Annotated in this window: 50 protein-coding genes and 2 pseudogenes (2 of these 52 cut by a window edge); 23 read left to right on the top strand and 29 right to left on the bottom strand. The window is 63.3% G+C overall.

What is annotated here, in order from left to right:
- Positions 1-209, top strand: partial view of a potassium/proton antiporter gene (locus tag V1280_RS27520; RefSeq protein ID WP_334531470.1) — the end only. The gene continues 1,585 nt to the left of window position 1, outside the view; only the last 209 of its 1,794 coding nucleotides appear in the window; its start codon lies off the left edge, out of view; the stop codon is at positions 207-209.
- A 162-nt stretch (positions 210-371) separates the two neighbouring features.
- Here V1280_RS27520 and modC read toward each other — a convergent pair whose 3' ends face one another.
- From modC to mepA, 5 genes are all read right to left on the bottom strand, one after another.
- Entirely contained in the window at positions 372-1,034 is a 663-nt protein-coding gene (modC, locus tag V1280_RS27515; RefSeq protein WP_334531467.1) for a molybdenum ABC transporter ATP-binding protein, read from the bottom strand.
- A gap of 2 nt (positions 1,035-1,036) precedes the next feature.
- A complete protein-coding gene (gene modB / locus V1280_RS27510; protein WP_234684872.1) occupies positions 1,037-1,732 on the bottom strand; it encodes a molybdate ABC transporter permease subunit in 696 nt (231 codons plus the stop codon).
- 26 nt (positions 1,733-1,758) lie between these two features.
- Positions 1,759-2,544, bottom strand: coding sequence for a molybdate ABC transporter substrate-binding protein (gene modA / locus V1280_RS27505; protein WP_334531460.1), 786 nt, complete (start codon positions 2,542-2,544; stop codon positions 1,759-1,761).
- 193 nt (positions 2,545-2,737) lie between these two features.
- The gene (locus tag V1280_RS27500; RefSeq protein WP_334531458.1) at positions 2,738-3,241 is read right to left on the bottom strand and encodes a hypothetical protein; all 504 of its coding nucleotides are present in this window, start codon (positions 3,239-3,241) and stop codon (positions 2,738-2,740) included.
- A gap of 283 nt (positions 3,242-3,524) precedes the next feature.
- Positions 3,525-4,469 carry a penicillin-insensitive murein endopeptidase gene (gene mepA, locus V1280_RS27495; RefSeq protein ID WP_334531455.1) on the bottom strand — a complete coding sequence of 315 codons (945 nt, stop codon included), beginning with the start codon at positions 4,467-4,469 and terminating at the stop codon, positions 3,525-3,527.
- A gap of 525 nt (positions 4,470-4,994) precedes the next feature.
- On the opposite strand from mepA, the gene V1280_RS27490 reads away from it, so the two are divergent.
- Together V1280_RS27490 and V1280_RS27485 are read left to right on the top strand one after the other, a co-directional pair.
- The gene (locus tag V1280_RS27490; RefSeq protein WP_442895253.1) at positions 4,995-7,175 is read left to right on the top strand and encodes a putative bifunctional diguanylate cyclase/phosphodiesterase; all 2,181 of its coding nucleotides are present in this window, start codon (positions 4,995-4,997) and stop codon (positions 7,173-7,175) included.
- 570 nt (positions 7,176-7,745) lie between these two features.
- Positions 7,746-8,561: an RDD family protein gene (locus V1280_RS27485; protein ID WP_334531452.1), complete on the top strand. Its 816-nt coding sequence runs from the start codon at positions 7,746-7,748 to the stop codon at positions 8,559-8,561.
- Here V1280_RS27485 and V1280_RS27480 read toward each other — a convergent pair.
- Positions 8,476-9,642, bottom strand: coding sequence for an acyl-CoA dehydrogenase family protein (locus V1280_RS27480; RefSeq protein ID WP_334531449.1), 1,167 nt, complete (start codon positions 9,640-9,642; stop codon positions 8,476-8,478). The two genes, V1280_RS27485 and V1280_RS27480, sit on opposite strands and share 86 nt — an antisense overlap.
- Positions 9,643-9,858: 216 nt before the next feature.
- Positions 9,859-10,323, bottom strand: a complete 465-nt coding sequence (locus V1280_RS27475) for a GNAT family N-acetyltransferase (RefSeq protein WP_334531446.1) — start codon at positions 10,321-10,323, stop codon at positions 9,859-9,861.
- A gap of 78 nt (positions 10,324-10,401) precedes the next feature.
- Here V1280_RS27475 and V1280_RS27470 point away from each other — a divergent pair, with 78 nt between their 5' ends.
- From V1280_RS27470 to V1280_RS27460, 3 genes are all read left to right on the top strand, one after another.
- Entirely contained in the window at positions 10,402-11,061 is a 660-nt protein-coding gene (locus V1280_RS27470) for an amidase family protein (protein WP_334531443.1), read from the top strand.
- Complete coding sequence (locus V1280_RS27465) at positions 11,058-12,032, top strand: amidase family protein (protein WP_442895168.1); 975 nt, start codon at positions 11,058-11,060, stop codon at positions 12,030-12,032. The genes V1280_RS27470 and V1280_RS27465 overlap by 4 nt, the downstream gene beginning before the upstream one ends.
- Before the next feature lie 66 nt (positions 12,033-12,098).
- On the top strand, positions 12,099-12,845 hold the full coding sequence (locus V1280_RS27460; protein WP_334531436.1) for a hypothetical protein: 747 nt from the start codon (positions 12,099-12,101) through the stop codon (positions 12,843-12,845).
- 7 nt (positions 12,846-12,852) lie between these two features.
- Here the strand turns inward: V1280_RS27460 and plsY are convergent, their stop codons facing one another.
- Positions 12,853-13,539 (bottom strand): glycerol-3-phosphate 1-O-acyltransferase PlsY, encoded by a 687-nt coding sequence (gene plsY, locus V1280_RS27455; RefSeq protein WP_334538437.1) that lies wholly within the window; start codon positions 13,537-13,539, stop codon positions 12,853-12,855.
- A 47-nt stretch (positions 13,540-13,586) separates the two neighbouring features.
- Positions 13,587-14,528, bottom strand: a complete 942-nt coding sequence (locus V1280_RS27450; RefSeq protein ID WP_334531433.1) for an alpha/beta hydrolase family protein — start codon at positions 14,526-14,528, stop codon at positions 13,587-13,589.
- Positions 14,529-14,748: 220 nt separating this feature from the next.
- On the opposite strand from V1280_RS27450, the gene V1280_RS27445 reads away from it, so the two are divergent.
- The 4 genes from V1280_RS27445 to V1280_RS27430 all read left to right on the top strand — a co-directional run bounded on the left by V1280_RS27445 (position 14,749) and on the right by V1280_RS27430 (position 18,312).
- On the top strand, positions 14,749-15,786 hold the full coding sequence (locus V1280_RS27445) for a serine hydrolase domain-containing protein (protein ID WP_334531430.1): 1,038 nt from the start codon (positions 14,749-14,751) through the stop codon (positions 15,784-15,786).
- Between the two features lie 396 nt (positions 15,787-16,182).
- Complete coding sequence (locus tag V1280_RS27440) at positions 16,183-16,599, top strand: SRPBCC family protein (RefSeq protein ID WP_334531427.1); 417 nt, start codon at positions 16,183-16,185, stop codon at positions 16,597-16,599.
- A 124-nt stretch (positions 16,600-16,723) separates the two neighbouring features.
- Positions 16,724-17,152 carry a hypothetical protein gene (locus V1280_RS27435; protein ID WP_334531424.1) on the top strand — a complete coding sequence of 143 codons (429 nt, stop codon included), beginning with the start codon at positions 16,724-16,726 and terminating at the stop codon, positions 17,150-17,152.
- A gap of 32 nt (positions 17,153-17,184) precedes the next feature.
- Complete coding sequence (locus V1280_RS27430) at positions 17,185-18,312, top strand: tetratricopeptide repeat protein (protein ID WP_334531421.1); 1,128 nt, start codon at positions 17,185-17,187, stop codon at positions 18,310-18,312.
- Positions 18,313-18,581: 269 nt separating this feature from the next.
- Here V1280_RS27430 and V1280_RS27425 read toward each other — a convergent pair whose 3' ends face one another.
- On the bottom strand, positions 18,582-19,442 hold the full coding sequence (locus V1280_RS27425; protein WP_334538436.1) for a L,D-transpeptidase: 861 nt from the start codon (positions 19,440-19,442) through the stop codon (positions 18,582-18,584).
- 125 nt (positions 19,443-19,567) lie between these two features.
- A complete protein-coding gene (locus V1280_RS27420) occupies positions 19,568-19,813 on the bottom strand; it encodes a hypothetical protein (protein ID WP_334531419.1) in 246 nt (81 codons plus the stop codon).
- Between the two features lie 427 nt (positions 19,814-20,240).
- On the opposite strand from V1280_RS27420, the gene V1280_RS27415 reads away from it, so the two are divergent.
- Positions 20,241-21,641 (top strand): TAXI family TRAP transporter solute-binding subunit, encoded by a 1,401-nt coding sequence (locus V1280_RS27415; protein WP_334538435.1) that lies wholly within the window; start codon positions 20,241-20,243, stop codon positions 21,639-21,641.
- A gap of 64 nt (positions 21,642-21,705) precedes the next feature.
- Here the strand turns inward: V1280_RS27415 and V1280_RS27410 are convergent, their stop codons facing one another.
- The gene (locus V1280_RS27410) at positions 21,706-22,206 is read right to left on the bottom strand and encodes a peptidoglycan-binding domain-containing protein (RefSeq protein ID WP_334531416.1); all 501 of its coding nucleotides are present in this window, start codon (positions 22,204-22,206) and stop codon (positions 21,706-21,708) included.
- Positions 22,207-22,605: 399 nt separating this feature from the next.
- On the opposite strand from V1280_RS27410, the gene V1280_RS27405 reads away from it, so the two are divergent.
- From V1280_RS27405 to V1280_RS27390, 4 genes and pseudogenes are all read left to right on the top strand, one after another.
- Positions 22,606-23,295 (top strand): aspartate/glutamate racemase family protein, encoded by a 690-nt coding sequence (locus V1280_RS27405; RefSeq protein ID WP_334531413.1) that lies wholly within the window; start codon positions 22,606-22,608, stop codon positions 23,293-23,295.
- Positions 23,296-23,484: 189 nt separating this feature from the next.
- Positions 23,485-23,952, top strand: a complete 468-nt coding sequence (locus V1280_RS27400) for a RidA family protein (RefSeq protein ID WP_334531410.1) — start codon at positions 23,485-23,487, stop codon at positions 23,950-23,952.
- Between the two features lie 40 nt (positions 23,953-23,992).
- Positions 23,993-25,430 (top strand): annotated as a pseudogene (locus tag V1280_RS27395) (IS1182 family transposase).
- 719 nt (positions 25,431-26,149) lie between these two features.
- Entirely contained in the window at positions 26,150-26,596 is a 447-nt protein-coding gene (locus V1280_RS27390; RefSeq protein WP_334531407.1) for a methyltransferase family protein, read from the top strand.
- Between the two features lie 361 nt (positions 26,597-26,957).
- Here the strand turns inward: V1280_RS27390 and V1280_RS27385 are convergent, their stop codons facing one another.
- Positions 26,958-27,464, bottom strand: coding sequence for a phasin family protein (locus V1280_RS27385; protein ID WP_334531403.1), 507 nt, complete (start codon positions 27,462-27,464; stop codon positions 26,958-26,960).
- Positions 27,465-28,879: 1,415 nt separating this feature from the next.
- Between V1280_RS27385 and V1280_RS27380 the strand changes: the two genes are divergently transcribed.
- On the top strand, positions 28,880-29,092 hold the full coding sequence (locus tag V1280_RS27380; protein WP_334531400.1) for a hypothetical protein: 213 nt from the start codon (positions 28,880-28,882) through the stop codon (positions 29,090-29,092).
- Positions 29,093-29,181: 89 nt separating this feature from the next.
- On the opposite strand, the gene V1280_RS27375 is transcribed toward V1280_RS27380, so the two are convergent.
- From V1280_RS27375 to lepA, 3 genes are all read right to left on the bottom strand, one after another.
- Positions 29,182-29,355, bottom strand: coding sequence for a hypothetical protein (locus V1280_RS27375; protein ID WP_334531397.1), 174 nt, complete (start codon positions 29,353-29,355; stop codon positions 29,182-29,184).
- An 86-nt stretch (positions 29,356-29,441) separates the two neighbouring features.
- Positions 29,442-31,973 (bottom strand): metallophosphoesterase family protein, encoded by a 2,532-nt coding sequence (locus tag V1280_RS27370; protein WP_334531394.1) that lies wholly within the window; start codon positions 31,971-31,973, stop codon positions 29,442-29,444.
- A gap of 321 nt (positions 31,974-32,294) precedes the next feature.
- On the bottom strand, positions 32,295-34,106 hold the full coding sequence (gene lepA, locus V1280_RS27365) for a translation elongation factor 4 (protein ID WP_334531391.1): 1,812 nt from the start codon (positions 34,104-34,106) through the stop codon (positions 32,295-32,297).
- 113 nt (positions 34,107-34,219) lie between these two features.
- Between lepA and V1280_RS27360 the strand changes: the two genes are divergently transcribed.
- Entirely contained in the window at positions 34,220-35,845 is a 1,626-nt protein-coding gene (locus V1280_RS27360; RefSeq protein WP_334531388.1) for a glycosyltransferase family 39 protein, read from the top strand.
- A 9-nt stretch (positions 35,846-35,854) separates the two neighbouring features.
- Here the strand turns inward: V1280_RS27360 and V1280_RS27355 are convergent, their stop codons facing one another.
- From V1280_RS27355 to V1280_RS27335, 5 genes are all read right to left on the bottom strand, one after another.
- A complete protein-coding gene (locus V1280_RS27355; protein WP_027535784.1) occupies positions 35,855-36,172 on the bottom strand; it encodes an HPr family phosphocarrier protein in 318 nt (105 codons plus the stop codon).
- Positions 36,169-36,570: a PTS sugar transporter subunit IIA gene (locus V1280_RS27350; RefSeq protein ID WP_007597752.1), complete on the bottom strand. Its 402-nt coding sequence runs from the start codon at positions 36,568-36,570 to the stop codon at positions 36,169-36,171. Before V1280_RS27350 ends, V1280_RS27355 begins: the two co-directional genes overlap by 4 nt.
- 207 nt (positions 36,571-36,777) lie before the next feature.
- The gene (locus tag V1280_RS27345) at positions 36,778-37,227 is read right to left on the bottom strand and encodes an HPr kinase/phosphorylase (RefSeq protein ID WP_334531379.1); all 450 of its coding nucleotides are present in this window, start codon (positions 37,225-37,227) and stop codon (positions 36,778-36,780) included.
- An 11-nt stretch (positions 37,228-37,238) separates the two neighbouring features.
- The gene (locus V1280_RS27340) at positions 37,239-39,029 is read right to left on the bottom strand and encodes a sensor histidine kinase (protein ID WP_148775967.1); all 1,791 of its coding nucleotides are present in this window, start codon (positions 39,027-39,029) and stop codon (positions 37,239-37,241) included.
- Between the two features lie 200 nt (positions 39,030-39,229).
- Positions 39,230-39,931, bottom strand: coding sequence for a response regulator transcription factor (locus V1280_RS27335; protein ID WP_148775966.1), 702 nt, complete (start codon positions 39,929-39,931; stop codon positions 39,230-39,232).
- Positions 39,932-40,170: 239 nt separating this feature from the next.
- Between V1280_RS27335 and V1280_RS27330 the strand changes: the two genes are divergently transcribed.
- The 3 genes from V1280_RS27330 (at position 40,171) to V1280_RS27320 (ending at position 45,530) form a co-directional block, all read left to right on the top strand.
- On the top strand, positions 40,171-40,905 hold the full coding sequence (locus tag V1280_RS27330; protein ID WP_334531373.1) for a HugZ family pyridoxamine 5'-phosphate oxidase: 735 nt from the start codon (positions 40,171-40,173) through the stop codon (positions 40,903-40,905).
- 132 nt (positions 40,906-41,037) lie between these two features.
- Complete coding sequence (locus tag V1280_RS27325) at positions 41,038-43,632, top strand: CHAT domain-containing tetratricopeptide repeat protein (RefSeq protein WP_334531370.1); 2,595 nt, start codon at positions 41,038-41,040, stop codon at positions 43,630-43,632.
- A gap of 281 nt (positions 43,633-43,913) precedes the next feature.
- Positions 43,914-45,530 carry a phosphoenolpyruvate carboxykinase gene (locus V1280_RS27320; RefSeq protein ID WP_334531367.1) on the top strand — a complete coding sequence of 539 codons (1,617 nt, stop codon included), beginning with the start codon at positions 43,914-43,916 and terminating at the stop codon, positions 45,528-45,530.
- Between the two features lie 229 nt (positions 45,531-45,759).
- Here V1280_RS27320 and V1280_RS27315 read toward each other — a convergent pair whose 3' ends face one another.
- Both V1280_RS27315 and V1280_RS27310 read right to left on the bottom strand, forming a co-directional pair.
- Positions 45,760-46,575 (bottom strand): acyl-CoA thioesterase, encoded by an 816-nt coding sequence (locus V1280_RS27315; protein WP_334531364.1) that lies wholly within the window; start codon positions 46,573-46,575, stop codon positions 45,760-45,762.
- A 95-nt stretch (positions 46,576-46,670) separates the two neighbouring features.
- Positions 46,671-49,196 carry a glycogen/starch/alpha-glucan phosphorylase gene (locus tag V1280_RS27310; protein WP_334531362.1) on the bottom strand — a complete coding sequence of 842 codons (2,526 nt, stop codon included), beginning with the start codon at positions 49,194-49,196 and terminating at the stop codon, positions 46,671-46,673.
- A 207-nt stretch (positions 49,197-49,403) separates the two neighbouring features.
- On the opposite strand from V1280_RS27310, the gene V1280_RS27305 reads away from it, so the two are divergent.
- The gene (locus tag V1280_RS27305) at positions 49,404-49,631 is read left to right on the top strand and encodes a hypothetical protein (RefSeq protein ID WP_334531359.1); all 228 of its coding nucleotides are present in this window, start codon (positions 49,404-49,406) and stop codon (positions 49,629-49,631) included.
- 58 nt (positions 49,632-49,689) lie between these two features.
- Here V1280_RS27305 and V1280_RS27300 read toward each other — a convergent pair.
- A pseudogene (locus V1280_RS27300) lies at positions 49,690-49,836 on the bottom strand (RNA polymerase sigma factor region1.1 domain-containing protein); the annotation flags it as partial.
- A 191-nt stretch (positions 49,837-50,027) separates the two neighbouring features.
- Here V1280_RS27300 and V1280_RS27295 point away from each other — a divergent pair.
- A complete protein-coding gene (locus tag V1280_RS27295) occupies positions 50,028-50,459 on the top strand; it encodes a hypothetical protein (protein ID WP_334531353.1) in 432 nt (143 codons plus the stop codon).
- A gap of 131 nt (positions 50,460-50,590) precedes the next feature.
- Here the strand turns inward: V1280_RS27295 and V1280_RS27290 are convergent, their stop codons facing one another.
- Together V1280_RS27290 and pyrE are read right to left on the bottom strand one after the other, a co-directional pair.
- Positions 50,591-51,364 carry a DUF2865 domain-containing protein gene (locus V1280_RS27290; RefSeq protein WP_334531350.1) on the bottom strand — a complete coding sequence of 258 codons (774 nt, stop codon included), beginning with the start codon at positions 51,362-51,364 and terminating at the stop codon, positions 50,591-50,593.
- Positions 51,365-51,517: 153 nt separating this feature from the next.
- Positions 51,518-52,081, bottom strand: a complete 564-nt coding sequence (pyrE, locus tag V1280_RS27285) for an orotate phosphoribosyltransferase (protein WP_334531347.1) — start codon at positions 52,079-52,081, stop codon at positions 51,518-51,520.
- Positions 52,082-52,291: 210 nt separating this feature from the next.
- On the opposite strand from pyrE, the gene V1280_RS27280 reads away from it, so the two are divergent.
- Positions 52,292-52,918 (top strand): glutathione S-transferase family protein, encoded by a 627-nt coding sequence (locus V1280_RS27280; protein ID WP_334531344.1) that lies wholly within the window; start codon positions 52,292-52,294, stop codon positions 52,916-52,918.
- Positions 52,919-53,005: 87 nt separating this feature from the next.
- Here V1280_RS27280 and V1280_RS27275 read toward each other — a convergent pair whose 3' ends face one another.
- From V1280_RS27275 to V1280_RS27265, 3 genes are all read right to left on the bottom strand, one after another.
- Positions 53,006-53,641 (bottom strand): LysE family translocator, encoded by a 636-nt coding sequence (locus tag V1280_RS27275; RefSeq protein WP_334531341.1) that lies wholly within the window; start codon positions 53,639-53,641, stop codon positions 53,006-53,008.
- 284 nt (positions 53,642-53,925) lie between these two features.
- Positions 53,926-56,964 carry a DNA polymerase I gene (gene polA / locus V1280_RS27270; RefSeq protein ID WP_334531338.1) on the bottom strand — a complete coding sequence of 1,013 codons (3,039 nt, stop codon included), beginning with the start codon at positions 56,962-56,964 and terminating at the stop codon, positions 53,926-53,928.
- Between the two features lie 132 nt (positions 56,965-57,096).
- On the bottom strand, positions 57,097-57,671 hold the 3' portion of the coding sequence (locus tag V1280_RS27265) for an acyltransferase family protein (protein WP_334531335.1). It continues 493 nt past the right edge of the window; 575 of the gene's 1,068 nt are visible here — the last part of the coding sequence; its start codon lies off the right edge, out of view; its stop codon occupies positions 57,097-57,099.

The raw sequence follows: 57,671 nt of genomic DNA, 5'->3' as shown, positions 1-57,671 counted from the left end.
TCGACGTCAATCTCGACCGCGCACCGAAGGAGGGCGCCGAGCTCGTGCTCGACACCATCGTGCTCGTCGCACGCAGTATTTCCGGCGGCCGCGTCAACGTCGTCGGCCTTCGTCTGCCGGAAGACGACGAAACCCCGGCGCCGCTGACGCGCAGCCAGGCGCTGCGGAAGAAGCTCGCGGAGATATGGACGTCGGTGGCGGGGGTATGACGCTGCCGTAGGGTGGGCAAAGCGACTTGTCCGCCGTAGCTCGAAGAGCGAAGGCGGAAGCGTGCCCACGCATTTTTTTCGATCGAGAGAGTTGGTGGGCACGGCGCAAGGGCGCCTTTGCCCACCCTACGAAAGCCGTCGCAAGGACGACGACGGACTCGCTCACGTCAGCACCTTCACCCCGCCGAACGACGTCACCCGTCCCTGCCTCAGCATCACGATCTGCGTCGCGAGCTGGCGCAGTTCGGCGACGTCGTGGCTGACATAGACCATGGGGACGTTGGCCTCGTCGCGCAGGCGGACCAGATAGGGCAAGATCTCGAGCTTGCGTGCTTCGTCGAGCGCGCCGAGCGGCTCGTCGAGCAGCAGCAGGCGCGGCTTTGACAAGAGCGCGCGGCCGAGCGCGACGCGCTGGCGTTCGCCGCCGGAGAGCTTTCCGGGACGGCGGTCGAGAAGCGCGCCGATGTCGAGCAGCTCGACGACGCGCGTACGCTGCGCCGGATCGGCCGCGAGGCGGTTCATCCGCCGTCCATAGTCGAGATTTTGCGCGACGTTGAGATGCGGAAACAGCCGCGCGTCCTGAAAGACATAGCCGATGCGGCGGCGCCAGGTCGGCACATGAATGCCGGCGGCGGTGTCGTCGACAACATCGCCGTCGATGACGATGGTGCCGCGGTCGGGACGCAGCAGGCCCGCGATCATGTTGATCAGCGAGCTCTTGCCGGCGCCGGATGCGCCGAACAGGCCGGTGACGCGGCCTTCGCTCGAGAACGATGCTTGAAGCGAGAATTCACCGAGCTGTTTTTCGATATCGACGCGCAGCATGGTCAGTTTCCGTGCAAGCGCTGCGTGGCGCGGCGGGCGAACCATTCGGCGGCGATCAAGGCGCCGAGCGCGAGCACAATCGAGACGATCACGAGCCGCCCCGCGGCGGCGTCGCCGTCCGGCGTCTGGATCAGCGAATAGATCGCGGACGAAATCGTCTGGGTCTCGCCGGGAATGTTGGAGACGAAAGTGATGGTGGCGCCGAATTCGCCGATCGCCTTGGCAAAGCCGAGCACCATGCCGGCGAGCACGCCGGGCAGCGCCAGCGGCAGCGTCACCGTGAAGAACACTTTGAAAGGCGCCGCACCCAGCGTCTCGGCAGCCTGTTCGAGCCGGCGATCGATCGCCTCGATCGACAGCCGCATCGGGCGCACCAGCAGCGGAAACGACATCACGCCGCAGGCGAGCGCCGCACCGGTCCAGCGGAACGCGAAGACGATGCCGAGATGATCGGCGAGGAAGGCGCCGACGAGGCCGCGGCGGCCGAAGGTGAGGAGCAGGAGATAGCCGGTGACGACCGGCGGCAGCACCAGCGGCAGATGCACGACGGCGTCGAGCACCGACTTGCCCCAGAAATCCTTGCGGGCAAGCAGCCACGCCAGCGCAATGCCGAACGGCGTTGCCACCAGCGTCGCGATGACGGCGACCCTGAGCGAGAGCAGGATCGCCGTCCATTCGGCGGGAGAGATGTCGAGCATCAAGTCGTAGTTATCATGTCGCAAAATTAAGTTGTGGGAGAGATCAGGAACTTGAAGCCGTATTTTTCCAGAATGGTCTTGGCGGCGGAGGTACGCAGGAAGGCGAGATAGTCATTGGTCTCGGGCTTCGCAGTCGTCGTTGCCGCGACGGGATAGATGATCGCCGGATGCGAATCCGCCGGGAAGGTGCCGACGATCTTCACGCCGGGCTCGACCTTGGCGTCGGTGGAATAGACGATGCCGAGATTTGCTTCGCCACGCGCCACCAGCGTCAGCGCGGCGCGCACGCTCTCGGCCATGGCGAATTTCGGCTCAGCCGCCTGCCAGGCGCCGAGCTTTTCCAGCGCCGCTTTGGCGTATTTGCCGACCGGCACCGACTTCACGTCGCCGGTCGCGATCTTGCCGTCACCGGCGAGCTTTGCGAGGTCGAAACCTTGCGCGATGGTGACGTTGTCGATTTTGGAGTCCTTCGGCGCGATCAGCACGATGCTGTTGCCGAGCAGGTTGACTCTGGAAGGCTCGTTGATGGTCTTCTTGGAGAGCGCGTAGTCCATCCAGTCGGTGTCGGCCGAGACGAACACATCGGCCGGCGCGCCCTGCTCGATCTGTTTTGCCAGAACCGAGCTTGCCGCGTAGCTCGCGGTGATCTTCACACCGGTCTTGGCGGTGTAGGCGGCGTCGATCTCGTCGAGCGCGTTCTTCATCGATGCGGCAGCAAAGACCGTGATGGTCTTGTCCTCGGCGCTAGCCGGCGAGAGGCTCGCGCCTGCGAGCATGACGAAGGCGGTGAAAAGTCCGGCAATGCGATACATGGATGGCGCTCCGTCCGAGCCCGCGCGCGTAGACGCACGCGCAAATCCGGCGTTGTGTGGGTGGTCGCGACGGGCGGAAGCGCTGTTCCACGGGCCCCCACAACGGCTTACGGCCGGCGGGGATATCGCTAGCTGTGAAGATAGCAGGCTGAGGCCTCAGGTCAAAGGCGACCCTTTGCCTGATCCGAAGGGCTTACTGCGCCGGCAGGATCGAAATCGAGAGCGAATTGTCCTTGGCGCCACTGACCTGGAGCACGAAGGGCTTGTCCGAAAGCTCGTATTTCATGGTCTTGCGGATGCCGTCGCAATCGGTCGCGCCGCTGAAGGCCACCGGCTTGAGGAAATGCCCGTCCTGAACCAGATCGACCCAGGCGCCCGAGGACAGGCTGATCGTATAGAGCCCGGCCTTCGCCGCCTTGATGCTGGTGAAGCCGGCAAAGGTGCCGTCCTTCGGCGCGCGCTCCGGCGGGGTCGGCAGTTTTGCTTCCTGAGGCGCGACCAGGCCCAGCGTGATCGCCGATGCCGGGACCGCGGCCTGCTCGGCTCCCGACGCGAACTTGGCGCGATGCGGCGCGGTCAACGCCGCGCGGTCGCGCTCGATCGGCCATTTGAACTTGTCGCAGCCGCTGGGTTCTTCCGCGGCAAGGGCGGAGGTCGCGCCGAGCGCGAGCACGGCAAGGAGAGCAAGGACGCGCATGTCAGATCTCATCGTTGGCCACGCGAGGGCCGCGGGCTTGCAGTCGGGCTTCGTCGGCGAACGGGATGCCCATCCCGGAATGCCGCGGGCTTACGGCCTAGCGGCAGGGCGATCTTAGCGCATGCTCCTCTCGTCGTCATCCCGGACAAGCGCAGCGAAGCGGAGCGCAGATCCGGGATCCATAGCCACAGGGAGGAGTTTGGCGAAAACTCGGAGTTACCGTTTCGCTCAATGACTTCTCCCTGTGGTTATGGGTCCCTGCTTTCGCAGGGACGACAGCGAGCTACGGTTTCGCATCGCCCGCGCGCAGCACGGCTTTGCAGGCCGCCGGCATCTGGGCCAGCGTCATCGGCGGTTTCGGCTTCGGCGGCTCCGGCGGCGGCTTCGGGTGCAGCACGCCCTCGCTGAACCAATAGGCGAAATCGGAGGGCTTGCAGCCTTCGTCCTCGGATTGCGACGGCTGGCTCTGGCATTCGCCGGCGCCCGCCGGGCAGCGCATGCGGATGTGGAAATGATAGTCGTGGCCCCACCACGGCCTGATCTTCGACAGCCACGAGCGGTCGCCCTTGGCTTCACGACAGAGCGCCTTCTTGATCGCGGGATTGACGAAGATGCGCTGCACCGCCGGCTCCTGCGCGGCGTCGCGCAGCACGAGCACGTGGGCAGGCGTGAACACTTTCGGATCGATGTCGAGCCGGTCCTCGCGCACCATCATCACCGCCGACATCTCCTCGCGCTCCTCGCGCGAGAGCCTGTGGTCCGGCATCGGCGTGAGCCAGATGTCGGCGTCCAGCCCGATCTGATGGCTGGCGTGGCCCGACAGCGCCGGCCCGCCGCGCGGCTGGCCGATGTCGCCGACCAGAATGCCCGGCCAGCCCGCGTCCTTGTGCGCCTTGGCAGCCAGGCGCTTGATCAGCGCGATCATGTCGGGATGGCCGTAATTGCGGTTACGCGACAGCCGCATCACCTGCCAACTGTCGCCGTTGAGCGGCATCTGCCCGGCGCCGCCGATGCAGCCCTTCACATAGGAGCCGATGACATGCGCCGGCCCCGTCGAGGGCAACAGCTTGCGCGCGAACAGCTCCCTGGCACCGATCTTGGGATCGTTCGGATTGGCGAGCGGCGGCAACGGTTTTGGATTCACGCTGCCCTTGTCCTGGGCCAGCGCGCCGCCGGCGGCCAGGAGCGTCATGACAAGCAGGAGAGGGGCGATGCGGCGGGGACTCATGCTGGCATCCTTATAGACCAACGCCGCACCGAAGCCGCACGCGATCTTCTTCCATCACGACATTGCCATCCATGGCACGACCGACATGTCCTGCCCCGCCGCGATCGATGTTTTCGACGAGACCATCCCAAGGTCGCATACTAGCCGGCGGTTTTTTAACGACCCGATAACTCTATCTCGCGTTGACCAAAATTCGTGCGCGGAACGAGATGCACTTGCCTCCTGCATGCAAGCAAGCCTGGTTCCGGAACTGATTCATGGAGACTGCGCGTTTTTGCATCTCCTCTTCGTCCGATCGCGACGCGGGAATGGGTTCGACACGCCTGCTGACGACATTCGCGCCTCGCAAACAGGCAAAACGGTCCGGCGCTCGGCCGGCGTCTCCGTGACGCCGCCGGCCAAGATTACTTTCTTTTCATAGACTTGCCCCAAGACTTGCAGCCTAAGACTTGCGGCCGCTGGGCGTGGCTAGGATGTGTGAAGTTGAGTTTGGGGTCCAAAAAAACCGGAAAGCGAAAGCAGGGCGTGCTCGCCAAGGCTGGCGCCAAGGCTGGCCGACAGCCGCGCAAGCCGCGATTTGCGCGCGCGCCCCGTCCGCCCGCCGAACGCGACCGGCTCGTGCAAAGCCGTGCGGAAGCTGAAGCCGCCATCACCGAGGCGCGCAAATCGCATGAGCGGCTGCGCCAGGCGGTCGACCTGCTGCCGCAAGGCATCGTGATCCTCGATCCCGAAGGCCGCTACGTCCTCTGGAACAAGCAATATTCCGAGATCTACAGCAAGACCGCCGATCTGTTTGCCGAAGGCGCGCGTCTCGAAGACACGCTGCGGGTCGGCGTTGCCCGCGGCGACTATCCGGAAGCGGCCGGCCACGAGGACGAATGGATCGCCGAGCGGCTGCAAAAGCTCTACGAGCCCGGCAAGCGCCACGAGCAGACGTTGTCGGACGGCCGCGTCATCCTGATCGAGGAGCGCCGCACCGATGACGGCGGCGTCGTCGGCTTGCGCGTCGACATCACCGAATTGAAGCAGCGCGAGGCCTCGTTCCGCCTGCTGTTCGACGGCAATCCCGTCCCCATGATCGTCTGCGCGCTGGACGACGAGCGCATCCTCGGCGTCAACGACGCCGCGATCGCGCATTACGGCTATAGCCGCGCCGATTTCGAGAAGCTGAAGATCCGCTCCCTGCAGGCGTTCGACAGCGAGCCGCCCTGGACCACCGATCGGTCCAGCGAGGAGCAGGCCGCGCGGACCTGGAAGCACGTCAAGGCCGACGGCGCGCTGATCGATCTCGCGATCTATTCGCGCGAACTGACCTATGACGAGCGGCCCGCGGTGCTGCTCGCGCTGATGGACATCACCGAGCGCAAGCGCGCCGAGGCGCGGCTTGCCTTCATGGCCCAGCATGACGGACTCACGGGACTACCCAACCGCAATCGCCTGCGCCAGACCATGGACGAGATGCTGCAGCATTCGCGGCGCGGCTCCGAGAAGGTCGCGGTGCTGATGCTCGGGCTCGACAATTTCAAGGCGGTCAACGACACGCTGGGTCACGCCGTCGGCGACAAGCTGCTGCGCGGCGTCGCCAAGCGCCTGCGTTCGACGCTGCGCGAGGAAGACGCGTTGGCGCGGCTCAATTCCGACGAGTTCGCGATCGTGCAGAGCGGACTGACGCGGCCCGAGGACGCCGTGATGATGGCCAAGCGTCTGCTGGAGGCCATCGCCGATCCCTATCTGCTCGACGGCCATTCCGTGGTGATCGGCGCCTCGATCGGCATCGCGATGGCGCCGGGCGATGGCGATGAGTCCGAAAAGCTGCTCAAGAGCGCCGACATGGCGCTGTCACGCGCCAAGCTGGATGCGCGCGGCACCTTCGCCTTCTTCGAGGCCGCGCTCGATGCAAGAGCTCAAAGCCGCCGCAAGATCGAGGTCGAGCTGCGCGACGCGATCCAGAACGACGTGCTGCGCCCGTATTATCAGCCGCTGGTCGACCTCTCGAGCGGTCGCATCACCGGCTTCGAGGCGCTGGTGCGCTGGCCTCATGCCGAGCGCGGCATGGTCTCGCCGGCCGAGTTCATCCCGGTTGCCGAAGAAACCGGCCTGATCAATCCGCTCGGCGGCCTGATGCTGCGCCGCGCCTGCCTCGATGCTGCGACCTGGCCGGACGACGTCCGTGTCGCCGTGAACCTGTCGCCGCTCCAGTTCCGCAGCGGTAATCTGCTCTCGATAGTGACGGACGCGCTAAAGCATTCCGGACTGCCGCCGCGGCGGCTCGAGCTCGAGATCACCGAGACGCTGCTGCTGGAGAAGAGCGCCCAGGTGCTGGCGACGCTGCATGCGCTGCGCGCGCTCGGCGTACGCATCTCGATGGATGATTTCGGCACCGGCTATTCCAGCCTCAGCTATTTGCGCAGCTTCCCGTTCGACAAGATCAAGATCGACCAGTCCTTCGTCCGTGATCTCGGCGCCAATCGCGAGGCGCAGGCGATCATCCGCTCCATCGTCAGCCTCGGCAAAGGCCTCGGCGTCATCATCACCGCCGAAGGCGTCGAGACCGAGGCCGAACTGAGCTGTCTCCGCACTGAAGGCTGCGACGAGGGCCAGGGCTTTCTGTTCAGCAAGGCCCGGCCGAATGCCGAGATCATCAGCCTGCTGACGGCGCAGCGGGGGATTGATGCCCCGGATGAGGATGCTGCGCTGGTGGCGTGATAGGCGTTGGAGCGCGCTGCCCTCTTACCTCGCCCCGCTTGCGGCAGGGCAATCGCATATGGAGTGCACGAGGCAGCGGCATCGGCACTGGTGCTCCCTCTCCCGCTTGCGGGGGAGGGCTGGGGTGGGGGTATCTCCGCGTCGGGATTGTCGCGGATTGCGGAGAATGTCCCTGCGTTGCGAGAGCCCTCACCCGCCACGCTCTGCGAGCGCGTCGGCCTCTCCCGCAAGCGGGAGAGGCGGAGCAAGCCCGCACAATCTTCGTAAAACCCATATGCGATTGCCCTGTCGCGCGCGGGAAGAGGTCGGATCGCTCTTGCGATCCGGGTGAGGAGGTACAGGTCTATCGACGATCTCACGTGTGGAGAGAGGCCCCTCACCCCAACTCTCTCCCCGTAAGAACGGGGCGAGGGAGCGTACCTTCATTGCGGTCGCAATCTCGGGAGATCATCAGCCTCTTGAAGGCGCGACGCAGCGTAGATACAACCTGCGGCGAGATCGCTGGCTGGTGGCATGATCCGACCTCCGCCATTGTCGGGCGTCTGACGATTGAGCCGGAGACCAGCGCCTATGAGCCTCACTGCGCCGACCGCGCCTGACATGCCGCGCTATGCACGGTTCTCACGGCGGCTGCGCGCCATGTTTCTCGACTGGACCCTGGCGATGGCGTTGATGTTTGGCGCCTTGATGGTGGCGAGCAACGTCGAGAGCGATGTCCTGGCTCGGGTCCTGGGCGCTGTGGTCGTTCTGATCCTGCTGCTGTACGAACCGGTGCTGGTCTGGTGTGGCGGCGGCACGCTCGGTCACGCCTGGACCAATTTGCGCGTCGTCGCCGATGATGGCGGCAATCTGAGCCTTGCCAGGGCGCTCGGACGCTTTGCGCTGAAGAGTCTGTTGGGCTGGTACTCGTTCCTGACCATGGTGGCCACCCGCCGCAATCAGGCGGTTCATGATCTCCTGACCCACTCGACCGTGCAGATTCGCGATCCGGCCAAGGCCAATTCGGGGCAATTCATCACGGAGCGGAGCGAGGACGATCCGGCGATGCCCTCGCGGCTGCGGCGCACGCTCGTGACGGCGGTCTATCTCGCGTTCGGTGTCTTGCTCTATTTCGGCGTGCTCGCCGCCCTCCTCCAGGGCGGTATCTTGACCCCGCGCCTGCGTCAATCACGGCATTTGCTCGGGAGGCGACCGTATCGTCGACCTCGCTGCCGCCGCGGCGTGGCTCGTGATGATCGCCGTCGTCATCGGCATGGGCTGGCGAGGCCGCCTGTTCGGCGCACGCAAGGCGTAGACGAATTCAGCGGCCGGCGTCGACGCCGCTCGCAAGGATCGCCTTCCCCTCATCCTCATAATGCGTGTCGCGGGCCTGGATCTGCTGGGTGATCGCGTGCATGTCGCGAAAGCGTCGCTCGAACGGATTGCTGCGGAACACGGCGGTGGCGCCGGCCATGTGATAGGCGGTGTCGACCACCTTGGCCGATTGCTGGATGGTCCAGGTCGCCGCGAGGCGAACCGCGCTGCGATGCGCCGGGCTGAACGTGCCCGTCGCAGAGAGGTCGCGCCACATCGCATTGGCCGTCGCATAGAGATAGGCGCGCGCGGCGCGCAGATCCCCCTCAGTGCGGCCGATCAATCCCTGGACCGCCTGGTTGTCGCGCATGGCGCTCGCCGCAAGCGACTGATGCTTTGCGCGCGCCAGTGCGATCGCCGCATCCAGCGTCGCGCGCGCGACGCCGAGTGACACTGCGGCGAAGCCGAGACTGTATGTTGAACCAGTGGGGAGCCGGTAGAGCGGGCCGGGCTCGCGCAGGGCGCTCGGCACGTCGCGGAACACGGCAAAGCGATCGGGAATGAAGAGGTCTTTCACCTCGTAGGAATCGGTGCCGGTGCCGGCGAGCCCGATCGCCTGCCAGACGTCGTGCATGACGGCGCTTGCGAGCGGGAACAGGATGGTGCGCATCTCCGGCGCGCCATCGGCAGTCTTCCGCGGCGTGCCGTCGGCATTGGCGATGCGGACATGCGCCCCTAACCAACTCGCCTGCCGCGAGCCCGAGGCAAAATCCCAGCGTGCAGTGACGCGGTAGCCGTCCTCGACCGCGCGCGCCTCATGCGCAACCGCGCCCCAGGCGAGAATGCCGGGCGCGGTGTTGAAGATCTCGTGTGCGGTCTCGTGGTCGAGTGCGGCTGCAATCATCGCGCAGACGCTGTTTTGGCCGAGGCACCAGGCCGTGGACGCATCGGCCTTCGCGATCTCCTCCAGCATCTGCATGAAAATGTCAGGCGGCGCTTCCGATCCGCCGAGGCTCTGCGGCAACAGTGCGCGATAGAGCCCGTTCCCGATCAGCGCGTCGACGACGGAAGGCGTCAGCCGCCGCGTCCGCTCGATCTCGCCTGCCTCACCCGCAATCAGCGGCGCGATGGCCCGCGCCCGCGCGACGAGATCGATTCCGACAGTTGCGTCCATGTCCGCGGTTCCTCGCCCATTCTGGTGTGAGCGGTGAAATGCGATGGTGGTCTATTTCGTGACAGCGATCAAGATCACAGCCCGGCGCTTGACTTGCAGACCATGATCCTCGATCTCGCGATCTCCCGTAGCCCGGATGGAGCGTAGCGAAATCCGGGGCTTTTGCACCTCACGGCGTCGAACCCGGATTGCGCTGCGCTCCATCCGGGCTACGGACTATTTGATGGAGAGGTCGAGCAGCCGCTCCATGATGATCGTGCGCTCGTCGCCGTGATAGCTGTCGCGCACGGACTTGAACCCTAGCCGGGCGTAGAACGTTTCGGCGGTGACCGAGGAGGGAACCGTCAACACAGGAATGTTGCGCGAACGCGCGATGTGCTCGACCTCTGCCATCAGCAGCTTGCCGATCCCGCGGGCCTGGACGTCGGGCGCGACGAACACGGTGCGGACGACGCTGCCGTCGAGGCTTGCCGTTCCGACGACGCGGTTGTCGATGGTGGCGACCAAGACGGTGCGTTTTGCGACCAGTGCCCGCACGGCGTCCGGGCCAAAACTCTGCTCGATCCTTGCGATGATCTCGTCGGTATAGTCCTTTGCATTGCTCTCGCGCAGCGCGCGCAGGATGACCGCGCTGATGTCGGCGGCGTCATCGTCGAGCGCAGGCCGGATCGTGCAGTCCATGGGCGCTCCTGATCTGCTTGCCGCGCAAGCGAGATAAATGCTACGATCTGTAGCATATCTCCATCCAAGAGGCACGTCATGAAGAAGCCTGCCGGTCGCGCTGCGGCTGCTGTCCGCGCTGCGGCGCCGCCCGAGCTGAGGCTCGAAGACGCGCCGATGAGCGACATCATCGATGTCCTGGCCGGCGGGCAGGTCACCGCGACGGCCCTCGCAAAAGCCTATCTCGCGCGCATTGCGGCCTACGACCGCCACGGGCCGATGCTGAACTCTGTCCGCGCGCTCAATCCGGATGCGCTCGCGCTCGCTGCCAAGCTCGACGGCATCAAGCCATCGGCCAAGCGCCCGCTGGCCGGCGTGCCGATCCTGCTGAAGGACAACATCGCAACCTCCGACAAGCAGCCGACCACGGCGGGCTCGCTGGCGCTGGAAGGCGCGCGCGCCAAGAGAGACGCCACGGTCGTCAAGCTGCTGCGGAAGGCCGGCGCGGTGATCCTCGGCAAGGCGAATCTGACCGAGTTCGCCAACATCCTCGCGATCGAGATGCCCTCGGGCTACTCGTCGCTCGGCGGCCAGGTGAAGAACCCCTACGTGCCGGCGCTGATGGACGATAAGGGCATTCCGATCGTGGACCCGGGCGGATCGAGCTCGGGTTCGGCCGTCGCCGTCGCGCGGCCGGCCTGTGCGCAGCCTCGATCGGCACCGAGACGTCGGGCTCGCTGTTGTATCCCGCGAGCATGAATGGGCTTGTCACCGTTAAACCAACCGTTGGCTTGATCAGCCGCGCCGGCATCGTGCCGATCGCGCACAGCCAGGACACCGCGGGGCCGATGACGCGCACCGTGCGCGACGCGGCGATACTTTTGAACGTGCTGGCGGCCGAGGATTCGCTCGATCCCGCGACCAAGCGGCAGCGGCGGCCGGCCGATTACACGGCGGGCCTCTCGCGCGATGCGATGAAGGGCGCGCGCATCGGCGTGCCGAGCGACCCGACCGATCCGCTGAACGATCGCTACTACGGCAAGCTGCAACCCGGATGGGCCAAGGTGATGACCGAGGCGATCAAGGTGCTCGAGGATCTCGGCGCCGTCATCGTGCGCGCCAGCATTCCGACGCGTGGCTGGCTCGGCGGTCCCGGCACCGGCATGGCCGTGCTCAACCGCAACCCGCTGAGCGAGAACAAGGGTAATCCGACGGGGTCGCCGATCGTGTTCCTCTACGAGCTGAAGTACGGTCTCAATCTCTATTTGAGGAATTGGGCGACCAATACCGACATCAAGACCATGGCCGACATCATCGCCTTCAACGCGGCGCATGCGGAGAAGGCGTTGCGTTTCGGCCAGGACCTGTTTCTCGCAGCCGACCTCACCAAAGGCGATTTGAGCGAGCGCGAGTACAAATCGGCACGCGCGATGGACCTGCTCGCCGCCAGGACGCGCGGCATGGACGCCTACATGAACCAGCACAAGCTCGACGCGGTGCTGTTTCCCGGCAGCAGCGGCTGCGTGATCTCGGCGAAAGCGGGCTATCCCAGCGTCATGGTGCCCGCAGGCTTCGTCTCCGGCGCCGGCGACAAGGAGACGCCGGACTATCCGCTCGGTGTCAGCTTCGCTGGGCCCGCCTGGAGCGAGCATAAGCTGTTGCGTCTCGCCTATGCTTATGAGCAGGCCTCGAACATGCGCAAGCCACCTCCGGGGCTGCCGGCGCTCTGAACCTCTGCGGCACTATCGGCGACCAACAACGGCCATTGTTACGAATATCGCCGTTCGAGGCCTGCCATGCCGATTGTCAGAATTCTCCTGGTCCTGCTCGCGTTCGCCTCGCCCGCCTTGGCGCAGGACGGCATCCACGAGCTGGCCGCCGCGCGCGATGCCGCGAAGGCTTTCAAGGTCTACGTCGATGGTGTCGCAAAGAAAGGCGAGCGGCCCGATCTGACCCGGCCGGACGTCGCAGCCCAGCTCGGCCACGTCTTCGATCTCGCCGCGCTCGCCGCGCTGCCGCCCCCGGAGGCGAGCGACACGAACTGGCTGCCGGACTGGTTCGACGCCGCCAACCAGACCCACAAGCTGTTCATCTTATACGGCGCCAAGCCGGGGCCGCAGCCTGATCTGGTCGCGCTCCAGCGCAATATGACCGAGTATGGCGACCAGTACGCGATAGCGGTCAGCTTCATGATCCGCGGCATGGCCCGCGAGGCGGTGGCGGGCCAGATGTTCTGGAACGAGCTTCCGCCGGAGCATCGCACTCGCATCCGCGAGGAGGGGTTCGCGGGCGTTCGCAAGAACAGCGCGCTCTTCATCCTGTCCACGGTCTGCGCGGCGATCCAGGGCGCCAGCAAGCCCGCCAACGCCCGCCTGGTGGCGGCTGCGCTCCGCGACACGCGCGAGGTCTGGGCGAGCTTTCTGCTGCCCCAGGATCGGGCCCGCGTGATCGCTGAGCTCGCCGACCTTCCGAAATGGGCGCCCGACGAGATGGCGCGCGCCGACCTCGCCACCTTCACGGCCGCGCTTCAGGCGGTGAACTGATCTCGCATCAGACCTGCGCTTCGGCTTTCACGTCCGGGCTGCTTTGGCCCAGCCGCGGCTCGGTCCCCGCCAGCAGCCGTTGAATGTTGGCGCGATGGCGGATGATCACGTAGAGGCCGCCTGCGATCACCAGCAGCCGATAGGGCAGAGAGTGCGCGAAACCGCAGACGAGGACGATGGCCGTTACTGCCGCGAGGATCGAGCTGAGCGAAACGATCCGCGCCAACGCCAGCACGGCGCCAAACACCGCTGCCGTGCCCAGTCCCACCGGCCATGACATCGCCAGCAGCACGCCGAGCCCAGCTGCTGCGGATTTGCCGCCCGTAAAGTTCAACCAGATCGAGCGGCCATGGCCCAGCAGCGCGGCAATGCCGGCCAGGCACACCGCCCATGGCACCCAGACTTCCAAATCGGACGCCGTCGGCGGTGTTGGGGATAGCGCCGCATAAAGCCAGGGACAAAGCCAGCGCGCAACGAAGATGGCGGCCACGCCCTTCAGCACATCGGCGATCAGCACCACCAGCGCAGGCCATTTGCCGAGGGTCCGCAACACATTCGTGGCGCCGGTGGATCTGGAGCCGTGCTCGCGAATGTCGATGCCTCGAAGCAGTTTTCCTGCCAGATAGCCCGAAGGGATCGAGCCGAGCAGATAGGCGATCACCAATCCAGCTGCGCCTGCAATCCAGAAAGCCATCGTTTTGTATCCGACGGGTGTTATGTCCAGTGCCCGCAAGCGCTGTTTTATCGCCGACGTTGCTCGATCGCCAGATGATCGCGAAGAAAGCTCACGATGCTCGCGTTGAGCTCTTGATGAAACGCGGTTCGGTCGAAGCCCGGCGGATCGGTGCACAGCCGCGGTAGTTCGGCCGCGAATTTCTCCGTGCAGGGCGCCAGGAAGGCAAAATGACCGGCTGGGACGACATGAACCGCCGGCTTGCCCGGCAGGCTGCTCGCCGTCAGCACAACATTTTTGGGATCGACACCGCCGCCGCCCGATTGCGATCGCCAGATCAGCAGGGGAATGTGCACGTCGGTCAGTCCGTCCGCAGAAAACATGAAGTTCAGCGCCGTGTCGGCGAGCACCGCAGCGCGAATGCGCGGGTCGTGCGGCGGCTCGGGCGGAATGTCGCCGCGGCGAAACTGTTCGCACCCCAGCGACTTGTTGCTGTCGGTGCAGAACGGCGCGATCCTCTCGAAGTCCGGCTTGGCGCCCGCCAGGATCAAACCCGTATAGGCGCCGGCGGAAAAGCCAAAGAAGCCGATCTTGTCGGGATCGATCACCGCGCGATCGCGCCAGTCGTTCAGCACGAAGTCCAGCAGGCGGATCGTATCGGCCGGGCGTGCGGTGATGTTGTACAGGCTTTCGCTCTGCGAACGGTCGGCGCCGTTGTCGCCGCGATAATTGATGGCCGCGACGACAAAGCCGGCATCGGCGAGCGCCTGCGCGGTGTCATCATGTCCGCCGAACCAGCCGCCGCGACCGTGGGCGACGATGACGAGCGGCAGCTTGGTCCCCGAGACGGGACAATCCATCACGCCTTGCAGCGTGTCGATGAAATTCAACGTCAGCCTGCCGAGCGGCACCGGCTGCGGCTCCGCCGCGCAAGGATACCAGATGGCGCCTGCCAAAGTCGGGTCGGTGTTCAGAAGCTGGAGACCCGCCGCTTGCGCGGACGAGGCCATGCAAAAGAACCAAGCGAAGCAAAACCAAATTAGCCGGCGCATCGATGCCGCTCCAAAAATGTGGCGTTGACCTAGTGGATCAAGATGGCCGGACTGTGTTGTATTCAAGCGCCTGCCTACAATGAAGGCTCTTTCAGAGCCTGCAACGCCGCAAAACGGTCACACAGAGAACGGCATCCTAGGGTTGCTCGACGTGGGCAATAGTGGGAGAGAGCCTGACATGCGGACATGGATCGCCGTCGTTGCAGCCGTGTGTGCGTTCGCCTCAAGTCCCATCGGAGCTCGAATTGCATTCGCGGCCGAGCCTGCATCCGGCTGCGGCATTCCGCAGGACATCCATGACGGATGGACGATGAGCTCGCCGGACAAGCAGGGGCTGAACGCGGCGCTGCTCTGCGCGATGGACGAGGGCATCAGCGGCGGCAAGCTTGCCAATGTGGACGACATTGTCGTCATCAGGCATGGCGTGCTCGTCTACGAGAGCTACTACGATTATCCGCATCAGCTCAATTATGACGCGACCACGCGGCACAACGGTTATTCCATGACCAAGAGCGTGGTCTCGCTGCTGGTCGGCATCGCCATGGATCGCGGCCTGATCAGGGATCTGGACGCTCCAGCTTTCTTTTATCTTCCGGAGAATACCGATCTCCGCATGCTCGACAAGGATCCCGTGACCCTCCGTCATCTGCTGACGATGTCGGCGGGGGTGGGCTCCGACAGGATTCCCGGTGCCACCTTCCGCTACAGCGACACCGAAACCGAACTGGTTGGCGCAATCCTGAAAAAAGTCACCGGCAAAACCGTCGACGTCCTGGCTCAGGAAGAGATCTTCACGCCGCTCGGCATCAACGACGTCGAATGGCTTAAATCGCCATTCACCGGTGATGCCATGTCGAGCGGGGGATTGAATCTACGCCCCCGCGACTGGGCCAAGATCGGCCAGCTTGTTCTCAATCGCGGCGCCTGGGACGGGAAGCAGATCGTTCCTGCGTCCTGGGTCGATCAATCGACGGCCGAGCACATCAAGACCGACGAGGCGGCGCTCGGCTATGGTTTTCAATGGTGGGTGGGGCGTTCGCCGGACAAGGACAGCGGCGTTCAATGGGCCGCCGCGCTCGGCTTCAATTCACAGAAGACCATCGTCATCCCCGCGCTCGACATGGTCGTCGTCTTCAACGCGTCCCGGCGATCCAGGAACATGGTCGCGCCCGAGCTCGAGCTGCTGGATCGATACATCGTGCCTGCGACGGACTGACGAACAAGCCGTCGGTCTAGGTGTCCACTAAGACCACCGCCCCGCAGTCGGCGCACTGTAAAACGGACACGGCGTGCTGTTCGCCCAACGGCATGATACGACCGCGCTCGAACGCGTGCCCTTCGCACTTGAGGCATGTTGCCGCGGCCATCTGAAACCCCTGGAAAAGCCCCTTGCTGACGCTAAAGCCTGTGCGTGTCCTTGGGGCCGAATGATACGAGCATCCAGGCCTCCTCTCCAATATTTTTTTTCGCATTGACGGCCCGGCGATGTCGGCATGGACCTGTCTCGTTCGTCCTTAGGCTAGACACGTCCCGGACGTGCTGGACATGGACCCCGCACTCGTGACGTGATGTCGTCATCTCGAGCCGTCAAAATCGAACCGGAGCAATGCCCATGAGGATCACCGTCGAAACCAGCGTCGCCGCCCCCATCGATCAGGTCTGGCGTGCCTATACGACGCCTGCCGACATCGTGAAGTGGAACGCCGCGTCGGACGACTGGCATACGACCAAGGCGACGGTCGACCTGCGCGAAGGCGGCGCGTTCTCGTCCCGCATGGAGGCCAAGGACGGCAGCATGGGTTTTGACTTCGCCGGCACCTACACGACGATCGTCGAGCACAGACTGATCGAATATGCGTTCGGCGATCGCAGGGCCGAGGTCGAGTTCGTGCCCGGTCCGAAGGGCGTCGTCGTCCGCGTCGTGTTCGATGGCGAGCAGACGCACTCGGTCGAGCAGCAGCAAAGCGGCTGGCAGGCGATCCTCGACAATTTTGCGCGATACGTCGAGGCGAAGCAGAAGGCGTCGTAAGGGCGCGCAGACCACGCGATGGAGGCGGAGCCAAATGCAGCGGCTCCTCCTCCGCCGATGGAGAGGAGGATGGCGCGCAGTCGCGACCTGTGCCAGCGTGCTCGCTGGCGCCGAGCCTCTTGTGATGGCCGAGCAAGAAACGGCTAACCACGTTGCGACGGCCGCAGAGGGGCAGGCATGGAAAGGCCAATCAACCAATGATAGCATGCCCTTCCTGAGACCAACCAAGGGGACTATCGTGCCTGGAATGACCAAGCTTCGCTCTTGGTTTCTGCCCGTCGCTGTGTGGATCATTCTCGTCGGAGCTTTCCTCGCCTGGTTTACGCTCACACCTCGCGGTGGTGTGCCGTACTGGTTGGTGAGTCTGATTGTGTCCTGGTTGCCCTTCCTGGCGCTGGTGGGCGTCTGGTTCTGGTTTTCGCGCAGGAATGGGCGCGCCTCATCCGGAGCGAGTTGGGTCGATCTCTTCGAGCAGCAGATCGTCGAAACCCAACGCACGAACGCGTTGCTGGAGAGGATCGCGATGGCTCTTGAAAAGCCGTCTGCCGGTTAGCTCGAACATTGGTGCATCGCGGGGAGAAGAGGATGCGCTCAGCGATTTCCGCGCATGTCTGGCTGGTCGCCTTGGCATTCGCAGCAACCGTTGCTGTCAGCCGACCGGCGGCAGCGGACGATCGACAGGGCTGTTTGCACGGATCGACGGAAACCGCTGAAACGACCATCGCCGCCTGTACCCGCGCGATCGAAAGCGGAGACTACGATGACCAGGACCTGTCCAACCTGTATCATGCGCGTGGCTATTCTTGGTCGCGAACAAGCCTCGCCGATCGCGCCGACCGCGCCTTCAAAGACTACACCGAGGCGATCCGGCTTTACCCGAAAGCCGTTAGCTCATTGCTCAACCGGTCGCAGATCTACAATCAACGGCATGACTACGACCGGGCGATAGCGGACGTGAACCGGGCGTTCGAAGGCGGCCTGTCGGACTATGGAAGGCGAATCGGATACGGCGAGCGCGGCTACGCCTATCAGGCCAAAGGTGACAACGGGCGGGCCATCGCGGACTATACCAACAGCCTCCAGCTCGACGCGGACAACAATGCCACCCGCACCGCCCGAGGCAGCGCCTACCATGCCATAGGCGATCTCGATCACGCCATCGCTGACTACGACCATGTGATCGCGCTTTATCCGAAATATGCGCTGGCCTACTACGACCGCTGCCTCGCATACAGGGAGAGGGGCGACCTTGATCGCGCCATCGCCGACTGTAGTCAGGCGATCGCGCTCTATCCGCCATACAGGGACGCCTACTATTATCGCGCCTACTCTTATCAAGCCAGGGGTGACGTCGACCGCGCCATCGCCGACTACGATCAGATCATCGCGCTCTATCCGAACGAAAGCGACGCCCATAGCAGTCGCGCCAGCGCGTACCTGTCCAAGGGCGATTTCCGCAGCGCCATCGCTGACCTCGGTCAGGGGCAGGCGTTATCTTGGCTCTTCACTATTGTCCTTTTCGCGGTGGCGGGCTGGCTTTGCTCCCGAATAGGCGTGCATGCGTGCCGGCGGTGGTCTGGGCGAACGATGATCGAGGTTTGCGAACAACAGGTCGTCGATATGCAGCATAGGAACGCCGCCCTGGAGAGAATCGCGGCGGCTCTGGAGAACGCGCGAATGATCGCCGGGACCACATCGATGATACGGCGGTGAGGCACCCCAATCCAAGGAAGCATCGATCCATTCGACGACTCCACTGGAGTCCGGATCGCGCGGGTATTGCATGGACGCTGGTGTTGGCAATCATTGCTGTCACCATCTTCGCGGCCGTTGCGGTTTATTACCCTTTCCTGCCACAGCGGAACGCCAATGCGGGCTTTGGACCTGACTGGGATTGCATACCTCACCCCAGCAGCGAACCCACCTGCATCAAGAAGATCGGCCGATAAATCAGCCTATATGCTGGAGGACAGAGGATCGAGTTACTGGACCTCGGCGACCTTCGGTCCGGATGACGGCATCTGCGCGTTGGTTGCCGAGGGCCGGTTCGACGGCAATGCCGGGTCCGGCGATCGGAAAGCGGCGTCGGGCGGCGCGCCTTGGGGCGGACGACGGGCAGCGGCTGGCGGAAGCACGATCACTTTCGCTCCGACTTTCACCCGCTCGTAAAGGTCGACGACGTCGTCATTGGTCAGGCGGATACAGCCGGACGACACCCGCTTCCCGATCGTATCGGGCTTGTTGGTGCCGTGAATTCTAAATTCGGTCTCGCCCAGATACATCGCCCGGGCGCCGAGCGGGTTGGTGGGACCGCCTGCCATGAACCGCGGCAGGTAAGGCTGACGCACGAGCATCTCTGCAGGCGGACGCCAATCCGGCCATTCGGTCTTGCGGGCCACGGTCTGTTCACCGGACCATGTGAAACCTTCGCGGCCGACACCGATGCCGTAGCGCATCGCTTGCGCGTCGTTCAGAACGAAATACAGGAACGTGTTCCTGGTATCGATGATCACGGTGCCCGGCGCCTGGTGGCTGGCGTAGTCAACCACCTGCCGGACAAGCGCTCCGGGACCGTCAGCGGCCTTTGGTGGTTCGATCAGGGGCGCCGGGGTTGGAATCGGGGACGGAGCCGGCGCTGATGCGTGAACTGGAGTTGCCACGTAAACCGGGGTTGATGATGCCAAGGCCTCGTGCGCGGGCGGCTTCCGCATCGATGGCACGCTCGCCGGGCGAGACAGCAAACTGTATCCCAATGCGGCGACGGCTACGGCGCCAATTGCAACTCTCGCGGCCATTGGTACTGCGAGCGCTTCTGCCTTTCCACGTTTGGCCCGCTTACCCATGTCTTCCCCCAGATCACTATGCCTGGAAGAGGTACCCAGCAAGTTTTAACAAACTTCGAAGCGATCGCACTCAGGCTGGAACCATTAAACGTCGTTAACGCCTCCTGCCGAACATTTCGGCCCGCTCAGCAACCCCGGCAAATTCCGCTGATCTTGCGGTCGACACTGGCATCTTCCTGATCGAGGACATCCAGCGGTCCCATGGTCGTTGCGGGAACGTCGGCCGCGTGAGGCTGGCGGTGGCCGACCGGCGCGGTCCACGGTTTGGTGGTGGTTTCCCTTCCAGCCACCGACGGACGGAACGATTGCGCCGACACGGCGCCGATCGTCGAGACGAGTGCGAACGCAACCAGCAGCTTCGAGGTGATCATGAATGCCTCCGGATGGCCTCCACGCGAGATGCGCGGTTCTGACATTCAGATTGGCATCGAAGACTGCCTATTCCCCTCGTCGCGGAGGCGTGATGCCGCGGTCGCGAAGCCGTCCGGCTCGGCGCCTGCTCAAACCGGCGCTTTGCGGCCGATCAGGCCGAACACGAGAATCCAGAGCCCCGTCCGATTCCATCGGAACGGAAACGGCTCGGGCATCCCGGAATACCGGGGGGAACCGCAACGGTCTCGCGCTTACGATAGCCACGGGATATACGACACCGCGACCAGCAATTTATATCGGTCGGCCGCCAAAGCTCGCGCTTGTGCCGGGATACAAGTGCTGCTGCCCGGACGTTATCTTCCTTCGGAAGAAGGTGGTATTCTTGCAAGGCAGGCAGCGATCCTGATCTCCGACCGGCAACGGCAAATGTCCTCTTCTGATGCGCAGATGAAAGTCACTGACGCAGCCCGCCGCGGGCGGAGAAGGACGAAGAGCCTGCTGCTGATTTTGGCCGTTGGATTTCTTGTTTTTGGAGCCGCCACGGGCACACTGTTTTATGCGCTGCGGCCGGTCACGCTCCGGATTGCCGTCGGACCGCCGGGAAGCAACGATCACAAGGTGATTGAGGCAATGACCGCGGCCTTCGCCGGCGAAAGCAGGACTGTGAGGTTGTCGCCGATCGCGACTGCCGGAGCGGTCGAAGCTCTCGCTTTACTGGGTGCCGGCAAGGCCGACCTTGCTGTCGGTCGTGGCGATCTGGAGATGCCGGCCGACGCGCAAATAGTCGTCATCCTGCGCAAGAACTTCGTCGTGCTGTGGTCTGGCTCGGGGCTTGCAGGCAAGGGCTCCAAGAAAAAGCCGGGGCCGAAAATCAAGGAGATCGCCGATCTCGCGGGGCACAAGGTGGGCGTGATCGGCACGACGCCGGCGAACGCCGCGTTGCTGCGGGTCATCCTGAGCGCCTCCGGCGTGGAGGCGGACAAGGTCACGGTGACGCAGTTTGGCACGGGCCAGATCGAGAATATGGCGCGTGACCCCTCCCTCGATGCATTCATGACGGTCGGTCCACTCGACAGCAACATAACCTCCGGCGCGATCGCCGCGACGGCTCGCGCCCATGGCGAGCCAAAGTTTCTCGCGATCGATGCGTCGGAAGCCATCGCCCTGAAGCACCCGAGTTACGAATCGGAAGAAATCCCGCCAAGCATTTTCAATGCGAACCCGGCCTGGCCGGATGACAAGGTGGACACAGTCAGTGTCAGCCACTTGATCGTGGCACGGAAAGCTTTGTCCGAAACAACGGTGGCGGCATTTTACCGGCAAGAATTCGCTCTCCGGCAGGCGATTGCAAAGCAAGTGCCTGGCGCTGCGCAAATTACCAAGCCGGACACCGAGAAAGAAGGCGAGTTGCCGATACATCGGGGAGCGGCAGCCGTGATCGACGGGACTGAACGCACCTTCCTCGACAAATATGGCGACTATTTCTGGTTCGCGCTCCTGCTTCTCTCCGGCATTGGTTCGGCCGGCGCCTGGTTGCGCCAATATTTGAATCGGGACGACAGGGACGAGAATACCAGCCATCGCCATCAAATTCTGGCCATGGTTTCAAAGGTGCGGACCGCGGAATTCGACCACGCGCTGCTGGCCATGCAGCAGGAGGTCGACACCATCATTGCGGAAACGCTCGACTGCTACGATGGCGGCTTGATCGAGGAGGAGGAACTGGCAGCGTTCGGCCTGGTGCTCGAACTGTTCAATCATGCCATGGTCGAGAGGCGTGCGGCCTTGCAAGCGGCCCCGTCGAACCTGCTCGCCGCGCGGCGGTGAGCACGGCGTCGCGCCTGCGCCAGTCATCGCGCCGGGTGGATGTCCGGCACTACGATTTGTCCGGTTACCTGCGTCCGAACAGTCCGCCCACGACGCCGCCAATCAGTCCACCCGGGCGGCCACCGCCGCCGTGACGGTGAGCACCACCCCCACCGTGACGATGGGCCGGGCGTCCTTCATCGGATTTGTCACTGCTGCTGGAGCCCGCGTGCGCTGCCGAGACCGACTCGGTCAGTAGCGCCTGATGCTGTAGCGTGTTGAGGAAGCCCGTCTTGGGATAGCCGCGTGCTGCCTGCCAGCGGGTTATGACGGACCGGGTCGCCTCATCGAAACGTCCGTTGACCTTGGTGTCGAAGCCGAGACGGGTCAGCCGGCGCTGCACGTCTCGACGCCTTCCCTTGTCGAGGCCCACCTGATCTTCGGTTTCCTGAGTTGCCTCCTGGGCATTGGCCGCCGGATCGACGGATGCCACCAGTTCGCGGTCGGCCGTGCTGGGTCCGGCTTTGGCAACATCGGCACCGGCGAAAAGTCCAAAGACCGACAATGCGATGATGAAGGCACGCAATGGCTTCTTCTTCCCTGATCTCAGAGCCTCTCAGTGATTTCGACTTCGAGGGCCGATGTCGTGCAACTGCTGTCTGGGTCGCTTGTTCCTTATGACGCGCCGGAATGTTACGCCGCATGACACTGAGACTGCCCAACAGAGAGGGCAGTTGCGCCCGACTCTATCCCCGTCACCCTGAGGTGGCCGCTTCTTCAGCGGCCCTCGAAGGGCGACGGCCCGGCTGCCGCGTCCTGGCCGCTCATCCTTCGAGGCTCAGCTTCGCATCGCAAGCTTCCTCCAGCGACAATGGCTTCGCCATTGCGCGGGGATGACGGGGTGACAGTTGTGATGGGTTGTGCCATGGCAAGCCCCGAAGTCCTCGTCTACGATCCGATCGAGCCACTTTCCGGAGACGCCTAGATGCAAACCATCGGCCTGATCGGCGGCATGAGCTGGGAGAGCACCGCGCTCTATTACAAGCTCATCAACGAGCGCGTCCGCGACCGCATGGGCAAGCTGCATTCGGTGCCGCTGCTGCTGTACTCCTACGACTTCCAGGAGATCAAGGAGATGCAATATGCCGGCCGCTGGGCCGAGGCGGCGACGAGCCTTGCCGAGGTCGCGCAGCGGCTCGAAAGCGCAGGCGCCGGTGCGATCGTGCTGTGCACGAACACGATGCACAAGCTCGCGCCCGATATCACCTCGAAGCTGACCATTCCCTTCATTCACATCGGCGACGCAACGGCACAACGCATCCGGGCCAAGGGATATCGGCGGGTCGGGTTGCTCGGCACCAAATTCACGATGGAGGAGGACTTCTACATCGATCGTCTGCGCGCGCATGATCTCGATGTCCTCGTTCCTCCCCCTGAGGCGCGCGCCGACGTGAACCGCATCATCTACGACGAGCTGTGCCTTGGCGTCGTCGCCGAACCCTCGCGCCGCCGCTATCAGGACGTGATGGCCGCGCTCGTCGCGCGCGGTGCAGAGTGCATCATCCTCGGCTGCACCGAGATCACGATGCTGGTGGGCCCGGACGACACATCGGTCGAGACGTTCGACACGACGGCCATTCATGCGGAGACAGCGGCGGATTTCGCGATCGGGTGAGGGCGGCGCCGGCGGACGTTCGATGCTCGTCTGAAGTCGAGATTTCGGCGATGTCCGATCTGGGAGGAGCGTTCGTTGTCTCGCTGACGGGTATGTCGGCTATGGGCGATAGGCTGATTTTCCCCTTGCTGGCTTTCTGCTCTACTGGTGGTGACGCCGCTGATTGGCGCGCTGGCCAAGGGAGCTCTCATGAGCCGAACGATGCATGTTCCTATCGGAATCTTCGATAGCTCACGCTACGGTTTCGCGCAGGTTGCTACGGTCCCCACACCGTTCGGCAACATTGTGCATGTGTCCGGCCAGGTTGCCTGGGACGCACATCAGAACGTCATTGGCGCCGGCGACATCGGTCGTCAACTCGGTAAGAGCCTCGAAAATCTCAGCGTTGCACTGAGATCGGTTGGTGCGAACCTCGATCAGGTCGGTGCGTTGCGGCTCTACATCAAGCAAAGTCATATGCACGAGGGAGAAGCCATCAGCGCCGCTCTCAAAGTGGTGTTCGGCGATAACCCGCCGTGTACAACCTGGATTGGAGTGCCAAGCCTCGCCAAGGACGAGTTCCTTATCGAGGTGGAGCCTTCTGCGGTGTTCCTTGCGAGAAGCGTCTGGATGTCGGCCTTGGGGCCAGGCCGTGTGAAAACGCTCTGTTTTCCGTGATTCGCACGATAAGATTCCCGGTGACTTTGCGGGGCATCTGATGAAGCGCTTTGTTGAAGGGTTGGATCGCGGGCAGAGCACGATGTTTCCGGCATCGCTCGACGATTATGTAACCGAGGATAACCCGGTGCGTGCGGTCGACGTGTTCGTCGACGGTCTCGATCTCGATAAGCTCGGGTTTGTCGGTGTCCAGCCCCTCGATACCGGCCGACCCAGCTATCACCCCGGTGTTATGCTCAAGCTGTACATCTACGGCTATCTTAATCGGGTTCCGTCGAGCCGGCGCCTGGAGCGGGAATGCCAGCGCAATATCGAGATGATCTGGTTGACCGGGCAGTTGACGCCGGACTTCAAGACCATCGCGGATTTCCGCAAGGACAATGGCAAGGCCATTCGTGAGGTCTGCCGCGAGTTCGTCGCGCTGTGCCGCAAGCCTTGATCTGCTTGTTGCAGCGAGCGTCGCCATCGATGGATCGAAGTTCAAGGCCGTCAATGCGCGGGACAAGAACTTCACCGAGGCGAAGATGAAGCGGCGTCTGGAGCGGATCGACGAGAGCATCGCCCGGTATCTCTCACAGCTCGAGACCGCCGATCGACACGGCGATGCGGTGCCGGAGGCGAAGGTTGAGCGATTGAATGGAAAGATCGAGAAGCTCAAGGAGGAGATTGTCCGGCTCAATGCGATCAATGCGGAGATGATGAAGAGCGAGGACAAGCAGATCTCGCTGACCGATCCTGACGCACGCTCGATGGCGACCAGTGGCAAGGACACCGGCATCGTTGGCTACAACGTGCAAATTGCGGTTGATACGCAGCATCATCTCATCGTGGCTCACGAGGTGACTAACGTGGGCACCGATCGCCACCAACTCGCCAACATGGCCGGACAGGCGCGCGGCGAGATGGCTGTCGAGGCGCTCGAAGTCGTGGCAGACCGCGGCTATTACGATGGTGAGGAGATCAGGGCCTGCGAGGAAGCCGACATCACGGTGACGTTGCCGAAGCCGATGACTTCGGGCGCCAAAGCTGCTGGCCGCTTCGGCAAACAGGACTTCGTCTATGTCGCCGCCGACGATGTCTATCGCTGTCCCGCCGGCGAGCGGCTAACTTATCACTATACGAACGTAGAGGACGGAAAGACACTGCGCCGCTATTGGACAAGCGCCTGCAAAACCTGCGCGCTAAAAGCTCAGTGCACGACAGGCCCCGAGCGCCGCATCTCACGCTGGGAGCACGAGGTCGTTCTGGAGAAAGTTCAGAATCGGCTTGACCACAACCCCAATGCAATGAGGGTTCGCCGTCAGACAGTGGAGCATCCGTTCGGCACGATGAAGTGTTGGATGGGGGCAACGCACTTTCTCACGAAAAAGCTGCCAAAGGTGGCCACCGAAATGGCGCTCAACGTGCTCGCCTACAACATGAAGCGCGTGATGATGATCGTGGGCGTAGGCGGATTGCTGGAGGCGATGCGGGCGTGAGGCCGGACTCTGCGCGACCAAATCAGCGTCTATATGACGCTCCTGGTTGCCACTGAGATGACAGGGAGTCGATTCCACCGAATTAGAAGCTAGGCGGTGCGAAATGCGCCAAAGCGCGCCCCAAGTTGCGGGATTTTCACACGGCCTGGGGCAAGAGCTGACATGAGCCCGTAGGATCGGCAGAGCGACATGTCCGCCGTACACGAAGAACGTAGGCGGCTGGCGGGGCGCAGCCCAATCAACGAAGGCGCGGACGGTGTCCTACAGTCCGAAGCCTCTGCTGATGTCCCGCATGAGCCGAAGCGCGGCCTCAGCGCGTAGGATGGGTTGAGCGAAGCGAAACCCATCAAACATCGTCATCGAGCTGACTAGAATTGCCAGATACTCGCTCCGCCCGTCAGGCGATGGGTTTCGCAAGAGCTCAACCCATTCTACGCGCTCGCTTCGCCTCTCCCGCTTGCGGGGGAGGCCGACGCGCTCGAAGAGCGTGGCGGGTGGGGGCTCTCTCCGCGCAGGGAATCCCAACGTGGATGCACCCCCACCCCAGCCCTCCCCCGCAAGCGGGAGAGGGAGCGCAGTGCCGATGCCGCTGGACCTCGCTCCTCATATGCGATTGCCCTGCCGGCGCGCGGACCCCAAAGCGGACAAAGTCTTGCTGTAGCGAAACGCGACGACGCAAGTGATGACGATTGAGCGTTTCATCCGGTTGGGCCTCGACCATGGTCAAGCTTCCTCCACCGATCTGGACGTTGATCTACATCCTTCTCAGCGCGGCGTTGAGCTGGTGGCTTGGCTGGCTGGAGTTCCCCGGCCTGCCGCTTCCGCCGCTGGGAATCGCCTTGGTGGTGATTGCGTTCGTTTCCCCGGTGTGGGCTTTCGTGCTTTTCCAGCGCGAAGGTACCGAAATCGAGCCGACGTCGCCGACCAACCGCAAACTGGTCACCAGCGGTCCCTACCGGTTCACCCGCAATCCGATGTATCTGGGCCTCGTCCTCCTCGCTCTGGGCATCGCCGTGTGGGTCGGCGCGTGGCCAATGTTTATCGCGCCCGTCGCGGTCTTCGCGACGGCCAACTGGGTGCACATTCCCTTCGAGGAAGCCAAGATGCGCCGGCAATTCGGCGCGGCTTATGACGACTATGTCGCGCGAGTGCGACGCTGGGTGTGAGCAGCCAGCGCGTAGGATGGGTTGAGCGAAGCGAAACCCATCAAACATCGTCATCGAGCTGACTAGAATTGCCAGATACTTGCTCCGCCCGTCAGGCGATGGGTTTCGCAAGAGCTCAACCCATCCTACGAGCTACGAGCTGTTCGCCGATAAAGTTGGCAAACTGGCCACAATCAGGTCCAGCGTTGCTTTGGGTCACTCGCACACCTCAACCGACAGCCTGTCAGATGTCGGTTGGGGGTCAATGGTAACTGCTGATTCCGGCTTCCTCCCGGTGAGCCCAACTCGCCTAGCCGAACGCAAGCAAAACGTCGTCGCCGCGCTGCGTCCATCCATTTGCCGCAGCGGGCACGGCTTGCTGTCATTGTCCAGGCCGAACCGGAAGCTCCCGGGACGCATCGATGCGCCAGAACGGATATGCAGCCATTTCTTTCGCATGCTGCCCGAACATGTCGATCTGTCTGCTTGTAAACTCCGTAATGACGGTGAAAAATTCCGTAGGCGACCTGGTCGCCGCAAGCCTCAGGCCGAATTCAAAAGCAAATTGCCAGTTGGCGTGGGCTATCTCAAGAAGTTTCGCTTGATAGGCCTGCACGTTTACCGTCGCCAAAGCGAGGCCTTTCGTTGGATCGCTATCCGTCATCCTCTGACTGAGGTCAGCTGGTAACGGATCCACCCGCGTCTCGATGAAGGGAGCATCCTGTTTTGGATCGTGCTCAAGAGGCGATTCAATCGAGGCTGCTGCAACAGAATTCGACAAATTGGCTTTCGGGCTTCTAACGACGTCCTGCTTGTTCTGTTGGGCCTGCGCAGCCTTTTTCGGATTGCGGACGCGCTTTGACCCTGTGGTCAGTTTGCTTTTGCTCATCTGACGCTCCACGAAGGTGGGGGGCACCACAACGGACATTTCTGAAAAGACAACAGACATTGCGATGTGACGTTCCAAGCCCCCGGATTTGCAGGAGTTCCGCGTGAACTGAGATCGATAGCGCGTTCTGGAAGTCGACCATGATTTTAGGTAGCAACACCAACCAACGAACGTCCGGCTGGCGATCCGACAGACCACCCCCAACTGCGATCTGAGAACAGCGCGTAGGATGGGCTGAGCGAAGCGAAGCCCATCAAACATCGTCATCGAGCTGACTAGAATTACCCGGGTGCGCCACCCGTAAAATTCCCAAGTGCTGTCCCCTAGCTGCAGTCGTTAAGTGGTGCAGGTCGTGGGGCCGCACCATGAAAACACCGAAGCCAAAGCAATGGGCCGAGCAGGAGATTCGGCGGTTGGTCGCGCTGGCCCGGCGGGGCGTTGGCGCATCGAAGATAACCGCGGAATTGGGCCGCCACGCCGGATCAGTCAGGCGAATGGCGCGAACGAAGGGAATATTGTTGAAGAAGTAGCGGCCGTGGCGGGGCGCAGCCCGATCAACGAAGGCGCACGGACGGTGTGCTACAGTCCGAAGCCTCTGCTGATGTCCCGCATGAGCCGAAGCGCGGCCTCAGTATTGCGACCGTTGAACAGCGCTCCATCAAGCTGGGAAAGGAAGCCCATTCCGAATAGCGCTATAGCGATGCCTCTAATCATGGTTGTGGACCGGGTTGAACGATGCTGTGAAAGTTCAAAACGGCCCCAGCCGCAGGATGGGGTAACAGCCGGGGCCGGCATTCCCATTCCAATGTGCCGCAATCGGCGGTGAGCAGCGGCACTCATCAAGTTAGGCACACAGAAGCTAACAAACTATTTTGTTTCGCAATCACTCCGCGGGTGCCGCGGCCGGTTGTGTGATACTGCGCGCTCCAGGAAGCGGTGAGCAAACTGAGCAGTGGTCAACATGATCGAGCGCCGCATCATTGGCCAAATGCTCCCAATACTCAGCTTCGGCGAGCAGTTTCCAACTTCGATCAGGATGACGCGTGGCTGTCTGACGGCACAACACTGCCATCGCGCGCAGGCGACCTGCAGTATCCATGTGCTCCTCCCATTATTTATTCTTGTTGATTGCAGCCTATTTTCTTTTTTTGCGTCGGAGTCATTACGATTATGACGCAAAACTAATTTTCAGCCACGAAGAGCGCTGCGACTTCATTACACCTTCAAATCGCGTTTCGCGCACAACTGGTGCAATTGCAAAGGATGTACCGACGCGCTTCCCCGTACATTTACGGCGTTGAGCATTCATCGTCCGCGGCATCCACCTCGGATTGTTTTTATGCCGCCCAAATTTTCAGACGAGCGCGCGTGAGCGCTAAAGCCATGATGGCGACGATTCTCCAGAACCACGCGGCGTGCATCCGCCGACTTCATCAGCCTATGAAGTGATCATCGAGCAGTTGGTCGAACAGCAACTGGAGCTTAGCTTGGTCGCCCGCGGCGCGGAGTGCGTCATCCTCGGCTGCACCGAGATCACGATGCTGGTGGGCGCTGCCGATACATCGGTCGAGACGTTCGAGACGACGGCCATTCACGCGGAGACAGCGGCAGATTTCGCGATCGGGTGAAGGCGGCCTCTTTGCGGCTGGCAGATGATTTTTTGGCAATCGGGCTCGGGCGTTTCGGATCCGAGACCCGGCAGGTGTCCGGTAGCGTGCTAATCCGAAGTTGAATTGGCGCCCGGCGTTGGCGATACTTGCGACGACTGCTCGCGCTGCTGCTGCTGCTGGACCACCTCTTCGGGCCAACCATGCGCACGCAGGCGATCGGCATTGATCTTTCCGAGGCTCGTCTCGGGGTCATGCACGATCACATTGTCCGCAATTCGCATGGCGATCTCCGTCTCAACTTGACCGTACTAGAAAATCGTTAAGAATCCTAGTTCACCCGGTCGGTGCGGGCAAGGGAACTTCCGCTTCATGGGACCGTGGGAACCACGGGGTCGGCTTGGTCTCCGACGTTCCCGATGATCCTAAGCATGTCGAAAACGCATTGTTGTGCCAATATTTGGGCGTCCTGCCCGATTTCTTTGGCCATTTCCCCCTTCGGATCGTCGTCGTTGGGGGCACATTCGTTAATTCTTGATGCCGCATTGTCCGATCCAAGCGTGATGACGGCGAGTACGGCGCCGGGCTCGGTGTCGAGCTCATCGCCCTTGGCATTCCGACCTCCCTGGTGAAAGACCGGCAGTGCCAGCACCCAATGCGAATTGAGTGCGCCGGACGAGGCCGGCCTGATCAGAGATTTGCTGGTTGGATCGTTTTTCCACGCGATAATCTGTCGCTGCAGAAAGGCGGCTCCGGCCACGCCACCCCCGAGAGGCACCTTGTAGTTTCCATCCGGTATTGGGCCCTGCGTCAAGGCAGGCCGAAGGCAAAGATCGTTGGGCTCGTACAACATCAGGAAGACAGTCTGGTTTTCCGCACGGTCGTACTCGAACCGAAAACGCATCATGAGGCTTCTTGCGAGCCGGTTGAAGCGCTCCTGACACTTCTTGACGATGTCGCCGCCGCAAGATCCGTCGAAAAGTCGCGCGAGCATTTTCCGGTAGGCGGTCGAACGGTCGCAAACCTTCTGTGGCGCACGCGGATTGGGGACGCGCCATTGCAGGCTGTAGGAACATCCGGGGACCGGATGATCAATTACCACTTCCCATGATCGCTCTCTTGCATCGTAGGTCAGCTCTCGCATTTCCTCTTTTGCGAGATCGTTGTCGGAGATGAGTTGAGGCCGAGGCTGATCACGTCTGGGACGTTGCTCTGGAAGGTAGCGCAAAGGAAAGTCCGGTATGTCGGGATGACGCCGGCAGCGCGGCCTCGGCGCGATGCCTTCAAGATTGGGAGGAAACGTCACCCGTATCGTCAATTTTTCGATCGGATAGCTGATATGTGAGCCAACCTCCTCATACCCGTAGTCAGGATCTCCAGCGCCGCCCTGATGATGCGACCGTTGTTCGATTTCCCACTGACTCATCGCCATGCTGTTGGCAGCCGCCTCACGGATCGCAAAGGTGAGCGGTTGTTGGTCGGCTCTCAGCGGCTCGTGGAAGTTCAACCAGTGGAAGCTATCCGCCGGAGCCTTGGGGTCGTTCAGAGGAAATATGTTGTCTTTATCGTCTCGCACGCACAGACTGACCCGATCACGCCCTTCCTCTAGTTCAACGTCCAGACGGGTGTCGTGAGGGGCGAGATCGACGTTCGAGACAAGGCCCGTCAGGGTCAGATCCTTGTCTATCACCCTCAATTGCGACGTTGTGTCGAGGCTGCGCATATGACCAACCTCGTCGATCACGACATCAGAGATTAGCTGCTTTGCCTTGATGCCGGTTCGGTCCAGGGCGCGGGCGAAGGCGCGCCGCTTGAGTATTTCGATCGGTTCGCGATAGTCCCGCTCATCCTGCAAATTACCCTGCCAGAAAGTCCGCACCTTCAACCGACCGTTGGGCTCGGTCCCGATATCGCGGAGCGTGTTGTCGGACGGAGCCTCATCACGCTTCGCGGTGCTCCCGCCGGCAAGCACCAGGATTGGATATCGCTCCGGACGATCGGCACCCAACTCAACTCTTGCGAATTGTGGCCGGTGCTTGTGGCCATGCAGAACCAGGTCGTACTTCAAGCGCTGCAGCTCATGCACGAGATCGCCGCTGTTCTTGAGGATCAGGAAAGGCTCGAGCCTGGCCTCTCGATCCGCGTCATCGAGAGATTTGTCGCGGACCGCGATCGGCATCGGGTGGTGATGCAGAACGGCGACCCGGAGCAAGATACCTCCATCTTCCGCCTCTTTCGGTGCCGTCGCGCTGCAGGGGCAGGTTGCAAGCAAGTTCGAGGGTTTAATCCTCTCGATCTGGTTCCTTCCAATCGTTCCGGTCGCAAAGACGAACTGGCGTAACGATGGATTGTTGGAATCGAGGCATGTGATGAGTGTCCGGTCGTGGATGCTCCGGGTCGGCCATCGTTTGCCGGCTCTCCGATAGTCGCAGCTCTGCAGTCGTCCATCGCATGTGTCGGTCCGCGTCGCTACCGAAAGCCAGTTGCTTGGCTGCATCCGGCGAAACCGCGGAAATTTCGTCCAGCGCAGCGTTTCGGCATTGAGGCCGAGTTTGAAGCCCAGGTCCGATTGAAGCTTGTCTCTCAAACTCGTCGTGTCATGGAACATGACGCGATCGAACCATTTTGCGCTGCCGGGATGTAGAAAGTTGCCGAGGTCGAGGAGATCGTGATTTCCAGGAACGACGAAGAATTCAGTATCATCGCCGCATCGCTTGCAGAGGTCCTGAAGCTCGCTTTTGGCCGCAAGCAGCAGCAGCGGATCGGGGTCGTCGGTGAAATCCCCCGAGGCTATGATCGTTTTCGGATGGAATGCGGCGATCTCACTCTTGATTCGGTTCCAGACGTCGACGACAAATGACCTGCCAAAATGGATATCTGAAATATGGGCGATGCGGGCCATCGATGCTCCTCCCCGCCGTTAACCGCAATGCTTCACTATAGGCGGGGTTACAAACACTCGTAAAGGTAGAATCCTTCGCGCGATCTGTTCGATACTCCTATCGAACGCTCTTGCATTGCCGATCGGCTGGCTGCCTTCGGCGGTGCTGAAACCCTGAGGGGAATGATCGCACTTTGCCGGTGTTTTGCCCGACGAGTCAACCAATATTCGCAAAAATCGAAAAGGCGCTTTGCCGACAACGCGTCGGCTACTGTGCATGGGGTTGTTTTCGAGATTTGCGCTGTCCGGCCCCGGGCATCCCCGGCCGAACCCCGACCAGCCTCAGCTGTCGACCTTCAGCGCGGCAATGAAGGCTTCCTGCGGGATGTCGACCTTGCCGAACTGCCGCATCTTCTTCTTGCCTTCCTTCTGCTTCTCCAGAAGTTTGCGCTTACGCGTGATGTCGCCGCCGTAGCACTTGGCGGTGACGTCCTTGCGCAGCGCGCGCACGGTCTCGCGCGCGATCACCTTGCCGCCGATCGCCGCCTGGATCGGGATCTGGAACATGTGCGGCGGGATCAGGTCCTTCATCTTCTCGACCATGGCGCGGCCGCGGCCCTCCGCGCGGGTGCGATGCACCAGCATCGAGAGCGCGTCGACCGGCTCGTTGTTGACGAGGATCTGCATCTTGACGAGATCGGCCGGCTTGTAGTCGGTCAGATGATAGTCGAACGAGGCGTAGCCCTTGGAGACCGACTTCAGGCGGTCGTAGAAGTCGAACACCACTTCGTTGAGCGGCAGATCGTATTTCACCATCGCGCGGGAGCCGACATAGGTCAGCTCCTTCTGCGCGCCGCGACGGTCCTGGCACAGCTTCAGCACGCTGCCGAGATAGTCGTCGGGCGTGAGGATCGTCGCCTCGATCCAGGGCTCCTGGATCTCCGCGATCTTCACAACGTCGGGCATGTCGATCGGATTGTGGATCTCGATCTCGGAGCCGTCGTTGAGCTTCATCTTGTAGATGACGCTCGGCGCGGTCGCGATCAGGTTGAGATCGAACTCGCGCGACAGCCGCTCCTGGATGATCTCGAGGTGCAGCAGCCCGAGGAAGCCGCAGCGGAAGCCGAAGCCGAGTGCGGCCGAGGTTTCCATCTCGAAGGAGAAGCTGGCGTCGTTCAGGCGCAGCTTGCCCATCGCGGCGCGCAGCGTCTCGAAGTCGTCGGCGTCGACCGGGAACAGGCCGCAGAACACCACGGGGATCGCCGGCTTGAAGCCCGGCAGCATCTCGGTCACCGGCTTCCGGTCGTCGGTGATGGTGTCGCCGACGCGGGTGTCGGCGACTTCCTTGATCGCGGCGGTGATGAAGCCGATCTCGCCGGGGCCGAGCTCGTCGATCTGTGTCATCTTCGGCGTGAAGAAGCCGACGCGCTCGACGTCGTAGGCCGCGCCCGTGCCCATCATGCGGACGCGGCTGCCCTTCTTCATGACGCCGTCGACGACGCGGATCAGCACCACGACGCCGAGATAGACGTCGTACCAGCTGTCGACCAGCAGCGCCTTCAGGGTCGCGTCGCGATCGCCCTTCGGCGGCGGCAGGCGGGTGACGATGGCTTCCAGCACGTCGGGCACGCCGAGGCCGGTCTTGGCCGAGATCATCACCGCGTCGGACGCGTCGATGCCGATGACGTCCTCGATCTGCTGCTTGACCTTCTCGGGCTCGGCGGCCGGAAGGTCGACCTTGTTCAGGACCGGCACGATCTCGTGATTGTTGTCGAGCGCCTGGTAGACGTTGGCGAGCGTCTGCGCTTCGACGCCCTGGCTGGCGTCGACCACCAGCAGGGAACCCTCGCAGGCCGCCAGCGACCGCGAGACTTCGTAGGCGAAGTCGACGTGGCCGGGCGTGTCCATCAGGTTGAAGATGTAATCCTTGCCGTCCTTGGCGCGGTAGGCGAGGCGGACCGTCTGCGCCTTGATGGTGATGCCGCGCTCGCGCTCGATGTCCATGGAATCGAGCACCTGCTCCTTGCCCGCCATTTCACGGTCGGTGAGGCCGCCGGTCATCTGGATCAGGCGGTCGGCCAGCGTCGATTTGCCATGGTCGATATGGGCGACGATGGAGAAATTGCGGATGTTGGAAATGGGGACGGTCGTCATGGGCGCGGGATACCACTCACATCCCCGTGCGGCAACCATATTGCTGTATTTTCAGGGCCTTTCTTCACGCCAAGCTGATTCCACGGGAGCCCAAAACGCGCTACGCAACGGCGATGTCAACGACCTCGATCCCCTCCGCCCGGGCGCGCGCGAAGACCCGCCTCTCCTTTGACCGTTTCCGGGCCTGGCTGGTTGCCTGCGCAACCCACCCCTCGGCCCGGCTCTGGCTGGTGATCCAGCTCGCCATTCTGCACGCGGTGATCTGGACCTTCATCCTGATCAATCTCAAGGCGGCGCAGGACGTTCACATGGACGTCGCAGAAGCCTGGGGCTGGGGCCAGAAATTCCTGTGGGGCTACGGCAAGCATCCGCCGCTGTCGGGCTGGGTCGCCGGCGTCTGGTTCAAGGTGTTCCCGGCGACGGACTGGGCGACCTATGCGCTGGCGATGGCGACCGTCAGCGTCGGCATGGTGATCTGCTGGCTGGTCGCGTTGCGCGTGGTCGATCCGCGCCGCGCGTTCCTGGTCGTGGTGATGGTCGCGCTCTATCCGATCTTCAATTTCAAGGGCTTCAAGTACAATCCCGATCTGCTTCAGCTCGTCACTCTGCCGCTCGTCGTGCTCGCTTACCTCAATGCGTTCGAGAAGCGGAGCTGGCAGTCCGGAATCTGGCTCGGGCTCGCCGGCGCACTGGCGCTGATGACCAAATACTGGGTGCTGACCATGATCGGCGCCATTGGGCTCGCCGCGCTGATTCATCCGGAGCGCATGAAGTTCCTGCTGTCGCCGGCGCCCTGGGTCGCGATCGCGACGATGGTCGTTGCGATGATCCCGCACATCGTCTGGCTCGCGGATGCGCATTTCGTGCCGCTGACCTATGCCGGCGACACCTACAGCATCGAGGATGCCAGCCAGGTACGGCAGCTCGTGTTCGGTTATGTCCTGCACAATGCCGCGCTGCTGGCTCTTCCCGTGGCGCTCACCGCGCTCGCGATGGCGCTGGTGCCACCGTGGCTGACGCTGCTTGTGCGCGCTCCCTTGCGCATCGTCACGCGGGCCTGGGCGCGCGGCGCCAATGTGGGCGTCAATGTTTCCCAGGCACTGAACATCTGGATCATCCAGATCATCGTTGCAGCCGGGCCGCCGCTCGGCGCGCTCGCTTTCAGCATCTACATGAAGACCGATTGGGGTATCTCGCTGTTCTTCCTGGTGCCGCTTGCACTGGTCGCGATCCCCGCGCTGCGGGTGCAGAGTGCGGTGCTGTTCAACATCGTCGCGATCTGGCTGGTGCTCAGCGTTGCGACGCTCGTCGCCTCGCCCTGGATTGCGGCACGCGAGATGGCGGCGAATTCGGACAACACGGCGACTTATGGCGCACGCTCGGAGCTCGCGCGGGAACTGACGCAAGCCTGGCATTCGCGCTTCGCCTCGCGTTGGGCGATCGTCGCCGGCACGATGGAGTCGATCCAGCCGATGGTGTTCTACAGCCCGGATCATCCGGCTGCGTTCACGCCGAACGAGGCGTGGGGGTCCGGGCTGACGACACTCGACGACGTCAAGAAATACGGTTTTGTCGGCGTGTTCGATCCGACCGATGGTCGCTTGCCGGCATTTGAGAAGTGGGTGTCCGAGATCGCGCCGAACGCCGAACGCATGGTGATGACGACGCGCCGCTTCACCCACGGCAAGGCCGGCCCGTCGATGAGTTGGAACGTCTACATCGCGCCGCCGGAGAAGTGACCGAGGGGCCTAAACCCCTTCCTCGTTGAACTTGCTTTCAACGAGCTCGGTGATTGCCGCGAGCGCGGCCTCGGCATCGTCGCCGGCGGCGGCGACCGTGATCGTGGTGCCCGGTCCGGCCGCGAGCATCATCAGGCCCATGATCGAGGTGCCGCCGACGGTTTCGCCGCCGCGCGTCACCCACACCTGTGCGTTGAAACGCTCGACCGCCTGGACGAATTTCGCCGAGGCGCGCGCATGCAGGCCGCGCTTGTTGATGATCAGGAGCTCTTTGGAGATCGCGCCCGCGGGCACGCCCGTCCCGGCTTGTGGCGCGTCGTCGCTCATTTGCCGGCGAGCACTCGACTGGCGATGGTGACATATTTGCGGCCGGCTTCCTGGGCCATCGCGATCGCGTCGGGCAGCGGACGCTCCTCGCGCACCTTGGCGAGCTTCACCAGCATGGGCAGGTTGATGCCCGCGAGCACTTCGACCTTCGGCCGGCTCATGCAGGAAATCGCGAGGTTCGACGGGGTGCCGCCGAACATGTCGGTGAGGATCGCAACGCCGTCGCCTGAATCGACGCGGTTAACCGCCTCGATGATGTCGCTTCGGCACAGATCGGAATCGTCTTCGGCACCGATCGTAATCGCTTCGATTTGCTTTTGTGGGCCCATGACATGCTCAAGCGCTGCCTTGAATTCGTCGGCAAGGCGCCCGTGGGTCACAAGTACTAGACCAATCATCGGAAAACTCCCGCGGGCGCTTTTGGTGCACCGCACGAACGCGCCACTTTGACCATCCAGAGCCCCCGCGCAAGGGGGGATGTTGCGTATCTCCCTGAATCTAGACGGATGGATAAGGGGAGCTGCGCCGGTCTATTCGGTCGCGAGTGTGCGGTTCATATGGTTACCATTTCCCTTCGAACAATCGTCGGACGGCTTAAGGGAAGATTAACTCTTGGTAGTGGTTAAGGCCGCGACAACCAGGGGGAGGGGCTGGTAACCGGCTCCGACCGGGATTCGCGGTAATTCGACACCGGAAATGCTGGTTTTCAGGGCGTCCGGCGACGGAAGGCGCTCCGCGTCGGGCGCGGCGAGATCGACCACGAGGCCGACCGTCGCCTGTCCCACGAACTCGCAGCGGCGGATGCCGAGGCCCCGGATCTCGATCAGGCCGGCCAGGATGGTCGCAGGGCGGACCTCAATTTCGTTGCCGACTGTCGCCAGATAGACACGGTCATCGCCGACCAGAACGGCCCTTTCGACCACGCCTGCGCGCCCCGCCATGATCAAATCGAAGGCAAGGCGCGATTTGCCGGCGCCCGAGGGCCCGCGGATCAGCACCGCCAGGGGGCCGACCTTGACCGCGGAGGCGTGAACGCTCGACCCGGCTTCGTTCAAGCTGCCTTGGCTCATAGCGCCGGCAGTCTCACCACGAAGCGCGCGCCGGCAACCGTCGGCGCACCGTCCTCGTCGGCGGGGCCGGCGCGATTCTCCGCCCAGATGCGCCCGCCATGGGCGTCGACGATCTGCTTGGAGATCGACAGGCCGAGGCCGGAATTCTGGCCAAAGCCCTGATGCGGCCGGTCGGTATAGAAGCGCTCGAAGATACGCTCCAGCGCGTCGTCGCGGATGCCGGGGCCGTCGTCGTCGACCACGATCTCGATCTCGCCGCGGACACGGCGGCAGGTCAGCCGCACCTTGGCTCCGGCCTCCGAGAAGGACTGCGCGTTGGAGAGCAGGTTGGAGACCACCTGCCCGAGCCGCGAATCATGACCCGTGACCGCGAACGTGTCGGTCGGGCTGCGGCCCTCGAAGCGCGCCTCGACCGCGACGTCGTGGCCGAGTTTTGTCTCATTGGCGACGGCAACCAGCGTGCCCAGGAGCCGCTTGAGATCGACCGGGACCGCATCCTGTCGCTGCAATTCAGCATCGAGCCGGCTCGCATCCGAGATGTCCGAGATCAGGCGGTCGAGCCGCTTGACGTCGTGCTCGATCACCTCGAGCAGGCGGGCGCGGCTGGTCTCGTTGCGCGCCAGCGGCATCGTCTCGACCGCGGAGCGCAGCGAGGTCAGCGGGTTCTTCAGCTCATGGGCGACGTCGGCGGCGAACATCTCGATCGCCTCGATCCGCTTGTAGAGCGCGCCGGTCATATCGCGCAGCGCACCGGAGAGATGGCCGATCTCGTCGCGGCGGCGGGTGAAGTCGGGAATCTCGACGCGGGTCTTGATGCGGCGGCGGACCAGCTCGGCGCTGTCGGCGAGCCGGCGCACAGGACCTGCGATCGTGCTCGCAAGCAGCAGTGACAGCATGATCATGACCGCGGCGGCGACGCCGCCGACCTTCAGGATCGCGAGGCGCTCGGCCGTGACCATCTGATCGATTTCGTCGCCTTGCGTCGACAGCATCAGCGCGCCGTGGATGGCGCGCGCGCGCTGCACGGGGACCGCAACCGAGACAATCACCTCGCCGCGCGCATTGACCCGCACCATCGAGCGCTTCTGGCCCTGGAGCGCATCGGCCACTTCCACATAGCCATTGCCGTTCTCGCGCCCGAGTTCGCGATAGAGTGGCAGGTCGCCGCGGTTCAGCCAGGTGCGGGTTGCGACCATGGCGCGCTCGACCAGCCCGGGTTTCTCGGACGGCGGCGGCAGCGGAAAGGCCCTGAGAACGTCGAGGTCACGGCTGTCGAGCAACACCGAGCCGTTGGGATCGAAGATCCGCGCGCGGGTCTTGGTCGGCGAGATCAGCGTGCGCAACACCGGCGCCACGCGCTCGGGATTGATCGGAAAATCCAGCGAATCGTCGGGCCCGCCGTAGCTCTCGCCCAGTTTCAGATCGAGCAGCCGCTCGGGGTCGACGGTGATCGCATTGGTTTGCACCGTCGCCGAGGCGCCGATGGCGCCGGCGATGATTTCGGCCTGCACCAGCAGGCTTTGCGCGCGCGCGTCGATCAGGCCGGCGCGGAACTGCGACAGATAGAGGATGCTCGCGACCAGGGCGACGAGGCCCGCGAGGTTGAGCGAGACGATGCGGCGGGTGAGGCTCGAGAAGGACAGCGCGAAGAAGAACTGGCCGGCGCGCTTGAGCCAGTTCAGCGGTCCCCAGCCTCGCGCGACCGGCTTGTCCTCATGCTCCGAGGCGCCGTGGGCGGTAACGTCCTCGGCGTTCGAACTCGGATCAGGCTGCGTTCGGTCAAGCAATGCTTACGCCCGCGTTAGGACAGCTCGTGCGACGGTCCCCGCATCCTAGAGCATGATCCGGAAAAGTGTGCAGCGGTTTTCCGAAAAGATCATGCTCAAACAATAACCTAAAGCGCGACCACATCGCGCTTTAGAGCATGCCCGGTTCTGATGGAATCAGAACCGGCGCAGCCCTCATCTGTCGTGAAGGCGCGTGCGCCTCAGGCTTCCTTGAAGCGGTAGCCGACGCCGTACAGCGTCTCGATCATCTCGAAATCGTTGTCGGTCACCTTGAACTTCTTGCGCAGCCGCTTGATGTGGCTGTCGATGGTGCGGTCGTCGACATAGACCTGGTCGTCATAGGCGGCGTCCATCAGCGCGTTGCGGCTCTTGACCACGCCGGGCCGTGTCGCCAGTGCCTGCAGGATCAGGAATTCGGTGACCGTCAGCGTCACCGGTTCGTTTTTCCAGGTGCAGGTATGCCGTTCCGGATCCATGCGCAGCAGGCCTCGGTCGAGCGCCTTGGCATCGTTCTCCTTCGGCGCGACGGTCGGATCCTTCGGCGCCGAGCGGCGCAGCACCGCCTTGACGCGTTCGACCAGCAGGCGCTGCGAGAACGGTTTGCGGATGAAATCGTCGGCGCCCATCTTGAGGCCGAACAGCTCGTCGATCTCCTCGTCCTTGGAGGTCAGGAAGATCACCGGCAGGTCGGACTTCTGTCTGAGACGGCGCAGCGTCTCCATGCCGTCCATGCGCGGCATCTTGATATCGAGGATGGCGAGATCGGGCTGGGTGGTGCGGAAACCGTCGAGCGCGGAGGCGCCGTCGGTGTAGGTCATGATGCGATAGCCTTCGGCTTCCAGCGCGATCGAGACGGATGTGAGAATGTTGCGGTCGTCGTCGACCAAAGCGATTGTGGGCATGAGCCTCTGCTTTCTGCTTTCCGTTTGGGTCGTGGCTTAAACGGCGAGCAATCCAGTGATGCGCCGCATACATGGGTGCCAAATTGGCATTCGAACCTTGTCACCGAGCAATGCAAGCTGGGCTGAAGTGTGACCAAGTTCCGCGAAACACGGCAGATTCGCCGCATGTCGACCCATAACCCGGCCCTCGTTTACCCGAAAAAAGGCCCGCCTTGCAACCACCTGAGCCGAGAAAGCCCATGCAACCGACCTCTGATTTCGACCCCGGAAAGCTCGCCAAATCGCTGCTCAGGCGGTCGCGGCAGGGGGCGCTCGCGACGCTCATGCCGGGGAGCGGCGATCCCTACTGTTCCCTGATCAATCTGGCCAGCCATCCAGACGGTTCCCCGATCCTGCTGATCTCCCGATTGGCGGTTCATACCAAGAACATCCTCGCAGACAACCGGGTCTCCCTGATGCTGGACGAGCGCGCTGCGGGCGATCCGCTGGAAGGCGCCCGGATCATGCTGTCCGGCCGGGCCGAACCGGCCGAGGACGAGAGGGATCTGCTCCAGCGGCGGTATCTCAATGCCCATCCGTCGGCGGAAGCCTTTGTCTCATTTAAGGATTTCTCGTTCTTCCGGATCCACCCCACCGGAACCCATCTGGTCGCAGGCTTTGGCCGAATCGTCGATCTCAAGCCGGAACAGTTCCTCACGGACCTTGCGGGGGCCGAGGACCTGCTGGCGGCCGAGCAAGGCGCGGTCGAGCACATGAATGCCGACCACCGCGATGCCATGGGACTCTATGCGACAAAGCTGCTCAGTGCGGCCGAAGGGGACTGGCGCTGCACCGGCTGCGACCCCGAGGGCCTCGACATGCAGGAGGGCCAGACCGCGCTGCGGCTGGACTTCCCGGAGCGGGTGACGAATGGCACGGCGCTGCGCAAAATGCTGGTCAGGCTTGCGAGCGAAGCACGCGCCAAGACGGATTAGCCAAGACGGATTAGCCAATTCGGATTAGCCAAGACGGATTAAAAGACGGACCAGCTGCAACAATTTTGAACGCTGGCGCCCATCGCGGCGACCCAAGACCGTAATGGTCTGCGGTTGGCGGCGAGAGGGTTCATGACGCGTTGTCGTTTGGCATGGGTCGCGGGGCTGGCGCTCGCGATCACTGCATCGCTGGCCACGCCCGGCCTTGCCCAGAGGGCCAATCTCGCGACGGAGAGTGCCAGGATCAACGAGCTCACCAAGGCCGGCAGATATTCGGAAGCGCTTCCGTTGGCGCAAGGCATGGTCGCGGGCCTGGAGAAAAGCGACAACGGTCGCGAACTTGCGGCCGCCTTGAACAACCTCGGTCAGGTCTATGCCGGTCAGGGCCGGGACGACCTCGCCGAGCCGCTCTACAAGCGTTCGATCGCATTGATGGAGAAGTCGCTCGGTCTCGACAACGCACTGGTCGCGGCCGAACTGACCAATCTCGCCGCGCTGTATCAGCGGCAGAGCCGCTTTGCCGAGGCCGAGCCGCTGTTCAAGCGTGCGCTGGCCGTCCGGGAGAAGAGCCTGTCACGCGAGCATCCCGATGTCGGCCAGGCTCTCAACAATCTGGCCACGCTCTATGTCAGGCAGCAGCGCCAGGCCGAAGCCGAGCCGCTGTTTCAGCGCGCGCTCGCGATCTACCAGAAGGCCGCCGGGCCCGAGCATCCTGCGGTCGCCACGGTCCTGAACAACATTGGCCAGGTCGATCGCGATCTCGGTCGCGACGCCGAAGCCGAAGCGCCGATCAAGCGCTCGCTCGCGATCCGCGAAAAAGCGCTGGGGCCCGATCATCCCGACGTCGCGCGGTCCCTCAACAATCTCGCCGGCCTCTACGAGCACCAGCAGCGCTATGCCGATGCCGAACCGCTGTATCGCCGCGCGCTCGCCATCCGCGAGCGTGCGCTTGGGCCGGATCATCCGGACGTCGCGACATCCACCAGCAATCTCGCTTATTTCCTCTTTGTGTCCGGGCGAACGGCGGACGCGTTGCCGCTCGCGGAAAAAACGCTTGCGAACGATCGCGCGCAGCTGCGCGTGGTGCTGCCGATCCTGTTGGCGGCGCGCCAGCAAGCGCTGCTGCCGCAGGACAAGGCGCTGGACGAGGCGCTCGCCGCGATCCAGCGCGGCACGCAATCCTCCGCCGCTTCGGCCGTGAACAAGCTCGCGGTGCGGCTCGCCGCCGGCAGCGACCGGCTCGCCGAGCTGGTGCGCAAGGACCAGGATCTCGGAGCCGAATCTGAATCGCTTGACAAAGCGATCATCGCGGCCGTGTCGAAGCCGTCGGCGCAGCGCGATGTCGCCGCCGAGCAGCGCAGCCGCGCGCGGATCGCAGCCATCGCAAGCGAGCGCGCCGGCTTGCAGAAGGCGCTCGCTATTGAATTCCCCGACTATGCCTCGCTCTCCAACCCGCTGCCATTGACGGTCAAGGACGTCCAGCCCCTGCTGTCGGCCGATGAGGCGATGGTGCTCTATTCCGTCGTCGACAACCGCAGCTATGTCATCGCCATCACGCGCGAGGGCGCCGACTGGAAGGAAATTCCGCTTGGCGCAGACGCGCTGGCGCAGAAGGTCACGTCTTTCCGCAGGGGTCTCGATGTCGGCAAGGCGCGCGACGGCTCCGGCAAATCAGGCCTGTTCGACCTCGCGCTCGCCAACGAGCTCTATGTCACGCTGCTCGGACCGGTCGAGGCGCTCATCAAGGACAAGCGCAGCCTGCTCACAGTGCCGTCGGGCGCGCTCACCGCGCTGCCGTTTCATCTGCTCGTCACGGAGACACCGCAAGCTGCGATCCCGGATACGCTCGAAGGTTATCGCAGTGCTGCCTGGCTGCTGCGGCGTCAGGCTGTCTCGGTGCTGCCATCGGCGGTCAGCCTGAAATCGCTGCGCGCCTTTGCGCGTAGGGATCAGGGCGTCAAGCCGATGACCGGCTTTGGCGATCCCGTGTTCAATCCCGCCGAGGATGTCCCGTCCGACCGGCGCGCAGCGGGCGGCAAGGTTGCCGCGCGCAGCATCGCGACCATCGCTTACACCGACTTCTGGCGCGGCGCGGGCGTCGATCGCGCGCGGCTTGCGCAGGCGTTGCCGCAACTTCCCGATACTGCAGACGAGCTGAACGCCGTAGCGAAGGATGTCGGCGCGACTGATGCCGACATTCATCTCGGGCGCGATGCCAGCGAAGCGACGCTCAAGCGTGCACCGCTTGCTCAATACAGCATCATCTACTTTGCGACCCATGGCCTCGTCGCCGGCGACATCAAGGGTGTGGGCGAGCCATCGCTTGCGCTGTCGATTCCCGACCAGCCCTCAGAGCTCGACGATGGTCTGCTCACGGCGAGCGAAGTTGCCCAGCTCAAGCTCAATGCCGATTGGGTCGTGCTGTCGGCCTGCAACACCATCGCCGGCGACAAGCCGGGCGCCGAGGCCCTGTCGGGACTGGCGCGCGCCTTCTTTTATGCCGGCGCACGCGCGCTCTTGGTTTCGCATTGGGCAGTGGATTCGGAAGCTGCTACCCGCTTGACCACTTCGTCTTTCGATCTGCTCAAGAACGAACCAAAAATCGGCAGAGCCGAAGCTCTGCGGCGCGCGATGTTAACGTACGTTGATGACACCTCGTCGCCGCGGAATGCCTACCCTGCGATGTGGGGGCCGTTCGCGTTGATCGGCGAAGGTGCGGTACGATAGACCGGCGCACGATTGTGCGTCGCAAAACGCGGAATAACGTCGAAATGCGCGTTTGGTTGCGCGACCATTTCTAATTTTTTGATGCAGCCGCTCAGGGCTGTCATGCGCGACGTTTGGCGCGGTCCTTGAATAAACCAAATCCTACGGGATCGGCTTGGCAACGTCAGCGTTCATCAGTATTAGGTCGTCCAGCCGAGGCCGGCCGGCCTGCAATTCACGGTGACCGCGATGGCGCCAAGGTTAGGTCGCGCTATGTGTCGCGGGTTCTAGGAGGATTTTTCGTGCAAGAGACGGGCGTGCGCAACGGTGCCTTCGGTGCCGACAAATTCGGCTTAAAGAATCTCAAGCAGGTTCACTGGAACCTTGGCGCACCGCAACTCTATCAATACTCGCTGTCCGCGGGCGAGGCGGTGCTGTCCGCCGATGGTTCGCTCTGCGCCGACACCGGCGAGTTCACGGGCCGCAGCCCGAAGGACAAGTTCACGGTGCGTGACGCCACCACCGACAAGAAGATGTGGTGGGCCGGCAACCAGTCGATCACCGCGGAGCAGTTCGAGACGCTGTACCAGGACTTCCTCAAGCACGCCGAAGGCAAAAGCCTGTTCGCGCAGGACCTCTATGGCGGTGCCGATCCGGCCTACCGGATCAAGACCCGCGTCTTCACCGAACTCGCCTGGCACTCGCTGTTCATCCGCACGCTGCTGATCCGTCCCGAGGCGATCGAGCTGTCGAGCTTCACACCGGAGCTCACCATCATCGACATGCCGAGTTTCCGCGCCGATCCGGAGCGCCATGGCTGCAAGTCGGAGAACGTCGTCGCGATCGACTTCGCCCGCAAGATCGTGCTGATCGGCGGCTCCTACTATGCCGGCGAAATGAAGAAGTCGGTCTTCACCACGCTGAACTATTATCTGCCCGAGCGCGGCGTGATGCCGATGCACTGCTCGGCCAATGTCGGCGCCAAGGGCGATTCCGCGATCTTCTTCGGCCTGTCAGGCACCGGCAAGACCACGCTGTCGGCCGATCCCAACCGCACGCTGATCGGTGACGACGAGCACGGCTGGGGCCCGAACGGTATCTTCAATTTCGAGGGCGGCTGCTACGCCAAGTGCATCAAGCTCTCGCAGGAAGCCGAGCCCGAGATCTACGCGGCGTCGACCCGCTTCGGTGCGGTGCTCGAGAACTGCGTGCTCGACGAGGACACCCGCGTAGTCGATTTCAACGACGGCTCCAAGACCGAGAACACGCGCTCGGCCTATCCGCTCGACTTTATCCCGAACGCCTCGCGCACCGGCCGTGCGCCGCAGCCGAAGAACGTGGTGATGCTCGCCGCCGACGCCTTCGGCGTGCTGCCGCCGATCGCAAAACTGTCGCCGGCGCAGGCGATGTACCACTTCCTCTCCGGCTACACCGCCAAGGTCGCCGGCACCGAGCGCGGTCTGGGTAACGAACCGCAGCCGGAATTCTCGACCTGCTTCGGCTCGCCCTTCCTGCCGCTCGATCCATCCGTTTACGGCAACATGCTGCGTGACCTCATTGCCCAGCACAATGTCGACTGCTGGCTGGTCAACACCGGCTGGACCGGCGGCAAGTACGGCACGGGCTCGCGCATGCCGATCAAGGTGACGCGCGCGCTGCTGACCGCAGCCCTCGACGGATCGCTTCGCAATGTCGAATTCCGCACCGACAAATATTTCGGCTTCGCGGTCCCGACCGCGCTGCCGGGCGTGCCGAGCGAGATCCTCAACCCGGTCAATACCTGGAAGGACAAGGACGAGTTCGACAAGACCGCCCGCGCGCTGGTCGGCATGTTCCAGAAGAACTTTGCCAAGTTCGAAGCCCAGGTCGACGCCGAAGTGCGCGCGGCTGCGCCGGACGTGAAGCTCGCGGCGGAGTAATTTCCGCTTCTGCTTGAAATGCAAAAGGGCGGCCGAAAGGCCGCCCTTTTCGTTTTGTGGCCGCTAGTGCAAACCCCACACTCAGTGTCGTCCCCGCGGATGCGGGGACCCATACCGCGTGATCTATCAAGGGAATGCGGTGCGAGTACCGGTGAAGAAGTGATCACGACGGATCTTCGCCAAACTGCTCCCTGTGGTTATGGGTCCCCGCGTTCGCGGGGACGACACCTCAGGCCTTGAAATACGCAATCTGCGTCGTGGTCGCGAGCAGCCGTCCGTTCGGCGACCACAGCTCGGCGTTCTGGTCGGCGTAGCTCTTGTGCATGATTTTCGAGTCAGCCGTCGCCAGCACGCGCGTGATGTCTTCGGCCGCGAGCTCTTCGCTGTCAGTGTGAAAATACGTTGTCAGCGACACCGTGCCGAACGGCACCAGCTCGCGGCGCGCGTGGAAGATGCGGCCGAAGAAGGCATCCGACATCGACATCAGCGACGGCATGTCGAGCTTGCGCGGCTCGCGATCGCCGATCCAGAGCTTTGAGTAAGTGCTGGCGAGCTCTGGCTGCGGTGGGCCAATCCGCATCTCGCCCTCGACGAAGCGGAATTCATACTGGTTGGCCCAGGATGCCTTGATACTTGGGAACGGCAGCGTTTGTTCGAACGGCTTGGTATCCGGATATTGCGCTACCCGGTGCTCCCAGGACGGCCGGCGCTCGGCGAACACGGCGGTCGCAAGCGTCGCGACCTCGCCGCCGCCCTGCGACAGTTCGACGCTCCAGTGCTGGCTGGAGCGGTTGCCCTTTACCAGACGCACGTCGAGATCGAACGGGCCTTTGGCGATCGGCGCGCAGTAATTGACGGTCAGCGCCAGCGGATCGCCGGCGCGTTGCGGGTGCTCGATCAGCGCACGCAAAATGGTCGCGGCCGTGGCCCCGCCGAACGGGCCGACAAAGGCCCAATAATCGTCACTGGTGTGCCCCTGCCAGCTCGAGTCACCGGCGGTGATGCGGGTGGCGTCGTCGAAGGGGTGCGGGAGTTTGGCGTGCATTGTCATGTCCGGCTTTCAATGACGGACGTCATATCACGTCCGATGCCGGGTTGTGCAATTACCTCGGGGGTAGCCGATTTCACGTTGCGGAAAAATCAGCTCGCCGCGTCGCGCAAATCCTCGGCCGTCTGGAACGGCGGGGCAATCGGATTGACCGGCACGTTCCAGATCTCCTCGGCATATTCGCGGATGGTGCGGTCGGACGAGAACCACGCCATACGCGCGACGTTGAGGATGGAGGCGCGGGTCCAGGCCGGCGCCACCTGCCAGCGCGCGTCGACCGCACGCTGTGCTTCGTAGTAGGAATCGAAATCGGCGCTGACCATGTAATGGTCGAGATAGCGCAGTGCGTGCGCGATGGATTCGAAGCGGCCGGGATCGCCGGGCGAGAACTCGCCGGCGCCGATCGCATTGATGGCGCGCTGGAGCTTTGGCGAATTGCGGATCACGTCGGAGGCATCCAGCCCCTGCTTGCGCTTGATCATCACGTCGCCGGCCTCCATGCCGAAGATCGCGATGTTCTCAACGCCGACCTGGTCGCGGATCTCGATATTGGCGCCGTCGAGCGTGCCGATGGTGATGGCGCCGTTCAGCGCCAGCTTCATGTTGCCGGTGCCGGAGGCTTCCATGCCGGCGGTCGAGATCTGCTCGGACAGGTCGGCCGCGGGAATGATCACTTCGGCAAGGCTGACATTGTAGTCGGGCAGGAAGACGACCTTCAGCTTGCCGCCGATGGCGGGATCGTTGTTGACGACCTCCGCGACGTCGTTGATCAGCTTGATGATCAGTTTTGCGTAGCGGTAGCTCGCGGCTGCCTTGCCCGCAAAGATCTTCACCCGCGGCACCCAATTGCCGTTGGGATCATCCTTGATCGACTGATACAGCGCGACCGTCTCGATGACGTTGAGCAGCTGGCGCTTGTATTCGTGGATGCGCTTGATCTGCACGTCGAACAACGCGGTCGGGTCGACCTTGATGCCGAGCCGTTCGCCGATCAGGCGCGCCAACGCGGTCTTGTTGTGAAGCTTAACGGCACGGAATTTCTTCTGGAATTCGACGTCGCTGGCGCGCGCCTCGATCAGCGAGAGCTGCGTCGGATCGTCGAGCACGGCTTCGCCGCAAGTCTCACGTAGCAGGTCGGTCAGCCTCGGATTGGCCAGCATCAGCCAGCGGCGGAAGGTGATGCCATTGGTCTTGTTGGTGATGCGGCCGGGATAGAGATGGTTGAGATCGTGGAACACGGTCTCGCGCATCAAATCCGAATGCATCGCCGAGACGCCGTTGATGCGGTGCGAGCCGACGAAGGCGAGCTGGCCCATGCGCACGCGGCGACCGCTCTTTTCGTCGATCAGCGAGACCGAGGCGCGGAAGTCGATGTCGCCGGGGGCGCGTGCTTCGGCAAGCGCGAGATGCTGCACGTTGATGCGATAGATGATCTCGAGATGGCGCGGCAGCAGCTTCTCGAACAGCTCGACTGGCCAGGTCTCCAGCGCTTCCGGCAGCAGCGTGTGATTGGTGTAGGACAGCGTCGCGACCGTGATCTTCCAGGCCTCGTCCCAGCGGAAATTGTGGAGGTCGACCAGGATGCGCATCAGCTCGGTGACGGCGAGACTCGGATGGGTGTCGTTGAGCTGCACCGCGACCTTGGATGACAGGCTGCGCAGCTGGCCATCGGAGGCAAGGTGCCGCTTGATCAGATCCTGCAGCGAGGCCGAAACGAAGAAATATTCCTGGCGCAGCCGCAGCTCACGGCCCGCCGGGCTCTCGTCGTTCGGATAGAGGAATTTGCAGATCGCTTCCGCGCGCGACTGCTCGGCGCTGGCGCTGACATAGTCGCCCTTGTTGAAGGCGTCGAGCTTGAGCGGATCGGGCGAGCGCGCCGACCACAGTCGCAGCGCATTGACGTGCTGTCCGCGCCAGCCGACGATCGGTGTGTCATAGGCGATCGCCTGTACCGTCTCGCCTGGATGCCAGATCGCGCGGTCGCGGCCCTTGTCGTCGACATGCTCGACGCCGCCGCCGAAATTGATGTCGTAGATCACTTCCGGCCGCTGCAACTCCCAGGGGTTGCCGAAGCCGAGCCATTCGTCCGGATATTCCTGCTGCCAGCCTTGATTGATGATCTGGCGGAACAGGCCGTAATCGTACCGGATGCCGTAGCCGATCGCGGGGATCGACAGCGTCGCCATGCTCTCCATGAAGCAGGCGGCGAGGCGGCCGAGGCCGCCATTGCCGAGCGCCGCATCCGGCTCGCATTTGCGCAGCTCAGGCAGCGACACGCCGAGATCGCCGAGCGCGACCTCGAAGATCTTCAGGAGGCCCATATTGTTGAGCGCATCGGTGAAGAGACGGCCGATCAGGAATTCGAGCGAGAGATAATAGACGCGCTTGCGGCCTGCGTCGTAGCTGCGCTTCTCGGCCGTGAGCCAGCGATGCACGATGCGGTCGCGCAACGCCAGCGCCGCGGCCTGGTACCAGTCGTGCTTGGTCGCCATGCCCGCATCCTTGCCGATGGCAAGGCGCAGCTTCGCCAGGATCGCGCCCTTGATCTCCGACAACGCGAGTTCGTCGATGGGCCGACCGGGGGCAGGGAAATTTGACTGGAACGATTGATCTTGCAAGGCCGTCACTTCCTGGTCGCGAGAACACCACTGAACCCTACGCGTCTTGCCCCTGCACCGGAACCATCCCTGGCGCGGCCGTGCACTGCGCTGGCGCAAAATTATGCAAGGAACGGGCCGGTTTGGGAACCCGGGGCAGCACGGGAGAACGCCGATTTGGTGCTACATTGACGACAGATTCAGCCATCACTGTGGAGGAGACGCGCCATGAGACTGCTGATCGAAATCGCTGCCGCAGCGCTTCTTGTCATCTGCATCGCCACTTCGAGCGCCGCTTTCGCCGCCGGCAAGCGCAGCGCCGACGGCCTCAGCTGTGGCTTCACCGTCCCGCAAAATGCAACTCCCGCCGCGCGCTGCGCCGCCATCAAGCGCCAATGCGGCGGCAAGTTTTATGCGAGTGCGTGCGGGGATCGGTTGATGTCGGCGGCGAATTGAGCAGTTGTGGCGAAGCGAAACTGCCACCCCATCGCCGTCCTCGCGAAACTTATGGCGGATCACTTTCGACGAGATTTATTCCTTCGTCGCTGAGCGCCAGCATGACCGCTTCGATGTCTTCGGGCGTCGTGGTGGTCGATGGCAACAACTCGTTGAGCTGATCGAATGTGACGAAACCTGTCGGGCGGCCTAGCTCCAGTGCCATTCGGATTGTATCCTGCAGTCTCACGTGTCGGTCCTCCAACAAACCCTTCTACTAAGAGGGAAGACTCTCGACCTTGTATTGTCGCGCTCTGGAACAAATTAAGAACACTTTAGCAAGTCTTTGATATATCATTGTGATTCGGCGCATTGCCGACACAATATCTAGGGTCTGACAGCCGTCGTGAGGGCTACATGTCCACCATTGCCTTCGATCAATTTGCGCTCACCCGGATCGCCGATTTCGCGCGGTCGCTGTCGCGGCTGCATCAGGCGGCGCGGCGCTGTGCCGTCGACGACGACCAGTTCGACCGCGAGTTTAACGCGGTGTGCCAGTCGATTTGGGGCTACACCATCGACGACATCAGCGACGATCTTTTCGCAGCCGAAGATCATCACTTCCTCGACACGCTGGACGAAGCGCATGCGCGCATCTTCGCGGCCGAGCAGGGCTACGACCTCGTCAGCGAGACGGGCATGCTGACCGACTGGTGGGGCTTTTGCTGGATGATCTTGGCCGAGAAGCGCGGTTTGCTGACGGCCGAAAACCGCGCTGCCGCGCGCGCGGCGATCGAGGAGAAATATCTGGCGGCGCCGAATGTGATCGGGGTGATTATCGGGCGGTGACAGTCTCGTGCCCCGGGCGCAGCGCAGCACGTCAGTGATGCGCTGCTGAACCGGGGCCCATCTCACTTTGGGTCCCGGCTCTGCGTCGCGTCACTCGGTGCCGCGCCGCGTCCGGGACACGAGAGATTGCCTTAATCCAATCCCGCCCGCTTAGCCGACTTCGCCGGTGTCTTCGGCACCGTGACATCCGGCAGCGTCTCGCGCACGATCTCGGCTGCCGGCGCATCAGCGGCCACCGTCTCGGCGCGCACCGGGGCTACCTTCATCTCGCCGAGCCGGGCGCGGACCTGCGCGGTGAGGCCGGGATAGGAAGCGACCGGGGTGAACTCGGCGGTCTGCTCCATGCCGAGGCGGACGCCGGTATAGGCGACCAGGCCGTCGCTGGTGGCGATGACGTCACCGGCTTTCAGTGACGAGTCCAGCGTCAAATCGACCGGAGCGAGCCCGGCCGGCTCGCGGCCGTTGCAGGTGCAGTCCGCGCGCAGCGCCTTGCGGTAGGCGAATGCGTTCTCGCTGTCGGCGTAGCGCTCGCCGGTCTGGCTATAGGCGCCGTCGATCGAGGAGCCGAAAAAGACTTTTGTCGTGCTGGCAGGACAGAAGGCCTGACACATCTGCGCCGGCGAGGCGAGGCCGCGCATCAGCGGAAAATATTTGCCGTCGCAGCTGCGCACGCAGAAAGCCGGGCCGGAGCCGCCGGCCGCCGCCGAGCGGGTCGGGGGCACATATTGCGGCTGGGCGGCGGGGTTCTGCTGACTGGCGAAGGGATCCATGAAGGAGTTCGCCTGCGGCACGTCGCGCTGCGGGCGTTGCTGGGCTCCGCCGAAGAAGAAGTCGAACAGGCCTTCGGCCGAAACTGGGGCTGGGGCAGCAAGCAACGGTGCTGCAAGGGTGGCGGCCACAAGCATCGCGCGACGCCGCCGGCGCGCATGGGACAACTCTGTACGCAACGCTTACTCCACCCGACGCTACCGAACCGGCCGGGACCTCTCGGGTCTCAGCACATGATTCACCATAGGGCCGGATGGTAAATGAGGGGTTGAGGGGGCGTCTTGCGCCCGTTACGCTTTCAAAAATTCCGACGCCTTGTACAGCGAGCGGAACGGCAGGCCGGCCGCACCAAATGTGTCGGTGGCGCCTTCCTCGCGGTCGACCATGGTCAGCACCAGCACGACTTCGGCACCGGTCTCGCGTACGGATTCCACGGCCTTCATCGCCGAGCCGCCGGTGGTGGTGACGTCCTCGACGATCACGACGCGCTTGCCATCGAGCGTCTCGCCCTTCGGCAAGCCTTCGATCGCGAGCTTGGCGCCATGCTCCTTCGGCTTCTTGCGCACGAAGAAGGCCGCGATCGGATGGCCCTTGATCCAGGAGATCTGCGCCAGCGCACCGGCCAGCGGCACCGCGCCCATCTCAAGCCCGCCGATGAAATCGAGCTGGTCGTCCTTCAGCGTTTCATAGGTCAGCTCGGCGAGCAGCGTCGCGCCCTCGGGGTCGAGCATGGTCGGCTTGAGGTTGAAATAGAAATCGCTCTTGCGGCCCGATGCGAGCGTCACCTCGCCGCGGCCGAAGGAGCGGCGGCGGATGATTTCGAACAGGCGGGCGCGGGAGGCTGATTTCGACACGGCGGTCCCTCGGGGGGCGTTCTTGAAGGTGGCGGAATTTATCCGCGACGGCAGTCACATTCCAGAGGGGGCGTCCCCCGTCAACAGGGATCGGCCATCCCGGTCCGCCGGTTGTGGGGGTGCAACCTTCTGGAGTAGGTGGATGCCGGAGACCTCGGGCAAGAAACTGGGTAAGAAACTGGGCAAGAAACTGGGCAAGGAAACAGGCAAATGACCATCGAGCTGCACACCTGGAACACGCCGAACGGCCGCAAAATCTCGGTCGCGCTGGAGGAAATGGGGCTGCCCTACAAGGTGATCCCGGTGAATATCAGCAAAGGCGAGCAGATGGCGCCGGAGTTCCTCAAGCTCTCCCCGAACAACAAGATCCCCGCGATCCTCGACCCCGAAGGGCCGGACGGCAAGCCTGTCAGCATCTTCGAGTCCGGCGCGATCCTGCTCTATCTCGGCGAAAAGACCGGTAAATTCCTGCCGAAATCGCTCACGGGCCGCATCCCCGTCTACGAATGGCTGATGTGGCAGATGGGCGGCTTCGGGCCGATGCCGGGCCAGGTGCACCATTTCATCGCGCTCGAGAACGAGCAGGACCGCGCCTACGGGTTGAAGCGCTACATGGCCGAGACGCGCCGGCTCTACGGCGTGCTGGACCGTCGCCTCGACGGCCGCGATTTCGTCGCCGGCGATCTCTCGGTCGCCGATTTCGCCATTCTGGGCTGGGCCTGGCGGCATCCGCGCCACAAGGTCGAGCTCGCCGACTTCCCCAACGTCAAGCGCTGGTACGACGCCTTGATGGCCCGCCCGGCGGTGAAGCGGGGGATGGAGGCAAAGCTGGATTGATTTGAGTATTCCAGAGACAGCGGTGATTGAGCCGAGAGGCCGCGGCGTACTGGATGCCCCGGTCAAGCCGGGGCATGACAGCCTGCATCACACCTTCCGCGCCTCGACCGCCATCCTGACCGCAAGCCCGGCGAGCACCGTGCCCATCAGCCAGCGCTGCACCAGCATCCAGCTCGGCCGGCTCGCCAGGAACAGCGCAATCGATCCGGCCGCGAGCGCGATGATCGCATTGACGCTGACGCTGAGCGCGATCTGGATCGCGCCCAGCACCACCGACTGCGTCAGCACGCTGCCGGCCGTGGGATCGATGAACTGCGGCAGCAGCGCCAGGTACAGCATCGCGATCTTCGGATTGAGCAGATTGGTGACGAGCCCCATCGCAAATAACTTGCGCGGGCTGTCGATTGTGAGCTGCTTCACCTGGAACGGCGAGCGCCCGCCCGGTTTCACGGCCTGCCAGGCGAGCCACAGCATGTATCCGGCGCCGGCAAAGCGCAGCGCGTCATAAGCAAAGGGAATCGCCAGCAGCAGCGCCGTGATGCCGAACGCCGCGCACAACATGTAGAACACGAAACCCAGCGCTACGCCGCCGAGCGAGACGATACCGGCCGCCGGCCCCTGCGTGATCGAGCGCGAGATCAGGTAGATCATGTTCGGCCCGGGCGTGAGCACGAGACCGAGGCAGACGAGACCGAAGCCGAGCAAGGCGGAGGTGTGGGGCATGAGTGAACCGATGCAGGGGATGCGCCGGTTCTAATATGCGCGGCCTCGTGGGGCCATCGTGCAATTGCACGGAGGACAATTGAGTTCGCGCCGCGAGCTCAGTGCACTCCCTCGCCCCGTTCTTACGGGGCCCCGGACAGTGCCTCCTCTCCGTCATTGCGAGCGAAGCGAAACAATCCAGAATCTTGCCGCGGAGGCACACTGGATTGCTTCGCTTCGCTCGCAATGACGAGTGGATAGGAGCTCATTCCGCAATGATCGCACGCGTTCGCAGAAGGCCCGCCTCAGTGTGCCTCGTCCCAGTTCGTGGCCGCGCGCGCGTCGACATGCAGCGGCACCGACAGCAGCACGGCCGGGAACGGCGCGTCCTGCATGACGTGCTGCACGACGGGGAGCGTCGCCGCGACCTCGGCGTCCGGTACCTCGAAGATCAATTCGTCATGCACCTGGAGCAGCATCTGCGCCGAGAGTTTTTTCTCGGCCAGCGCATCCTCCACCCGCGTCATGGCGCGGCGGATGATGTCGGCGGCGGTGCCCTGAAGGCGCGCGTTGATCGCGGCGCGCTCGTTGAAGGCGCGCACCGAGGCGTTCGAGGCCTTGATGTCGGGATAGTGGCACTTGCGACCGAACAGCGTGGTGACGTAGCCGTGGCTCCGGCAGAAATCGCGCGTCTCGTCCATATAGGCGCGGATGCCGGGGAAGCGCTCAAAGTACTTCTTGATGTAGGCCGACGCTTCTTCTCGGGCGATGCCGAGTTGGTTGGCGAGGCCGAACGCCGAGATGCCGTAGATGATGCCGAAATTGATTGCCTTGGCGCGGCGGCGGATCTCGCTCGGCATGCCCTTGATCGGCACGCCGAACATTTCCGATGCGGTCATAGCGTGAATGTCGAGGCCGTCGCGGAACGCCTGCTTCAGCACGGGAATGTCGGCGATCTCCGCCAGCAACCGCAGCTCGATCTGCGAATAGTCGGCCGAGACCAGCTTGTGCCCCGGCGTCGCGATGAAGGCGCGGCGAATCTTGCGGCCGTCCTCGGTGCGGACCGGGATGTTCTGCAAGTTCGGCTCGTTCGACGACAGCCGGCCCGTGGTGGTCGCGGCCAGCGCGTAGGTCGTGTGCACGCGATGGGTCTGGGGATTGACGTAGGTTGGCAGCGCGTCGGTGTAGGTCGATTTCAACTTCGAGACCTGGCGCCACTCCAGAATCTTCCGCGGAAAATCGTGGCCCTGCTCGGCGAGTTCATCGAGCACCTGCGCGGTGGTCGACCACGCGCCGGTCTTGGTCTTGGTGCCGCCTGATAGTCCCATCTTGCCGAACAGGATGTCGCCGATCTGCTTGGGGCTGCCGACATTGACCGGCTCGCCCGCGATCTCCTGGATCTCGGCCTCGACCCGCGCAGCGGTCTGGGCGAAGTCGCCGGAGAGACGGGACAGCACCTGGCGGTCGATCGAGATGCCGCGCCGCTCCATGCGCGCGAGCACGGAGACCAGCGGCCGCTCCAGCGTCTCGTAGACGGCGGTCATGTGTTCTGCGATGAGGCGCGGCTTCAGGACGCGCCAGACGCGCAAGGCCATGTCGGCGCCTTCGGCCGACAACGGCGCGGCCTTGTCGATCGGCACCTGGTCGAAGGTGATCTTGCCCTTGCCGCTGCCGAGCAGCTCGCTCTCCTTCAGCATGGCGTGGCCGAACCAGCGCTCGGACAGCGAGTCCAGCTCGTGCGAGCCGCGGCCGGCGTCGAGCACGTAGGAGATCAATTTTGCGTCGTCGGCGTTGCGCAAGGTAATGCCGTGCTGCGCCAGCATCACGGCAGCGAATTTGACGTCGAAGCCGATCTTGAGCACGCCCGCAGATTCCAGCACCGGCCGCAGCGCTTCGATCGCCTCAGTGTGCTTGACCTGATCCGGCGCAAGGCCCGCGTCGAACAGGCCCGCACCGCCACCCGATTGCTTGTGCGCCAGCGGCACATAGCAGGCCTCGTTCGGTGCCAGCGCCAGTGCGATGCCGCAGAGATCGGCCTGCATCGGATCGATGGAGTTGGCCTTGATCTCGATCGCGACATGACCGGCATCGTGGATGCGCGCAATGAAGCCGTTCAGCTCGGCGAGCGTCTTGATGGTCTGGTATTTGGCCCGGTCGACCGGCAGCTTGCGCAGCGCCTCCTCGCGCGCGGCCGCGAGCGAGATCGGCGCGCCCTTCAGGCTTGCGGATTTGTCACCCTTGTCGCCGCCCTTGGCGACGGCCGCAGGAGCGGCGAAGAGATCGCCGGATGTTTCGGTCGATGTTGCCTTCGCGCCGTCGCCACCTCTCGCGCCGCTGCTGTTGCTCACGTCAGCATCGACATTGGCTGGATCGATCTGCGAGTAGTCGGCGACGCGGCGCGTCAGCGTGGAGAATTCCATCGCCTTCAGGAACGCGATCAGTTTTCGCGCATCCGGCTCGTGGACGGCGAGGTCGTCCAGCGGCACCTCGAGCTCGACCTTGTCGTCGAGCAGCACGAGTTGTCGCGAGATCCGCGCCTTCTCCGCATTCTCGATCAGCGCTTCGCGGCGCTTGGGTTGCTTGATCTCGGTGGCGCGGAACAACAGCTGCTCGAGATCGCCATATTCGACGATCAGCTGCGCCGCGGTCTTGATGCCGATGCCGGGCACACCAGGCACGTTGTCGGTGGAGTCGCCCGCGAGCGCCTGCACCTCGACCACCTTCTCCGGCGGCACGCCGAACTTCTCGATCACCTCGGGAATGCCGATGCGGCGATCCTTCATGGTGTCGTACATCGTGATCTTGTCGTTCACGAGCTGCATCAGATCCTTGTCCGAGGACACGATGGTCGTGGTGGCGCCGCGCTCGCTGGCCTGCCGCGCATAGGTCGCAATCAGATCGTCGGCCTCGAAGCCGCCCTGTTCCAGGCAGGGCAGGTCGAAGGCGCGCACGGCCTCGCGGATCAGCGCGAATTGCGGGATCAGATCGTCCGGCGCAGGCGGCCGGTGCGCCTTGTACTCGGGGTAGATCTTGTTGCGGAACGTGACCTCGGACTTGTCGAACACGATGGCCAGATGCGTCGGCCGGTTGTCGGCGGGCATGTCGCGCAACAGCTTCCACAGCATGTTGCAGAAGCCGAGCACGGCATTGACCTGCAAGCCGTCGGACTTGCGGTTCAGCGGCGGCAGCGCGTGATAGGCGCGGAAGATGTAGCCGGAACCGTCGACCAGGAAGATGTGGTCCCCCTTGCCGGCCGCTTTCGCCGCGACCGGTTTGGCAACAGCTGTCGCAGCGGCGGATTTGGTTTCGGCTTTGGCGGAGGTCTTCGGGGAGGTTTTTGGCATGGCCGCAATGTATGAATTTTTGCGGCAAAAGACAGCCTTGGAACGGGGATTTTTGGCCTGGTCGTGCGGCTATCCCCCGCTGTCATTCCCCGCGAAAGCGGGGAATCCAGTACGCCGCGGCGAGAATGGGCGCTACTCCGCCGTCTGCAACACGGCTGGAGCCTTCTTCGGCGCGATCCAGAATGCATCGGGCCGCTCGAACAGGAAGTCGGCGTGCAGCCTCAGCGCGGCCCGCCAGATCGCGAGCGATCCCAGCACGCCGACGATAGTGACGATCAGCGACACCGTGCCGATGTCGGGGATGATCCCGGTGTGCAATAGCAGCGTGCGCGTCGCGGCCATCGGCAGGAAGAAGGCGAGATAGATCACGATCGAATGCTCACCGCAGAAGCGCAAGAAGCTGCACCAATGCGCGCGCGCAAGCAGCGTGCCGATCGTGATGATGGCACATGCGCCGGCGAAGCCGAGCGCGAGCGACACGATCGTCCATTCGCTGGCGCCGAACGCGACGAGGCCGGCATTGACCAGCGCCCAGATCGCGAGGGCCGCGAGCGCGATCGCGGGATGGCTGCGCGCGCGATCCGACAGCGCGAACACGTAAGGCGCGCACAGATAGCCCGAGTAGAAATAGACGAAGCGCGCACAGAACTCGTCGATCGCAGTCCAGCCGGTTGTGATGTGTGCCGTCTCCAGCGCGGCCGCCACAA

The organism is Bradyrhizobium sp. AZCC 2230, from assembly GCF_036924495.1.
GTDB classification, from domain to species: domain Bacteria; phylum Pseudomonadota; class Alphaproteobacteria; order Rhizobiales; family Xanthobacteraceae; genus Bradyrhizobium; species Bradyrhizobium rifense.
Note: the sequence above shows the minus strand (reverse complement) of the source record. Positions and strands in the feature narration are given on the sequence as shown.

Bases quoted from the DNA above. Each gene is read 5' to 3' on its own strand.
- V1280_RS27425 (WP_334538436.1), bottom strand. From the start codon at position 19,442: ATGGGTAAGCGGGCCAAACGTGGAAAGGCAGAAGCGCTCGCAGTACCA.
- V1280_RS27370 (WP_334531394.1), bottom strand. From the start codon at position 31,973: ATGGCCCGCATCGCCCATATTTCAGATATCCATTTTGGCAGGTCATTT.
- V1280_RS27350 (WP_007597752.1), bottom strand. From the start codon at position 36,570: ATGATTGGTCTAGTACTTGTGACCCACGGGCGCCTTGCCGACGAATTC.
- V1280_RS27405 (WP_334531413.1), top strand. From the start codon at position 22,606: ATGCAAACCATCGGCCTGATCGGCGGCATGAGCTGGGAGAGCACCGCG.
- V1280_RS27290 (WP_334531350.1), bottom strand. From the start codon at position 51,364: ATGCTTGTGGCCGCCACCCTTGCAGCACCGTTGCTTGCTGCCCCAGCC.
- V1280_RS27355 (WP_027535784.1), bottom strand. From the start codon at position 36,172: ATGAGCGACGACGCGCCACAAGCCGGGACGGGCGTGCCCGCGGGCGCG.
- V1280_RS27450 (WP_334531433.1), bottom strand. From the start codon at position 14,528: ATGGCCTCGTCCGCGCAAGCGGCGGGTCTCCAGCTTCTGAACACCGAC.
- V1280_RS27390 (WP_334531407.1), top strand. From the start codon at position 26,150: ATGGTCAAGCTTCCTCCACCGATCTGGACGTTGATCTACATCCTTCTC.
- V1280_RS27400 (WP_334531410.1), top strand. From the start codon at position 23,485: ATGAGCCGAACGATGCATGTTCCTATCGGAATCTTCGATAGCTCACGC.
- polA (WP_334531338.1), bottom strand. From the start codon at position 56,964: ATGCCAAAAACCTCCCCGAAGACCTCCGCCAAAGCCGAAACCAAATCC.
- V1280_RS27335 (WP_148775966.1), bottom strand. From the start codon at position 39,931: ATGCCCACAATCGCTTTGGTCGACGACGACCGCAACATTCTCACATCC.
- plsY (WP_334538437.1), bottom strand. From the start codon at position 13,539: ATGGCTTTCTGGATTGCAGGCGCAGCTGGATTGGTGATCGCCTATCTG.
- V1280_RS27485 (WP_334531452.1), top strand. From the start codon at position 7,746: ATGAGCCTCACTGCGCCGACCGCGCCTGACATGCCGCGCTATGCACGG.
- V1280_RS27430 (WP_334531421.1), top strand. From the start codon at position 17,185: ATGCGCTCAGCGATTTCCGCGCATGTCTGGCTGGTCGCCTTGGCATTC.
- V1280_RS27465 (WP_442895168.1), top strand. From the start codon at position 11,058: ATGAATGGGCTTGTCACCGTTAAACCAACCGTTGGCTTGATCAGCCGC.
- V1280_RS27280 (WP_334531344.1), top strand. From the start codon at position 52,292: ATGACCATCGAGCTGCACACCTGGAACACGCCGAACGGCCGCAAAATC.
- lepA (WP_334531391.1), bottom strand. From the start codon at position 34,106: ATGACGACCGTCCCCATTTCCAACATCCGCAATTTCTCCATCGTCGCC.
- modC (WP_334531467.1), bottom strand. From the start codon at position 1,034: ATGCTGCGCGTCGATATCGAAAAACAGCTCGGTGAATTCTCGCTTCAA.
- V1280_RS27330 (WP_334531373.1), top strand. From the start codon at position 40,171: ATGCAACCGACCTCTGATTTCGACCCCGGAAAGCTCGCCAAATCGCTG.
- V1280_RS27435 (WP_334531424.1), top strand. From the start codon at position 16,724: ATGGCCGAGCAAGAAACGGCTAACCACGTTGCGACGGCCGCAGAGGGG.
- V1280_RS27420 (WP_334531419.1), bottom strand. From the start codon at position 19,813: ATGATCACCTCGAAGCTGCTGGTTGCGTTCGCACTCGTCTCGACGATC.
- V1280_RS27375 (WP_334531397.1), bottom strand. From the start codon at position 29,355: ATGCGAATTGCGGACAATGTGATCGTGCATGACCCCGAGACGAGCCTC.
- V1280_RS27460 (WP_334531436.1), top strand. From the start codon at position 12,099: ATGCCGATTGTCAGAATTCTCCTGGTCCTGCTCGCGTTCGCCTCGCCC.
- V1280_RS27275 (WP_334531341.1), bottom strand. From the start codon at position 53,641: ATGCCCCACACCTCCGCCTTGCTCGGCTTCGGTCTCGTCTGCCTCGGT.
- mepA (WP_334531455.1), bottom strand. From the start codon at position 4,469: ATGAGTCCCCGCCGCATCGCCCCTCTCCTGCTTGTCATGACGCTCCTG.
- V1280_RS27470 (WP_334531443.1), top strand. From the start codon at position 10,402: ATGAAGAAGCCTGCCGGTCGCGCTGCGGCTGCTGTCCGCGCTGCGGCG.
- modA (WP_334531460.1), bottom strand. From the start codon at position 2,544: ATGTATCGCATTGCCGGACTTTTCACCGCCTTCGTCATGCTCGCAGGC.
- V1280_RS27295 (WP_334531353.1), top strand. From the start codon at position 50,028: ATGTCCACCATTGCCTTCGATCAATTTGCGCTCACCCGGATCGCCGAT.
- V1280_RS27440 (WP_334531427.1), top strand. From the start codon at position 16,183: ATGAGGATCACCGTCGAAACCAGCGTCGCCGCCCCCATCGATCAGGTC.
- modB (WP_234684872.1), bottom strand. From the start codon at position 1,732: ATGCTCGACATCTCTCCCGCCGAATGGACGGCGATCCTGCTCTCGCTC.
- V1280_RS27445 (WP_334531430.1), top strand. From the start codon at position 14,749: ATGCGGACATGGATCGCCGTCGTTGCAGCCGTGTGTGCGTTCGCCTCA.
- V1280_RS27385 (WP_334531403.1), bottom strand. From the start codon at position 27,464: ATGAGCAAAAGCAAACTGACCACAGGGTCAAAGCGCGTCCGCAATCCG.
- V1280_RS27325 (WP_334531370.1), top strand. From the start codon at position 41,038: ATGACGCGTTGTCGTTTGGCATGGGTCGCGGGGCTGGCGCTCGCGATC.
- V1280_RS27305 (WP_334531359.1), top strand. From the start codon at position 49,404: ATGAGACTGCTGATCGAAATCGCTGCCGCAGCGCTTCTTGTCATCTGC.
- V1280_RS27415 (WP_334538435.1), top strand. From the start codon at position 20,241: ATGTCCTCTTCTGATGCGCAGATGAAAGTCACTGACGCAGCCCGCCGC.
- V1280_RS27360 (WP_334531388.1), top strand. From the start codon at position 34,220: ATGTCAACGACCTCGATCCCCTCCGCCCGGGCGCGCGCGAAGACCCGC.
- V1280_RS27475 (WP_334531446.1), bottom strand. From the start codon at position 10,323: ATGGACTGCACGATCCGGCCTGCGCTCGACGATGACGCCGCCGACATC.
- V1280_RS27500 (WP_334531458.1), bottom strand. From the start codon at position 3,241: ATGCGCGTCCTTGCTCTCCTTGCCGTGCTCGCGCTCGGCGCGACCTCC.
- V1280_RS27480 (WP_334531449.1), bottom strand. From the start codon at position 9,642: ATGGACGCAACTGTCGGAATCGATCTCGTCGCGCGGGCGCGGGCCATC.
- V1280_RS27315 (WP_334531364.1), bottom strand. From the start codon at position 46,575: ATGCACGCCAAACTCCCGCACCCCTTCGACGACGCCACCCGCATCACC.